This is a genomic window from Bradyrhizobium elkanii WSM2783 (assembly GCF_000472865.1).
Taxonomy (GTDB): Bacteria; Pseudomonadota; Alphaproteobacteria; order Rhizobiales; family Xanthobacteraceae; genus Bradyrhizobium; species Bradyrhizobium elkanii_A.
The window spans coordinates 400,831-447,294 of the sequence record NZ_AXAP01000001.1 but is presented as its reverse complement, the minus strand read 5'-3'; the positions used below and the strand labels follow the sequence as shown (position 1 = coordinate 447,294).

Here is a 46,464-nt window from a genome sequence, read left to right as displayed (position 1 = left end):
CTCGGCACCAACGACAATGCTATCCGCCTGCAGGTGCTCGCTGCGATGATTGCCTACCTGTTGTTGCGCATCGCCGCGCGCGCCAACTGCGTCAAGATGCTCCCTCTCAGGCTGGCCGAACTGATCCGCCAGTTTCTGTTCACCCGTCGATCCCTGGCCGCGATCAACGAGCCGCCACCTATCAATCCCAGTAAGCCCAAATCGCGAACTTCCCCGAACCAATTGGCATTTTGCTATGGCTGATTTTCCCCGGACAGCCCTGCGAAGAGCGGGGAGAGGGAGAAAGAAGACACTACGCGGTCTTTTCGAACAGTTCGCGGCCGATCAGCATGCGGCGGATTTCGCTGGTGCCGGCGCCGATCTCATAAAGCTTGGCGTCGCGCAGCAGGCGGCCGGTCGGATAGTCGTTGATGTAGCCATTGCCGCCGAGGAGCTGGATAGCGTCGAGCGCGCATTGCGTCGCCTTCTCGGCGGCGTAGAGGATCGCGCCGGCGGCGTCCTCGCGCGTGGTCTCGCCGCGGTCGCAGGCTTTCGCCACCGCATAGACATAGGCCCGCGAGGCGTTCATCGTGGTATAGATGTCGGCGACCTTGCCCTGCACGAGCTGGAAGGTGCCGATCGGCTGGCCGAACTGCTTGCGCTCGTGCACATAGGGCATCACCACGTCCATGCAGGCCTGCATGATGCCGATCGGGCCGGCCGCCAACACCGCGCGCTCGTAGTCGAGGCCGCTCATCAGCACGTTTACCCCGCGGCCGACCTCGCTGAGCACGTTCTCCTCCGGCACCTCGCAATCCTCGAACACCAGCTCACAGGTGTCGGAGCCGCGCATGCCGAGCTTGTCGAGCTTCTGCGCGGTGGAGAAGCCCTTCATGCCCTTCTCGATGATAAAAGCGGTGATGCCGCGCGGACCGCCGTTCGGATCGGTCTTGGCATAGACCACCAGCGTCTCCGCGACAGGACCGTTGGTGATCCACATCTTGTTGCCGTTGAGCACGAACCGATCGCCCTTCTTCTCCGCACGGGTCTTCATCGAGACCACATCGCTTCCGGCGCTCGGCTCGGACATTGCGAGCGAGCCGACATGCTCACCCGAGATCAGCTTCGGCAGATATTTCCGCTTCTGCGCCTCGTTGCCGTTGCGGCGGATCTGGTTGACGCAGAGGTTGGAATGGGCGCCGTAGGACAGGCCGACGGACGCGGAGGCACGCGAGATCTCCTCCAGCGCGATGCAGTGCTCGAGATAGCCGAGGCCTGTTCCGCCATATTCCTCCTCGACGGTGATGCCGTGCAGCCCGAGCGCGCCGATCTTCGGCCAGAGGTCGCGCGGGAATTGGTTGGTGCGGTCGATCTCGGCCGCGCGTGGGGCGATCTCGTTGCTCGCGAAATCGTACACGGTCTCGCGGATCGCATCCGCGGTCTCGCCCAGGTCGAAATTGAACATCCGTTGCGCGTTGGGAATCATGGCGAGCGGCCTCCAGAATGGCTTGTTGCCCTAGCCTTATGCGCTGCCGGACCGGTTGTCACGGGGCACCTTCGTCCCCCTCTCGGCGCTCTTACGGCAACGTCAGCCCCGTCATTCCGGGGCGGCGCGAAGCGTCGAGCCCGGAATCCATTTCTCCGCCTGCACATGCGGTTGAATGGATTCCGGGCTCGTCCTTCGGACGCCCCGGAATGACGGGGGAGCTACTTCCCAGCCCTTTCGCGGGGCGAGGTCGAATCCGAATGCGGCCAAATGTGCCAAACTCGCCCTTGCCCTGCGCGGCGTGACGGGTTGTAATTCCCGGAAAATGCGCCCGACGGAACAACCGGACCGGGACGATCCAAGGAGATACGCCATGCACGGGACGGTCGATCGCGCCCAGAGCGAAACCCAGGAGGCCGCCCGCGAGCGGGCTTATGCGATCCCGCTGGATCAATTCGACCCCAGCGCTCCCGAACTGTTCCGGACCGATTCGTTCTGGCCCTATTTCGACCGGCTACGCCGGGAGGAGCCGGTGCACTATTGCCGGGACAGCCTGTTCGGGCCCTATTGGTCGGTGACCAAGTATAACGACATCATGGAGATCGAGACCAACCATTCGGTGTTCTCCTCGGCCGCCTCGCTCGGCGGCATCACCATCCGCGACATCGCCCCGGATCTGCGCCGCGAAAGCTTCATCGCGATGGATCAGCCGCGGCACTCGGCGCAACGGCGGACCGTGGCGCCGATGTTCACGCCGACCCATCTCGACGAGCTGGCGATCAACATCCGCAAGCGCTCGACCGAATGCCTCGACAACCTACCGCGCGGCGACGTGTTCGACTGGGTCGACAGGGTCTCGATCGAATTGACCACGCAGATGCTGGCGGTGCTGTTCGATTTCCCCTGGGAGGACCGGCGCAAGCTGACGCGCTGGTCGGACGCCGCCACCACCCTTCCGGGCGCCGGCGGGCTGGTCGCGACCGAGGACGAGAGGCAGGCAGAGCTGATGGAATGCGCCAGCTATTTCTCGCGGCTGTGGAAGGAACGGATCGACCAGCCGCCGAAGAGCGACCTGCTCTCGATGATGGCGCACAGCCCGGCGACGCGCGACATGGACCCGAAGAACTTCCTCGGCAATCTGATCCTCTTGATCGTCGGCGGCAACGACACCACGCGCAACACGCTCTCCGGCAGCATCTATGCGCTGAACCGGAATGCCGACCAGTATCGCAAGCTGAAGCAGAACCCTGACTTGATCGACAGCTTCGTGCCGGAGGTGATCCGCTGGCAGACGCCGCTGGCGCATATGCGCCGCACCGCGCTTGCCGACATCGAGTTCCGTGGCAAGCAGATCCGGAAGGGTGACAAGGTCGTGATGTGGTACGTCTCGGGCAACCGCGACGAAGATGTGATCGACCGCCCCTACGAGTTCATCATTGATCGCGCCCGTCCCCGCACTCACATTTCGTTTGGCTTCGGCATCCATCGCTGCGTCGGCCTCAGACTTGCCGAATTGCAGTTGAAGATCATCTGGGAAGAGATCCTGAAACGCTTCGACACGATCGAGGTGGTGGAGGAGCCGAAGCGCGTGTATTCGAGCTTCATCAAGGGATATGAGACGCTGCCGGTCCGCATCGCGGACTAGAGCGTTTTCGAGCGAAGTGGACACCGGTTCGCGTGAAGAAAACGCGTCAAAACGAGAATCTAGAGCTTCGGTTCTGATTCCATCAGAACCGAAATGCTCTAGCGCTTTTGGGAGTTGATAACCATGAACGTGCAGACTTCGGTCAGGGTCGACAGGAACGAGCTGATGCGCCTGGCGCGCGAGGAGGCCTATTCGACGCCGCTGAAGAATTTCCACCCGGGCGCGCCAAGGCTGTTCCAGAACGACACGTGGCAGCCGTGGTTCGAGCGGCTGCGCAAAGAAGAGCCGGTGCATTACTGCACCAACGCGCCGATCGAGCCCTATTGGTCGGTTACGAAGTACAACGACATCATGCATGTCGACACCAACCACGGCATCTTCTCCTCTGATGCGACGCTTGGCGGCATCGGCATCCGCGACATGCCGGTCGGCTATGACTGGCCGAGCTTCATCGCGATGGACCAGCCGAAACACTCGGCGCAGCGCAAGACGGTGTCGCCGATGTTCACGCCGACGCATCTGGACGAGCTTGCCAAGCTGATCCGCGAGCGGTCGCAACGAGTGCTGGACGGCCTGCCGCGCAACGAGACCTTCAACTTTGTCGAAAGGGTCTCGATCGAATTGACCACGCAGATGCTGGCGACGCTGTTCGACTTCCCCTGGGAGGAACGGCGCAAGCTGACGCGCTGGTCCGACGTCGCCACCGCTCTGCCCAAGAGCGGCATCGTCGACTCGCCGGAGCAGCGGCGGAAGGAAATGGACGAATGCTACGCCTATTTCGCCAAGCTCTGGAACGAGCGCGTCAACGCGCCGCCGCGCAACGATCTGTTGTCGATGATGGCGCATAGCGATGCGACGCGGCACATGGACCGCGACAACCTCATGGGCAACCTCATCCTGCTGATCGTCGGCGGCAACGACACCACGCGCAACACCATGACCGGCTCGGTGCTGGCGCTGAACGAAAACCCGGAGCAGTACGAGAAGCTCAGGCAAAACCCTGAATTGATCGACTCGATGGTGCCGGAAGTGATCCGCTGGCAGACGCCGCTCGCCCATATGCGGCGTACCGCTCTTGAAGATACCGAGCTCGGCGGCAAGACGATCAAAAAGGGCGACCGCATCGTGATGTGGTATGTCTCGGGCAACCGCGACGAAGAGGTGATCGACCGCCCCAACGAGTTCATCATCGACCGACCGCGGCCGCGCACGCATCTGTCGTTCGGCTTCGGCATCCACCGCTGCGTCGGCATGCGGCTCGCCGAGCTGCAATTGAAGATCATCTGGCAGGAGATGCTGAAACGGTTCGACCGTATCGAGGTGGTCGGCGACCCCCGGCGGATCTATTCCAGCTTCATCAAGGGATATGAGACGCTGCCGGTGCGGATTCCGGGGTGATCGTCATTGCGAGGAGCGAAGCGACGAAGCAATCCATGCTTCCGCGGGTGGAGAGATGGATTGCTTCGCTTCGCTCGCAATGACGCCGTCGTCCCGGGCTTGACCCGGGACCCATAACCACAGGGCCTTGTAATGTGCTCCGCAGCAACTGCTTGCTCGCGTCACAACAACTTCCTGTGGTTATGGGTCCCGGCTCAAGGCCGGGACGACAGCAGGCCGCTATAAAAACCCGGCATGACAGCCTGCACCAGATGCGAAGGGAAGCTGGCGCAGGCTTGCCCTAAATCTCCCCGCTGTTGGCGCGCACCGCAACGGCGTTACGCCAGCTTGATGTCCCAGAGGCCTTCCTTGCGGCAGGCAGCGACCTCCTCGCGCAACAGCGCGGTGACGGCGGTGGTCGCGATCGAGGTGGGACGATCGATCGGAGAGGCAATGATCAGCTCGCGCGACAGCGGCTTTGCGATCGCCGCGGTTTCCAGCCGTCCGTCGGCGACTTCGCTCCGCACCGAAGACGGCGGCAACATCGCGAAGCCGAGCCCCTCCTCGACCAGGCTGGTGAGCACGCGGAACGAATCCGCCTCGAGCTGGACGTCGAGCTTGATCTTCTTGAGCGCCGCGGCGTGCTCGATCAGGGCACGGAGCCCATGCGAATGACTGGGCAGTACCAGGCGCTGGCGCAAGAGCCAGCCGATCTCGACCTGCTTCTTGCGCGACAAGCCGCAGCCGCGAGGGCCGACCGCGACGATCTGGTCGCGGCCGAGCGGCTGCGTCGCCAGATGCAGGTCCGCGGTGCGGCCGTAGATGATCGAAAGGTCCATCTCGCCGCGGTGCAGCCATTCGATCAGATGGCCGCTATAGCTCTCGACGATGCGCAGCGAGATGCCCGGGAAATTCTCCACGCAGCGGCGGGCGAAGCGCGCCGAGAGCACGCAGCTCACCGTCGGCACCAGGCCGAGCACTACGCGGCCCGACGGCGGCCCCTGCGCGGACTGGATGTCGTCGCGGATCTGGTCGACCTGGCGGACGATGCCGGAGGTGCGCGCGAGCAAGAGGCGACCGGCATCGGTCAGCACCATGCCGCGACCGTTCCGCGTGAACAGCTCCGTGCGCAGCTCGTGCTCGAGCAGCTTGATCTGCCGGCTCAGCGCCGGTTGAGCTATGCGCAACGTGTCGGAGGCCTTGCTCAGGCTCCCGAGTTCCGCAACGCAGGTAAAGGTCCTAAGCTGGCGGAAATCCATGCTTGCCAATCTTGGAATGCTACTTCATACGCTATAACAAAACAGCATAGGGAGTTTACGCCGGCGCCACAATGGTCCGCCGCGCCTTTCAGATCCGCCATCCCTTAAACGAACGCGCCGGTGATTTCCGATGACCGCACAAGAACACCATGACGACTATTCCGACATCCGCGATGCGGTGGCAAAACTCTGCGCACAGTTTCCCGGTGAATACTGGCGCAAGCTCGACCGGCAGATGGCGTATCCGAAGGAATTCGTCGATGCGTTGACCGAAGCCGGCTATCTCTCGGTGCTGATCCCCGAGGAGTATGGCGGCGCGGGGCTGAAGCTGTCCGCGGCGGCGGCGATCCTGGAGGAGATCCAGCGCGCGGGATGCAACGGCGGCGGCTGCCACGCGCAGATGTACACGATGGGCACGGTGTTGCGGCACGGCAATGCCGAGCAGAAGGCGAAGTATCTGCCGAAGGTCGCGAGCGGCGAATTGCGGTTGCAGGCCTTTGGCGTGACCGAGCCGACCAGCGGCACCGATACCTCTTCGCTGAAGACGTTTGCGCGGAAGGACGGCGACCACTACGTCGTCAACGGCCAGAAGATCTGGACCAGCCGCGCCGAGCATTCCGACCTGATGATCCTGCTCGCGCGCACCACGCCGAAGGAGCAGGCGAAGAAGCGGACCGACGGGCTGTCGGTGTTCATCGTCGACATGCGCGAGGTCAAGGGCAAGGGGCTGGAGATCCGCCCCATCCGGACCATGATGAACCACGCGACGACAGAGGTGTTCTTCACGGACATGCGGGTGCCGGCGGAAAACCTGATCGGCGACGAGGGCAAGGGTTTCCGCTACATCCTCTCCGGCATGAATGCCGAGCGCATCCTGATCGCGGCCGAATGCATCGGCGATGCCAAATGGTTCATCGCCAAGGCGACCAACTATGCCAAGGAGCGCGCCGTGTTCGGCCGGCCGATCGGCCAGAATCAAGGCATCCAGTTCCCGATCGCAAAAGCCTATGCCTCGATGCGCGCGGCCGAGTTGATGGTGAAGGAAGCCACCCGCAAGTACGAGGCCGGGCTCGATTGCGGTGCGGAAGCCAACATGGCGAAGATGTTGGCGGCGGATGCGTCCTGGGAAGCGGCGAATGCCTGCGTGCAGACCCATGGCGGCTTCGGCTTTGCCGAGGAATACGACGTCGAGCGCAAGTTCCGCGAGACGCGGCTCTACCAGGTGGCGCCGATCTCGACCAATCTGATCCTGTCCTTCGTCGCCGAGCATGTGCTCGGCATGCCCCGCTCCTACTGAGGTGAGACGCATGCTGCCGCTCGAGGGACTGACCGTCATCGCCGTGGAGCAGGCGGTGGCTGCGCCGTTCTGCTCGTCGCGCCTGGCTGATGCCGGCGCGCATGTGATCAAGATCGAACGCCCCGAGGGCGATTTCGCCCGCGGCTATGACGCCGCCGCCAAGGGCCAGAGCAGCTATTTCGTCTGGCTCAACCGCGGCAAGGATTCGGTCGTGGTCGATCTGGCGACCAAGGAAGGCCGCAGCGCGCTGGAAGAGCTCATCGCGGGCGCCGACGTGCTGTTGCAGAATTTGAAGCCGGGCTCGATGGACAAGCTCGGCTTCTCGCTCGCGCGACTGCGCAAGGATTATCCGAAGCTGATCTGCTGCACTATCACGGGCTATGGCGACGAAGGGCCGTATGCCAATCGCAAGGCCTATGATCTCCTGATCCAGGCCGAGAGCGGACTCGCCTCGATCACCGGCGGGCCGGAGGGCGCCTCGCGCGTCGGTATGTCGATCGTGGACGTTGCGACCGGCGCGACCGCGCATGCGGCGATCCTCGAAGCGCTGATCGCGCGCGGGCGGACCGGCAAGGGAGCTGACATTCGCATCTCCATGTTCGACGTGATGGCGGATTGGCTGACGGTGCCGCTGCTCAATGCCGAGGACGGCAAGCCGCCGAAGCGCATGGGCCTCGCCCACCCCTCGATCGCGCCCTACGGCGTGTTCCGCTCCAGGGACGGCAAGGAGATCCTGATCTCGATCCAGAGCGAACGGGAATGGAAGAAGCTGTGCGCCGAAGTGCTGGGCCAGCCGGAGCTACCGAAGGATCCGCGCTTCGCTAACATGGTCGAGCGCGTGCGCAACCGCGCGCTGACCGACCAGACCGTCGGCGACGCCTTCGCGAAGCTGACGCGCGATGAGCTGCTGCAGAAATTGGCCGATGCCGACATCGCTTTCGCCGAGGTCAACACGATGGCCGATCTCGCCCACCATCCGCATCTGCGCCGGATCGAGGTCGACACGCCGAACGGCCGCGTCGCCTATCCGGCACCGGCTGCGATTGTCGTCGGCGAACCGCGCCACTACGGCGCGGTGCCGGCGATCGGCGAGCAGACCAGCGCCGCAAAGTCCTCTCCTGCCCGGGCCAAATCATCATGAGCGAACAACTCGACCTCGATCATCTCAGGCAATGGATCGGCCGCACCACTGAGGCCTCCGACACCGTCACCGCGCAGCTCGTGAAAGGTCTGCGCGCGACGCTGTTCCAGGAGATCGGCGAGCCCAAGATGGGCGATGCCGCGCCGTTCACGGTGCATTGGTGCCTGGCGCAGCCGGTGTTTCCGATGTCGCAGCTCGGTCCCGACGGCCACCCGACCCGCGGCGGCTTCCTGCCGCCGGTGCCGCTGCCGCGGCGGATGTGGGCCGGCGGCGAACTCGAATTCCTCGACACGCTGCGCGTCGGCGACGAGCCGAAGCGCGTCTCGCGCATCTCCGACGTGAGCTTGAAGAGCGGCTCGACCGGCACGCTGTGCTTCGTCTCCGTCCATCACGAGGTGACGACGCCGCGCGGGCTCGCGATCCGCGAGCGGCAGGATATCGTCTATCGCGAGATGACGAGCACGCCAGCGGCCACCTCAGCGAAGGCTCCGCCCCCGCCGCCGGTTGCAAAGCACCACGAGAGCCACATGGCCGATCCGGTGCTGCTGTTTCGCTATTCGGCGCTGACCTTCAATGGCCACCGCATCCATTACGATCGCGACTACGTCACCAAGGTGGAGGGCTATCCCGGCCTGATCTTCCACGGGCCGCTGCAGGCCGCGTTCATCATCGAGCTGGCGGCCAAGCTTCATGGCGGCCAGCCGCCGAAGAAGTTCGTCTATCGCGGCGTGCAGCCGCTGTTCGAGGGCAGCGAGTTCTCCGTCAATGCCAATGAGAATGGCGAAGGCCTGGAGCTGTGGACCGCGAATTCTGAGGGGCAGCCGACGATGAAGGGCACGGCGACGTGGTAGGCCTTGACTAGCGGTCGCTCCTAGGCCGTCATTGCGAGAGCGAAGCGACGAAGCAATCCATATCTCCGCAAGCGGCGAGATGGATTGCTTCGCGGAGCCTGTCATCGGGCGGCGCTACGCGCCGACCCGGTGGCTCGCAATGACGAAAAAATAAACTGGGGAGAATCGCCTGATGTCGTCCCGCAAGCCCGCCGCCGCCAACAGCAAAGCCGTCACGGTCAAGGACGCGACGTTCGGACTGCTCCGTGCCTTCGGCATCAAAAAGGTGTTCGGCAATCCCGGCTCGACCGAATTGCCGTTCCTGAGCGACTGGCCCGATGACATCGACTATGTGCTGGGACTGCAGGAATCCTCTGTCGTCGGGATGGCCGACGGCTATGCGCAGGCGACGCGCAACGCCGGCTTCGTCAATCTGCATTCGGCGGCCGGCGTCGGGCACGCGCTCGGCAATGTCTTCAATGCCTACCGCAACCAGACGCCGCTGGTGATCACCGCAGGCCAGCAGGCGCGCTCGATCCTGCCATTGCAGCCATTTCTTTATGCCGAACGCGCCACCGAATTCCCGCAGCCCTATGTGAAATGGGCGGTCGAGCCGGCGCGGCCTGAGGACGTGCCCGGCGCGATAGCACGCGCCTATTACATCGCGATGCAGCCGCCCTGCGGGCCGACCTTCGTCTCGGTGCCGGTCGACGACTGGAACCGGCCGACGCAGCCGGTCGAGGCGCGCGAGATCAGCCGCGAGATCGGGCCCGATCCGGCCGCGATGAAGGCGCTGGTCGCCGCGCTCGCCGACAGCAAGCACCCTGCCCTCGTGGTCGGTCCCGCCGTCGACCGCGCGCAGGCCGTCGATCTCATGATTGAGGTCGCGGAGAAGACCAAAGCCTTGGTGTGGGCGAGCCCGTTCTCGGCGCGCTGCTCATTCCCCGAGCGGCATCCGCAATTCGCCGGCTTCCTCCACGCTTCCCCGGGGCAGCTCTCGGAGGCGCTGCGCGGGCACGACTTGGTCGTCGTGATCGGCGCGCCGGTGTTCACCTTCCATGTCGAGGGCCACGCTTCGATCTTCGATGGCGCAACCGCGCTGTTCCAGATCACCGACGATCCAAATGCTGCGTCGTTCACGCCAGTCGGCAACAGCATCATCGGCACGATGAAGCCGTCGCTTGCGACACTGCTCGAACTGTTGCCCGAAACCAGGCGAGCCGTGCCCGCGGGCCGCGCGCTGTCGCCTGTGCCCGCACCCGGCGATCCGATTCCCGCCGAGTTCCTGATGCATTCGCTTGTCGCCGCGATGGGGCCGCATGACGTGCTGGTGGAAGAGGCCCCCTCGCACCGCCTGGCGATGCAGAAGTTCATGCCGATGCGCGGGCAGGACAGTTTCTACACCATGGCGAGCGGCGGCCTCGGCTACAGCCTTCCGGCCGCGGTCGGCATGGCGCTCGGCCGCACCGGTTGCCGCGTCGTCTGCCTGATCGGCGACGGCTCGGCGATGTATTCGATCCAGGCGCTGTGGACCGCCGCGCAGCGCAAGCTGCCGATGACGGTGGTGGTGATCAACAATTCAGGCTACGGCGCGATGCGCTCGTTCAGCCAGGTGATGCAGGTGCACAACGTGCCGGGGCTGGAATTGCCCGATATCGATTTCGTCAAGATCGCAGAAGGCATGGGCTGCCAGGCCGTACGCGTGACGAAGGCCGCCGAGCTTCCAAGCGCGCTGAAGCGTGGGCTTACACATGACGGCACGAGTCTTGTCGAGGTGGTCGTGGATTCCGCGGTGCCGCTGCTCTACACGCAGAAGGGATAGCAGCCCGTAACCCGGATGGAGCGAAGCGCAATCCGGGCTACGCTATCCCTCTCAGGAAGCCAGGAATCCTCCGTCTTACGCTGGAGATACAAGCGTTCATACACGGGACAGAGAGCACGGAAGCTTCAAATATTCCGGCGATCACCTAGCTGAGGCCGTCCGATCCAAACCCTGTTAAGGCAGCGGGTTGTCCAGTCGAGCCGGGGTCTTCCTTTTAGTCGCGCTTGAGCTTCGTGGTAAGGGCCGACGTAGCGAAGCCGGGTTGGTATTGCTGAGTATACGCGTCGGATGCGTGCGAGCGCACGTTCCGCGGCTTTCCTGTCCCGTTCGTCAAACGCAAATCCGAAGCCCATGCGAATGCAGTCAGGCAGCAGCTCGGCGCTCAGGGCTTGATACCATCGCGGTACGCGCAACCATGGACGACCGCCAGCGAAGATCTGTCCAGCCACGTCGCGGGCGGTGTCGGTAACCGACAATGTGTCCGATTGCATCATGGCCCGGTTGTAGGCGACAAACGATTGCCAATCCGCAGGCAAGTCAGTCGGCTTCAGCCCGAACAACGCCCCAAAGAGCCGGCTTTCGGCCCAATATCGCTCGCGCTCTTCAACCGAGAGCGAAGGCAAGATCATGTCGTGCACCATGAGAGCGGTCTCGACGAGGGTCGCGTGAACCCACAGCAACGCTGCGATCTCATTGGCGCGGTAGAGTGAGCCACGCTCGAAGGGACCGATCGCTTCGGGCAAGCGGCCGACGATCGTGGCATGGCGGCGGTGGAGATGCCGGGCAGCAGCAAGAGCCGTATCGAGCGAGCCGAACACCATCGTAAACATAACGTCAAAGGTTCGATGAAAACGACCGATCGGATCCGCAAAGGTCCGCGAGTGCTCCGCCACAGCGGCCGCGATCCAGGGATGCGCCAGTTGAAGGAGCAAGGCACGACCGGCGCCCAAAAAGATGACCGCTTCTCTATCGATCCTCCAGGTCATCGAGTCCGGACCAAAAATGCCCTCGGCAGATCCGGCAGCCCGAGCCCGGACGAAATCCAGAGCAGCCTCCAGTTCGCTTGCAGAGACCAATGCGCACCTTTCCGTGTGGACGATGACAGCTTATCCCAGCCGGCCGCAGATCGGACAACCGGCATTTCCGAGTTTGCCCTGCAAGCCGATAAGACGCATAGATGCCAAAATGGGCGCATACGACCCGGCCCAAAGCCGAACAACAGTTCCAGCCGTAATCACGTCGGCTGCCCGAGCCAGGCTCGGCTCCCACCGTTATCGCGATCCGAATTGATCCGGATCATGGATTGTTCCGTCCAACTCACAATGGTGATGGCAAAATCATCCTGTCATTGCGGGAGCGCTGAGAATTGCCGCAGGACGATCCGGCCCGCGCCTTGCGCTAACATGACCGGCAGCTGGTAGCGCTGGCACAGGAAGACCGCGCGGACATTGGCGTCGAAAGCAGACATAGGATATTTTTTGGTCCTTGTCGGCTCGCGCCAGCAGCGCCGGCTAATTACGGACTGCGTACAGGGGCGTCCTGACCGTCAGTTGATAGGCGGGCTTGGGCACCCACATGATTTCGGCGGTGATGCCAAACAGCCGATTGTCGTTATCGTCCATGCGATCGAGATCGAGCCGCATGATCGGTTGCGTGAACGGCTGAATGGGCGCAAGGGTTAGAAGCTGCGCCCCTTCGAAGGACTGCACGCCCACACGGCCAGTGAATTTCCAATTGTTGGACCATTGATAGTAGCCGCCGACATAGGCGATCGTGTTCGGGTTGATCTTCACGAGCGTCGTCCCGACGTCAGTGCGCGTGTCCTGGAAACCGGCGAGGAAGCCTTTGGTCTCATCGGAATCAAGTGCATAGTCGAATTCGAGAATGTTGTTGAAGGAAGTTGTGGCCAGCGGACCATTGGGGATCGATTGTGTGATCGTCGATTGCAGCGTCACGGTCGGAAAGGTCCCGCCGTTCTGCTGGTAGAGATCCGCCTGGAGGCCGACGTTCCAGCTTGTGACTTGAAAGGACGACCACCCGCTGCCTCCGAACTCCGTCGAACTGCCGGAGACGCCTCCGTATAGCGAGACGCTGTCGGTGACATCGACCGTCAACGGAAAATCCACGTTGAGCGATTTTGCTGCTGGCAGGCCGGTCGGAAACGCCGCGCGGTTCGGTGTTGCGAGCGTTCGCAACGCATCGAATAGAGTTGGATGTCCAAAGCCAAATGCGAGCGATCCTGCCGGCACCTGCGCGTAGCTTGTCCTCAGATCAAGATAGACCGCCGGTATCGATGCGCTGATAGCGCCGTCATCATCATTTGCGCCAAAGGCCGTCCCAGCGGCGAGGATCAATGTCGCGTGCAGTCCAGCTTTCGACATCAGCCGGAAAGCCGAAAATTCCACGCCGCTACATCGAGGAGCGTCCAAGGCGTAAATCTTCTCTAGAGACGATGATCGTCAAGTTGGGAGGCGCGAAGGTCGATCTCCGCCCGTCCGCTCCTCGACCTTTCCCGAAACTGTCGCGGGGTGAATCCGGAAATCCGTCGGAAAGCGCGAGCAAAGTGGGCAGGGTCTGCATATCCCGATGAGAATGCTACGTCGATGATCTTGTTCTCAGTATCGCTTAGAAGCTGCATCGCATTGTTGAAGCGGACCTGCTCAAGCAGGCCCGAGTATGTCAGCCCGGCCAGCGCGAGCTTCCTCTGCAGACTCCTGACGCTCAGTCCAACCATCTCGGCAGCCTGCACTATCGCCGGGCCTCCCTCGTCAAGATACGATGGTAAAGTCAACTTGAGAATGCCGACGACGTCGCCGCCGAAAGGCTGCCGCTCTGTCTCGGGCAAATGAGACCGGACAACAACTGTGCGATTGGGATAGCTCAAGAACTGCAGCGGCACTTCGATCCATGAGGCTTTCTGACCTGACATGAAGCGTGTATCCGGCCAATGCGATTGAACTTCTCTGCTCGGCATATAATCAGCTTCAAACGCGATCACTCTGGGAGTCCAGCACGCGCCCGCGAACTGACGGACGATGTGCAGGACGAATATGTTCTGAAGCCATTGGGACACCTCAAGATGGGAAATACCTTCCGTTCCAATGAGCTTGCTGCAAATTTTCACGCTTTCGTCGTACGGCTCCAGCCATAGACGCAGATTTGTATCTTCGACCGGCGCCCACTTGCACATCTGCTGAAGAGCAACCAACAGAGTTGGCGAATGCCGGATTCGAACTCGCATGGCATCGCTTAGATGATCGAATGAGAGCCTCTGGGCTGCGCGAAAGGCGATCTCCGACAGCCCCTGCTTTTCCTGGGCGGCCGCCGCAAAGCGAACGGCCGGCAGCAGCGGCACGTAATGATCCGCTTTTTCCTCCAAAGACGTAGGAAGCCGGAATTTGGCGAGAAGCGCCGCGGTGGGTCCGCCGATCTCTGAATGAATTTCAGCAAATGGCATTAGAAATTGGCAACGGGTCAATGGAATAACGGTCATCACTACCTGCCCAAGAAGTCTGCCGCGGTAGCAGACTAGCAGGCTTGCAACTGTCTTGCCTTATCGATTGTCAGGTCGTGCAGGCATGGCGAGCAACAAATAATTCCACTTGACGAACATTTTGGCGGCTGGTGGCCAGATTGGTCCTGAGAATGCGTGTAGCCTCAAAGCATCGGTTCTCTTCAGAGGGACCGTGGGCTTCACGCCTCACACAAACCGATGAGAGCTGTCCGTTTGCCTTCATCTCGGGCGGTCCGCGCGGCCATTATCGCGTCGCTGCGACACGGTGACGCAACTCTCGATGGCACAGCTCGCGCCTGCAAAATCAGCACGCGCACCTTGCAGCGCCATCTCGGTCGCATGGGCACAAGCCACAGCGCAATGCTTGCGGAAGTTCGCTTGAGGATCGCGTGCCGCTTGCTCGTGGACTCAAGCGTGCGCCTGTCCGATATCGCAAGATTCCTCGGCTATACGAATGCAAGCAGCTTCAGCCGCAGTTTCGTGCGTTTGATGAAAGTTCAACCCGTTGTCTACAGACAGCAGCAACTTGCGCGTAAGCAGGAGCGGCACGCCAATCGCAGAAGAATTTGTCCGATTGACTGCTGAACTGATCCGGCCGATTGGCGCGAAATGGCAAGACTTGCGATCTGAATTGGCGCGAAATGCTTAGCGAAGCTGCTTGCCAAATTGGAAGCTGCTTGCCAGTTGCCCGGCTGCTGCGGAGCCACTTTCTAGAATGCGCAGAACAAGATGCGCCAGACGATTTTTGAAAGCCATAGGAGCCGGCCGAAAGGAAAATAGTCCTCTTTCCAGGGAGAAAATTGCCGTGACACTTCGTGCTGCTCTAATCGCATTTTGCGTCGGCGGATTGCTGATCTGCCCCCAAGGACTTTCTGCTCAAACGGCCGCCGAACGTAAGCCGCATATTCCGCTTGAGAAATCCATCGGCCAGGCAAAGCCGGAAGTCGTGCCATCCCTCTTCGTCCTCAATTCGCGCGGTGCGAGCTTGAAGGACGGCAAGCTTGTGCTGACGGGAATTTCGCCAAATGCCATCGTGTTTGCCGATCGACCCGTTCGGGCCGCCGGTCACGATCTCACGACGCGAATTGTTGAGGATTGGGGCAACGGCAGCGACAACTTCGCCAAAGATCCTCCAAACGCTACGGTGTCCGGTTTCAAGAAAGACGGATCGTCGGTGATCGACGCCGTCGTCGTACTAAAATCGCCCAAGCTTGAGGACGACAAGCTGACTTTCGATGTCGACATTCTCGAAGGCGATCTTGTGGGAGCTGATGGACCGGCATCGGTTTTTATCGACATCATCGGCCGCCCCTTCACTCCGCTGTCCTTTGCGGGGGTCGCCCGCCGAACGGCCTGGCGCGGGGCCTTCTACCGAGGTGCGGCCTTTGCGGGAGCGGCCGCAGTAGCCGGAGCGGCCTATCCGTACTACGCGCCCCGGTGCGGATATTATCCTTATCCGCCTTGCTATTGAGCTGCGCTGACTGGCGGCATCGTAGCTGCCGCCAGCAATTCATCCTGACCGCCTCGCCCCACAGGGCATGAGCGTCACATCTGAAAACACTAGCCGTCATTTGTATTCGTTCCAAGAAGGAGATAGCGATGAATATCACCCGCCGATCCCTTGCGTTTGGTGGAATGGGGCTGCTGGCAGGCGCAGCCGGAACACGATCAGTCCTTGCCCAGGATTCTTTCCTGGGAGTGGGTCAGGGCCTGGAGGATTTCTGGCTCGCGAGCGACGCCTACATTTTCGGCTATCCGTTGGTGACGATCGAGATGACTCGCCGGGTCATGACCAATGTTGCTGAACCGGTCGGAACACGGGGACCGATGGGTCATCTTATCAAGCTGCGCCAATATCCAGACGCTTCGTTCAGGGATGTCACCGCGCCGAATGCGGACACTCTCTACACAACCTCCTTCGTCGACGTCGGGAAAGAACCGTGGGTCCTCAGCATCCCGGACATGAAGGGGCGCTATTTCCTGATGCCAATGCTGGACGGCTGGACGACGGTGTTTCAAGTCCCAGGGAAGCGCACCACCGGCACCGGGGCGCAGACTTATGCGATCACCGGACCCGGGTGGAAGGGCACGCTGCCGGCCGGCGTAAAGGAGTACAAATCACCGACCAACATCGTATGGCTGCTTGGCCGCATCTATTGCACCGGCACGCCGGAGGATTACGCCGCCGTCCACAAGCTGCAGGATGAGTGCAAGCTCGTACCGCTCAGTGCTTACGGCAAGCCGTACACGCCACCTGCGGGAAAGGTCGATCCGTCGGTCGACATGAAAACCGCGGTCCGCGAGCAGGTCAATCGCATGGACGCGGTGTCGTATTTCAAGCTGCTGTGCGAGCTTATGAAGACCAATCCGCCAAGCGAAGCAGACGCGCCTCAGCTGGCCAAATTTGCTCGGATCGGCATCGTTCCCGGGCAGGATTTTGATGAGAGCAAGCTCAATGCGGACTTCCTGAAGCGCTTACCGGAGGTATCGTTCGACAGGATCATGCTTCAGTTCAAGATCAACAAAGCCATCAGGGATGAGAATGGCTTTGCCTTTACAACAAAGACCGGCATCTACGGGACCGACTATCTGATGCGGGCCCTGGTGACCGCGATCGGGCTCGGCGCCAATCGTCCGCAGGACGCAGTCTACCCGACCTCACAAAAGGATGCGGATGGCCGTAAGTACAATGGCGCAAACAAATACGTCATGCGGTTTCCCAAAGGCCACCTGCCTCCCGCGGAGGGATTCTGGTCGCTCACGATGTACGATAGCAGCTACTTCTTCGTGAAGAATCCGATCAACCGCTACTCGATCAGCGCCCGTGAAGATCTGAAGGAAAACGCGGACGGCTCGGTCGATCTCTACATTCAGAAGGACTCCCCGGGCCAAGACAAGGAGTCAAACTGGCTGCCCGCTCCCGAGGGAGATTTCATACTCATGCTGCGCATGTACTGGCCGCAGGAAACGGACCCCTCCATCATCAACGGCACATGGACGGTTCCTGCCGCCAGGAAGGTCAAGGCTTGAGAACTTCAACTCAGGCCGGCCCCAAGCGGGCTGGCATGAGTTGAAATGTTCCGGCTTTGCGCTGTACCGCCAAGAAATATCACGCGGGCAGCACAGATCCGCCACTGCGATCATACGGAATCAGCCGCCGTGCCGCTGCTCTCAGGCACGGCGGAGTTCACCCGCGTCACCGCGTGCTGCCCGTCGTAAGCTCTTGCGAGACCACCGGGATCATCAGGTGCTCGTTGGGTTTTCCGGGGAACATCACATAAGGCTGCGTCGGGTCTTTGACATCCAGATCGCGCGGATACGGACTGAGCATCTCGTGCGCTGCGCCGCCGACGATCATCACATGCGGCCCGGTCTGGACCCAATGCTGGTGCGTGTGCCGTTCGGAGGAATCATGATTGCTCGTGCCGGTGTCACCGGCCAGCATGAAGATGAAGCCAATCTTGTTCGGCGGGGTCTGTTTGGCCTGGAGAGCTTTGCGCCATTCCATGGCGTTCTGGTCATCGCATTCGGGTGTTCCGTCATTGCCGATAAAGCACGTGAAACCGTTCGATCCGGTTTGGACGGTCTTGGAAGACCCATCTGGCTGCGGCATGGTGATCGTCGCGTTGTTCACGACCGACGCTGGCGCGGCGGTCTTTGTCTTGGCGATGTACTCCGGTTCGGTTTTCGGGATCTCCTCGTTTGGAAAAGCCGACGCCGAGGTGATGGTGAGGGCTGCCGAAGCTACGCAGAACCCAACTGACGCGAGAGCATAGAGGCTTTTCATGACTTACCTCCTGTGGTGGGCAACCAGCATCAATTGTACATCAAAGCCAAGTGGGGGCATCCTCCGAAAGGCATCTCGGGCGGAGATTTTCGGCTCGGGTCGGAGCCATCCTGTTGCGGCTCTCCGCCGCAAGCTGTGCGGTCAAAAGCGCTTCTCGGAAAGAATACGCGCGGCGTGTTGAAGCCTGTCAACGGAGCGCTCGGTGTCGGTCAGGGCGCAACAGCTCACCAAGGTGTCGATAATGGCGAGCTGAGCCACGCGGCTGCTCATGGCCTCGGGCCGATACCGGGTTTCATTGGCGACGGTATAGAGCAGAACGTCGCAATGGGCCGCCAGAGGCGACTTGCCGAGCCGGGTGATGCCGATTGTCCGAGCGCCGGCTTCCCGCGCCAATCGGGTCGCGAGCACCGTCTCGACCGTGCTGCCTGAGTGAGACACCGTAACGGTCGTGACCGCCGGGCCGGTCATGCCCGCGCTGACGGCCTGGACATGAGAATCGACGACTGCGCTCGCCGCGAGCCCCAGTTGCAGCAGGCGATAGGAGAGGTCCTGCGCAATCGGCGCCGAACTTCCTATGCCATAGATCTCGATCCGCTGCGCTTCCCTCAACAAGCTCGCCGCCTTCGCCAGCGATTCCATTGAGAGCAGGCGGCGCGTCTCGTGGAGCGAAGCGGCGTGAGCAGCAAAGATGTGATCCGTGACGGTCGCCGGATCATCGCCTCGATGCAGATCCTCCTGAATCAGACGAACCGGCTCGATCAGATCGCGCGCCAGAAGAATCTTGAGCTCCTGGAACCCGCGAACGCCCACCCGGCCGCAAAAGGAAACGATCGTGCCTTCGCTCACGCCACATGTCTCGGCAACTTCGGTGATCGACATGTGAATGAAGGACTCCGGCTGCGCGATAATCAGCTCGGCGATTTGCTTAGCTTTTGGAGGGAGATCAGATTGCAATTCACGAACGCGGGATAGAATGCCGCTCACGGACGGCCCTGCATTGAAGTTCGAGCGTGTCACCCGCGTCCTCGCGAACAACGTGGGAATTCATTTGGTGGATCGCGGAAGGTTACCGCGATTCCCCTTGCGCAGAGCTTCAATTCTCGTCGGCCGCCGGGATGAGCCGGCGACGAGGATGGCCCATGGGTCATTCCGGCCCGTTCTCCCCTCTCTCGGTGCTCAATCATTCTACACTGAGAAAAGCTCACAAAAAATTCCAGCGGAAATAAATTATTCACAGCGACGTCAAGTCGCACTGCTATTGCCGACCGGCTTGCCCGCGCAGTGAGCCAAGCCTGCGCTGCAGGCCGTCGTTCGTTTCTTCAACTGTTCAACCAAAGGTAGATAATAAATGACAACACGTCGCGACTTTCTGGCGGGCGCCACGGCGGCGGCTGCCTTTACCAGCATCAACCGGGCGCTGGCCATTCCGGCGCGGCGCCGGACCGGCACGATCATGGACGTCAAGCACATCGTGATCCTGATGCAGGAGAACCGCTCGTTCGACCACTATTTCGGTACGCTGCGCGGCGTGCGCGGCTTCGGCGACCGCTTCCCTATTCCGCTCGAAAGCGGCAAGCCGGTGTGGTTTCAGTCCGACGGCACCCGTGAGATCCCGCCCTATCACCGCGACTCCGCGACCAGCAACGCGCTGGTCGGATACGGCACGCCGCATTCGTTTGGCGACAGTCAGGCAGCGTGGAACCAGGGCAAGATGGGCTTCTGGGCCAAGTACAAGACCCCGTACGCGATGGGCTATTTCGGCCGCGACGACATTCCCTTCCAGTTCGCGCTGGCCGAGGCCTTCACACTGTGCGACGCCTACCACGCCTCCATCACCACCGGCACCGATCCCAACCGGATCGTGTTCTGGTCGGGCTCCAACTTCAATCCCGCGCTGCGCGCGCAGGGCATCAACTGCACGACGAACGATTCCGAGCCCAACAACAACCGCTGCTGGCCCAACCCTTCCAAATGGGTGGACGGCCTGCCTCAGCCCCAGCCGAACTATCGCTATGTCGGCAGCGACTTTAACTGGCCCACCCTCCCCGACCTGCTGCAGCGCGCCGGCGTCAGCTGGCACGTCTACCAGGACATGAACGACAACTGGACCGGCGCGATGCACGGCTGCCTGGCGTTCGCCAGCTTCCGCCACGCCCAGCCGGGCGATCCCAATTATGTGCACGGCCTGACCGGTGGCCCGCATTATCTCGACAGGCTGAAGGCCGATGTGATGAGCGGCAACCTTCCGCAGGTATCGTGGATCCTGCCGACGCAAGCCAACTCCGAACATCCCGGCGGCGGCAGCCCGACCCGCGCCGGCAATTTCACCGACCAGGTGCTGGAAGCACTGACCGCCAACCCCGAGGTCTGGAGCCAGACCGTCTTCTTCCTGACCTTCGACGAGAACGACGGCTTCTTCGATCACCTGCCGGCACCGGCCGTGCCGTCCTATGACAACGACGGCAACCTGATGGGCAAGGCCACGATGCCGCTCGCGGGTGAATACTTTTCCAACACGGTCGGCAACGTGCTGAGCAGCGACGACAAGATCAGCGGCAACATCCGTCCCTGGGGTCTCAGTGCGCGCGTGCCGATGTACGTGGTGTCGCCGTGGAGCAAGGGCGGCTGGGTCAATTCGCAGGTCTTCGACCACACGTCGGTGGGCCGCTTCCTCGAGAAGCGCTTCGGCATCAAGGTGGACTCGATCAGCCCCTGGCACCGCGCCATTTCGGGCGACCTCACCACCGCCTTCGACTTCGCGAGCCCCAACGATGCCCGCTTCCCGGAGCTGCCCGACCAGAGCAACTGGCAAGCATCGGATGCGCACCAGAAGACATTGCCGGCCCCCACCGCGCCGACGACGCCGCAGCCGCTGTTTCAGGAAACCGGCGTGCGCTTCTCGCGCGCGCTACCCTACATTCTGCACGCCAGCGCGCAGGTTGATGCCGGCAAGAGCAAGGTGAGGCTGCTGTTCGCCAATACCGGCTTTGCAGGCGCCGTGTTCCACGTCTACGACAAGATGCACCTGGATCGCATTCCACGGCGCTACACGGTCGAGGCGGGCCAGATGCTGGACGACGAATGGGCGGTTGGCGACGACGGCCTTTATGATCTGTGGGTGCTCGCCCCCAACGGCTTCCACCGCCACTTCAAAGGCGACATCTCTACGATGCGGCACAAGAATGAGCCGAACCCGGAAATCTTCGTCGGCTACAACGTCCACGACGGCGGTCTGCACCTGCAGTTTCGCAACGACGGCAACGGCCACCTTCGCTTCACGGTGAAGTCCAACAAGATTTATGGACCGCTGCTCGCCGTGAGTGCCTCGGTCGCCGCCGCGATGCAGCCGGAGCCTCCGGGCTTCGGTCCGCGTCCGAGCGTCCGTCCCGTGGGCTTCGGCCCGGTGCCTGGTTTCCGGCAGGCTCCCGACTTCTGCGCCCCGGGCTTCGGATTCAATCCACCGGTCTTCTTCCCGGGACCCGACTTCGGCGGCGGTCCGCGCACGTCGTGGGATGTCAAAGTGTCCGCTTCCGGCCACCCCGGTGAACTGTACTGGAATCTGCGCACCACCGGCCTGTGGTATGACTTCGTCATCACCAGCGACTCGGGCAGCGGCTTCTATCGGCGCGTCGCCGGCCATGTGGAAACCGGCCGCGGTTCGGTGAGCGATCCTGGCATGGGCGTTGCCGACCGGTTCTAAAGAGGCGGCGCAATCACTCCAGCGATTTGGAGGCGCCTTCGGGCGCCTCTTCAATTTCCGACTCGGCCTAAGGCGTGGCCTCGGAATCATAAAGAAGCTCTGAGCTGGCTGACGGCAGAGTTCGACGTGTGGCGTCGCGATGGTGCGCGAGCGAGCTTCGCAAAGCGGACTATCAAGCGGCGTCACGTGTTGGCTAGCACAACCTCCACTCCATCACGCGTCAAAGCGTCGCAATGCCGGACGATGAGTTGTCAGAGTTCGCTTATTAGAGAGATTTCAGTGTTGGCTTACTAGAGTGGTTAGAAATCGGACTCACAAACTCTTACGCGCATGCATCAATAGATTCTAAATCGCCTTCGTTGCCTTCGCACCTTCGATTTCCTAGTCGGACATCGACTAGGCGAACTGGGGGCGATTGTTGAGCAACTTCGAGAATTATAAGAACCGTTTGTATGTTGGCGTGGCGACGGGCGTTGTTACGTTATGCCTGAGCGGTGTGAGCTCTTCTCAGAGCAGGGCGCAGAGCGCGCAGCCGCACGTGTTGCCTCCGGTGCACGTCGATGCGCCCCAACAAAGAGCGCGAGCGACGCGCACTGTTCGGACTCGCGGTTCAGCTCAGCACTCTGCTCGCGTCGCATCCCGGCAGCGAACCGAACAGCCTCCTGCGCCGACTGCGCCTGTTACCACGATTGGATCGACTCGGACGATCGGAGCGCCGGCGCCAGCCTATGCTGGCGGCCAGTTGGCACAGGGTGGAACGCTCGGCCTGCTCGGAAGCACGAACGTCATGAATGTGCCGTTCAGCACCGTCAACTATACGTCGCAACTGATCGAGAATCAGCAGGCGCGGACGGCCGCGGATACGCTGATCAACGACTCTTCGGTGCGACTCACCACAGGCAGCAACGGATTCGACGACACGTTCCAGATCCGCGGCTTCAGCGTTCCTTCAGGTGACGTTGGCTTCAACGGTCTCTACGGGCTGGTGTCCTCCAGTCGCGTGCCGGCGGAGATCATCGAGCGAATCGAATTGCTCAAGGGGCCCGGTGCGCTCATCAACGGCATAGCTCCTGGCGGCAGCGTCGGCGGCGGCGTCAACATCGTCAGCAAACGCGCGCTTGAGATACCTTTCACACGTTTGACGCCGGTCTTCATGAGCGCCGGCAACTACGGTCTCCATCTGGAGACCAGCCAACGCTTTGGTGAAAACAAGGAATGGGGCGTCCGGTTCAACGGGGTGGGGCGCAATGGCGAGGCCTCGATCGACGGCGGAAACTGGCGGACCGGTCTCGGTGCGTTGTCACTCGACTATCGCGGGGAGCGCCTGCGCTGGACGCTCGATGCCATTTCGCAGAACGACGACACCAAGAACTTCCGTCCGCAGATGACCATTCAGGGTAATGTGCCCTTCATTCCTGCCCCGCCCGACGCGCGCAGCAACTGGTACCCGGACACGATGCTCCGTCAGCGCGACAACACCATCGCCTCGGGCCTCGAATATGATCTGGCCGAATCGCTGACGGCCTATGCGGGCATCGGCTATCGTGAGGGCGAGAACTACCAGACGTTCCCTGATTCCCGTGTCACGGGATTCCCTAGCGGCATAGACGCTCTCGGTAATTTCAGGCTCATCAACGCGTACTATGACTCCTACAGCAAGACGACGAGCGGCAACGCAGGCATACGGTCACGTTTCCAAGTAGGGCCGGTCGGTCATGCGATCAATCTCGCTTTCACCGGTTATTATCAGGAGAACGGCAACGCTTACGTTGCCAATACGCCGGCTCAGTCGGTCCCATCGAATATCTACAACCCATCCCCCCTTCCTGTGGTCACTGGCGCGCGCACGCCGGCGCGGTTAGCCAACGAGATAACGCTCAGGAGCGTTGCGATCGCCGACACAATGTCACTCCTGAATGATGCGGTGCTGGTGACCGTCGGTACTCGTCACCAGAGAGTGGAACAGGACGCTTTCAGCACCACTACCGGTCTCCCGACAAGCAACTACGGAGCAGAAGCGCTGACGCCGCTTGCCGGCGTGGTAGTCAAGCCCTGGCATAATGTTTCGCTCTACGCGAACTACGCTGAAGGACTGAGCCAAGGCACCATCGTCGGTCCCGGCTACAGCAACACCGGTACTGCGCTTGCGCCATTCAAATCGAAGCAGCAGGAAGCTGGTATCAAGATGGACTGGGGCACCATCACGACGACTGCGGCGGTGTTCCAGATTACACGACCCAGCCAGATCCGGACCGCATCCAACGCACTGGCCTATGACGGCGAACAGCGCAACCGCGGTGTGGAGCTGTCCGCTTATGGCCTGTTGCTGCCCGGCCTGCGCGGTATGGCCAGCGCAACCTTCCTGCGTCCCGAGCTGACCAACCCGACCAATCCATTGGAGCGCGGCAACGATGCCCAGGGTGTGCCGGACAAGACGTTCTCGGCCAGCCTCGACTGGGATACGCCGTGGGTCGAGGGCCTCGCTCTCAATGGGCGCGTGATCTATACGTCGGGCGCCTATCTCACCAGCGCCAATCTCCTGCGATTCCCCGATTGGACTCGTGTCGACATCGGCGCGCGTTATGCGACTTCGATCGACGGCCGACCTGTCACGATCCGCGCCAACATCGAAAACGTGACCGGCGAGAACTACTGGCTTACGACCGGTACATTCGTAACGGTTGCGTCGCCTCGGACTTACATCGTATCTGCTTCATTCGATTTCTAAGGTGTTTGTCATGACAAAGCCCTTCATCGCAGTAGTCGCCCTGCTTGGCGTGATAACGCCCGTGCAGGCGCACCAGATCTGGATCGAGCAGTCCGATGGGCAGAATGCCGTCGTTCGCTTTGGCGAGTTCGGCGAGAACCTTCGTGAAACCTCACCGGGGTTGCTCGACAAGTTCGCTAAGGTGACCGGTACGCTCATCTCCACCAAGGGCGAGCAAAAGTCCGATGCCACGAAGACCGCAAACGGCTTCACGCTGCCATTTTCCACGGCCCCCGGCGACGGCATTGTCGCGGAAGATGCGAGCTACCCGCTCTATGTTTGGAAGCAGCAAGACAAAGAGGTCACGAACTGGTTCTATCCTGCCGCACGCTTGATCACCAGCTTTGCCGCGCAGCAGCCCAAGCTCGTACTGGACCTCGTGCCTACAGGTCAGGAAGGCCAGTTCAAGCTCTTCTTCAAAAATCAGCCTAAAGCCAAGACCAAGGTGACGCTGGTAACGGAATCTGGCTGGTCCAAGGAAGGTCACACCGACGAGCAGGGCCTCGTGAAGTTCGATATGCCTTGGAAAGGCACTTACGTCGCTGAAGTCAGCTTCAACGACCGCAGCGCAGGCGAACGCGCGGGGACGAATGGCGCTGAGAAGTACGATGCCGTGAGCTATGCCACCACCGTGACCTTTGTGAATGCCAACGGCTTGACACCAATTCCTGCAGGCCCGCCGGCAACTCCGGGCAAATGAACGCCCTGATACATCGCTTTCGCTCCACGGGCCCGCTCATCTCGCGCATCGTCGCCGCCCTGTTCGGCGGCTATGCGCTGGCCGCGCTCAACAGCGTCGCCGTGCTCGCTTTGCCCATGAGCAAGCCCCAGGCCGTGCTCACCGGCATGCTGGCTAGCTTTGCCATCTACGCCGGTGCCGTGATCTGGGTCTTTGCCGTGCGCAGCGCGCTGAAGGCTTGGGCCGGCCTGATCGTCGTGGCGGTGCCGCTGTCGCTGGCGGCGTGGTCTGTTTCCTGACGAAGGGCCGAGGCGTGAAGACGGACAACGATGTGCAAGTTGCCGGCCGCGGCATCCGGCAAAGTATGTCCAGCCTGCATACGTGGGCTGGCCTTCTGCTCGGCTGGATTCTCTATGCCATGTTCCTCACAGGGACAATGTCCTATTTCAAGGACGAGCTGTCGCAATGGATGCGACCGGAGCTGCCGCCTCTAGCCCAGATTCCCGATCAGGCGGTGGTGGCGCAGCGAATTGCTGATGAACTCGGCAACATCGCGCCCGGAACCTCGCAGTGGAGCATGCGCCTGCCGGACGCGCGCAATAACAGTGTCTACGCCTTCTGGCGTACACCCACAGGCAATCCGGGCGGCCGTGCCTTCGACGAAGCCAATTTCGATCCCGCCACCGGCCAGAAAGTCACCTCACGCGGCACGCTGGGCGGTGAGTTCTTCTACCGTTTCCACTTCCAATTCCACTACATGCCTGTGGTGTGGGGCAGATGGCTTGCGGGTGCGGCCGCAATGTTCATGCTCGTGGCCATTGTGAGTGGCGTCATCACCCATAAGAAGATTTTCGTCGATTTCTTCACCTTCCGCTGGAGCAAAGGACAGCGCTCTTGGCTGGACGCTCACAACGCCTTTTCGGTGTTCGGGCTGCCGTTCCATTTCATGATCACCTACACCGGATTGGTGACCTTGATGGCGCTGTACATGCCGTGGGGCGAGCGCGTGGCGTTCAAGAGCCCGGCGGAGCATCAGCAACTCAACGCCGAACTCAGTGCCTTCATCCAGCCCGGCAAACCCAGCGGGCAGAAAGTGCCGCTGGCATCGGTCGAGGACATGGTTCGGCAGGCCCAAGAACGCTGGGGCCGGGATAATGTGGGGCGCGTCAATGCGGTTCATCCCGGAGATGCGGCGGCGCGTGTGGCTGTGACGCGGGGAGAAGCCGGCCGCGTTTCCATGAGTCCGCAATATCTGGAGTTCGAAGGCGCCACTGGCAAACTGGTGGCAGTGCGCGAGCATGTGGGGGCTGCGGCCGAAACACGAGGCGTCCTTTATGCGCTCCATTTGGGACGCTTCAGCGACACCGTCACGCGGTGGCTGTATTTTCTCGTGAGCTTCATGGGTACGGCCATGGTGGGCACGGGCCTCGTGATGTGGACCGTGAAGCGGCGACAGAAGCTGCCTGACCCGGATCGCCCCTATTTTGGCTTCCGTCTTGTGGAGCGGCTGAACATCGCGTGCATCGCCGGTTTGTCGATCGCAATGACTGCATTCCTTTGGGCCAACCGCCTGCTACCACACCCGTTGGAAGGTCGCGCCAACTGGGAGATTGACCTGTTCTTCGGCGTCTGGGCCCTGACACTGCTGCATGCCTTGGTGCGTCCCGCCAAGTCAGCCTGGGTCGAGCAATTATGGGCGGCATCGGCGCTGCTGTTTCTCCTGCCGCTCCTCAACGCGGTGACGACGCAGCGTCCGCTGTGGCACAGCCTCACCGAAGGCGACTGGGTCTTTGCCGGTGTGGATCTCATGTGCTGGGCGCTCGCTGCGCTCCATGCCGTCCTGGCGATACGCACGGCTCGGCAGGCGACCGGATCCCACTTCAGGCGCAAGACAAGCCGCGAGGCTCTGGCCGCCGTTGCATCCGGCAAGGCGGCAGGATGAGTCATCTCCCTTCCTTTGCGCTGTGCCTTACAGGGTTCACCGCGCTGGCGTTCGCCACGAATCGCCAGCAGCGCGATATCTTTGGCAGGCTCCTGCGGCCAAGCATGACATATATCCATCGCATTGCCGGCGCGTGCGCCCTGGTTTTTGCGCTCGGCATTCTCGTCGCTCGGCATGGCTGGAGCCTCGGCCTCGTGATGTTCAGCGGTCACGCCACTATAGCTGCCGGTATCGTGTTTTGTGGGCTGATCGGACGTGCGAGGATGTTTGGCCGCAAATTGCTCTAGTTGCTCGCCCGAGAAGGCGTATCGCCAAGCCACTGCATGAACTCGGCGACATGCTGGGCCCATAGGTCGGGCCGTGTCATGGTGAAGTGACCGGGCGATGACGGGGTTCCCGCTTGAACTGCGTAACGGCCGCGTTCGAGCTTCGGAACCGACTTTTCGAGAACTTGCAGTTTGTCAGGATTGAACTCGTCGTCGGAAAAATTGAGTGCGAAGAGCTTCGTCTTGATCTTGGAAAGCTCAGGCTCAGGATCGTAGCTGAATGATGATTTGAGCGAATAAAGAATATCGTTTGCGTCGACATGCTCCGCTGTGAGACGGTTGGCGCTCAGGAATTTATCGACCGCGGGGCCGTCAGGCACTTCGTGCTGAAGAGCGGGAGCGCTGTCGATCATCAGGCGCAGAATGTTGTACCCCATGATCCAACCGCGCGGGGTCTCCGTATAGTCCCCGTTTTTCCATTCTGGATCGGCACGGATCGCATCGATCACCATGCGCCTCCAGAGGAGGTTGCGGCCCGAAACTGAGATCGGCAGCGAGACCACCGGCATCACGCCGTCCATCATGTCAGGATAGGCCTCGGCCCATTGCCAGGCATTCATTCCACCCATGGACATGCCGAGAATGGCGTGAAGATGTTTGATGCCCAGTGTTTCCGTCACCACCTTATGCTGGAGGTCGACGATGTCGCTGTAATCGTAGTTCGGGAACTTCGTTTTCAACCCGTCGCTCGGCTTGCTGGATTGGCCATGACCGACACTGTCCGGAAAGATCAGATAGTAACGCTGCGCGTCCAGCGCGCGACCAGGATCGAAGAGTGCCTTCGTGTAGGTCGGGCTCAGCAGCGCGCGGCTGTCTGCCCCGGTCCAATGCAGAACAAGGACCGCATTGTCGATCTCGCCCTTGGCGTTGCGGTGCGGTGTGCCCAGAGTCGAATAATGAATCTTGAGGCGCGCCAGCGTCTCCCCGTCACGGAACTTATAGTTGTCAAACCAGGCGTCGGCTTGCACGGCAGCGGGATTCACACGCTGGTCCCAAGGTGACGCCGGCTCGCCGGCAGCCGCGGCAGATCGCGAACTGGATTGAGCGAATCCCACACCTGAGAGCATCGTTCCAGAAAGCAGGATACCGAGCAGCAGGCTGGCTGCCGCGCGAGCACGTTGAGACCTCATGATGAATTCCCTGTAGTTGGCGATGATTGGACTGCCTTGTGCAGTATCGTGTGCACCGCGCGTGCTATCGCAGCGGCGAAGACGTTCTGTTCGGGATCTTCGAAGCTTCGATATGCCTCTCAAGGTCCGTTATCCGACGCGCAACGTTGCTGCATGGGTCAAAGTTCAGTGCTTCATCAAACCGCAGAATGCCTTGCCATAGCCATCTAAAGAAGCTCGTCTTAGCAGTCGGATCCTGCGCTGCCGGAGCCTTCACATTTGAGTTGGTCATCTCTTTTCCTTTCACGACTTCGTGGATTCCGGAGCACACGTTTCATGCCTGGACAGCGGCGCGCTTCACTTCGCTCCCTGGGCCACGACGCAACGGGCCACGACGCAGCAGGTCAAACGCCATGATGTGGCTCGCACCCGAAATGCCGACGCCGTAGAGCGGGATCAGCGCCATGGGCAGCGTCTGGATGCCAGACATGCGGGGGTCGTTGAGGAGGAAGAAGGTCAGCCCCGTACCGACCGCCACGACAAAATCAGCAAAGCCGAAGATGTGGAAGGCCAAGTACCGGTTGCGACTCTCGGGCAGAAGTAAAACGCCGAGGGCCAAGAACCCCGCGATGAGGTCGCCCCACCCCGCGTTTCGAACAAAGGCTTCCGGGAGGAGGTTGTGCGCCCCATACCAGAAGAAAACCAACGCGGCCGCGATGCGCCAGATATGAAATGCCGTTATCGATCGTAGACCGATGGCTTCGATGTATGCACGGAAGCCATCGGACATTGCGTAGATAATAATAGGCACCACAATCCCCAACGCGATGATGGCAGCCAGAAACAGCGGGGGAATGGCACGATAGAATCCTGCCTCCGCGGCAAAGGCGACCGCCAATCCCCAGATGGCCAGCACAACCAGCAAGACGCGCGTCCCGCGGCGTTTGCGGAGCTCGAGTTCTCGATCCATGACCTATCTCCTTTTATGTGTAGTTACACGTACTTGAGCACAAAAATGCGTGACGCTTCTTCCCGCTCGTCAGGCTGATAAGAAGTCCAGAGTTGGTCTGAGCTCGTCCCAACGATTGGCGCCTATGCGGCGGTTGCTTTCTTTCTGGGCCTTCCGCCAGAGGGGTACCGCTTGTTTCAGGAGTACCCGGCCTTTGGCCGTCAGTGTCAGGCTACGAATACGACGATCTCGCGCGTCCGGCTGGATCGCAACGAGCTTCTTGGTTTCGAGCGGCTTCAAGTTGCGAGTGAGCGTGGTGCGATCCATACCGAGCAGATCGGCCATGTCGCTGGTCGGCACCGGCTCGTTGCGCTTCAACGCGGACAGGATAGTGAACTGTCCCGACGTGATGCCGATGGGCTTGAACATCGCGTCGTATCTCCGCGATGTGGCGCGGGCGGCCCTGTTCAGGCCGAGACATACGCAAGCCGTGTAGAAATCAGTCGGTGTAAGATCGTCCTGTTTCATCCGTTCACCCTACAGCGTCCCCTTCCTCTTATCCTCAGTCAGCTTCAGAAGCGGCGGCGCCTTGTACAAATTTTCCGGTTGAACTCTTTCCCAAAGGCTTCCCTTCCCAAGCTCTCTTCCCAACTGATCTTCGCGCCGAAGCCACTGTTCGACACTCCTGATTCGATTGGGGTGAATTTCATCCAACAACCCGTAATCCCTCTGAACGACTCCGTATTTCCAGACGTTCCAGAACCCGGTGAAGTTATCCCGGAAGCTCATGGTGCTTTTGTCGTTGGGATCCGCATTGTATCCGGCGGGCAAGTCAGCGGCCGCCTTGAGCGGACCATTCCAGTATGCGTCCAAGTCCGTGTCTATGTATTGCGCCGGATGCCCCGTCACCTTCGCGAACGCCGCAGCAAGTTTCTGATACTCGACATGCTCGATGGCGACTTCGAGATTCATGCCATTCGCACGCTCCGGGTTGTCGAAGAGCCAGCGGGCATAATAGCCACAATCATCAAGAGCAACGTGCGGCACGGCTCCGTTGCCGAGCGGAACTCGCCACGTCACGACACCATCCTCCACAGAAGGAGTCATGGGCGTCATCGCCGAGATTGCCATCTCCATGTATGGGCCAGTGGTGAACACCGCCGCGCCCATCCTGTCTTTGTTCGCTTGGTTTTGAAACAAGATCCATTCGCCCATGCGGCCCTTGCCGTCATAGTGACCCGCACGGAATTTGGAATCATAACCGGACTTCTTGAGCGCGTAGTCCAGATTTCCATAGACAAAGAACTTGATCCCTTCTTCCACGGCTATCTCGTAGCTGCGGATTGCCCAATAGGTCTCCGCCTTCTCGCCGGTGTTGAACCCATCGATATTGACGTATGCCCCGTCGCAACCGCCGAAGCCTTCCCGCAATATGGCCTCGTCCGCGAACGTTCCCTCGAGGATGGACACGTTGCCGAGTGCGCGAAGGGCATTTGCCCGTCGGGAGGCAGGGTCGCGGCTAAGGGCTCGGACAGAATATTTGTTGTCAGCGACCAGAGCGCCGATGATGGGCAAGCCCTGAGCGCCCGCGCCGCCGATGACGAAGATCTTGGAGGTGCTGTGCGTGGGCATGGTTATCTCCACAGGTTTTGAGCCGATTGGCAGCGGCGTCGCGGCCGGCCAACGGGAGCCTCGCTTGGTGATCGGGCGTTTCGCGGTCATTCGAAACGACGGCACTCGTCACTGGACCGTAACTCTTATAATAAGAGTGACTAAGAAAAGCAAGAAAGTCTGGCTCGTCTCACGCTTCGTTGAATTTGCCGTGTTGCCGACCTAAGTTGGCTCTTATGATGAGAGCTGCGCGACGATGATCCTCGCGTAACTCGTGGAAATGGTTGATGCGCTCGAAGGGTTTCGACGGAATGGTATGCTCGATCGCCGGCGTGATGGCGGTGATCGGCGATCGTTGGGGTCTGCTGATCCTGCGCGACCTTGTCCTCGGTCTCAACCGATACGAGGACTTTCGCCAATCGTCTGGCGTGACCAATGCGACGCTCAGCGACCGGCTGAACCACCTTGAGGCCAATGGCCTGATCGAGCGGCGGCGCTATCAGGTAAATCCGGAACGATTTGAATACCTGTTGACCCAAAAGGGCTGGCAAATCGCCTCTGTGATGCCGGTGCTCGCGCAGATCGGGGATCGCTGCGACGTCTCTGGCGCTTCAGCGCCGCCGCTGAAGTTTGTCAATCGAAAGACCGGGGCCGACGTCGAGTGGAGTTTCATCGACAAGAACACTGGTGAGCAGCTCAGCGCCCTGGATCTCACAATCAAAGAAGGCCCCGGTGCGGACGATTTGGTTCGCTGGCGGCTGTCCCACACTGAGCGTCGCCACAAGCAGAAGGTCGATGACGGCGTCGTCTCGCCAAGCGGCACGCCGCCTATGCAAGAGGCGAAGCTCAGGACGCGCGCGGCTCGCAAAGGTATTGAAGAAGAAAGCTCACGCGGAGGGTAAGGAAGAAGCCCACGCAGAAGGCGCGACGATAGAGGGCACGGATATTGGCCCTTAGCCCTCAAAGCCCGCCGAGGAACCGCTCCAGCGCTGCGTTGGTCTCAGCTGGTGCTTCCTGCTGCACCCAGTGGCCGATACCTGGGAGAATGACCGATCCGCGAAAGTCGGTGCAGCCGATCCCGGGGTTCGCAAAGAGGTCCATGCCGGGAATGAACGCGCGAACCGCGTCGCGCTCGCCGGCCACAAAATATGATGGCTGCGTCACGGGCTTGTTGGCAAACTCCGCCAATTCTTTAAAATCGATGTCCTGCGCGCGGTAGCGATTGAGCGGGCCACGAAAGCCGCCGGCGCGAAATGCGTCGACATAGACCTGCAGGTCTTTCTCGCTCATCCAGTCCGGGAATGGCTTCGGATCGATCATCCCGTCAAGCAATTTCGCATCCACCGGTTTATGATCGAGCCACTTGTTGAGCGGGGCGCCACCTGAGATGGCGAAATAGAGTTTTCGCAAAGCGACGGGGATGTCGGCCTCGAGCTCTTTCTCCGCCACGCCTTCGTCCTGGAAATAGAGCTGATAGAAGAAGCGGTCCTTGTAGGTGGCTTTGAACGTGTCGAGAAGCGGCACGGGTCGTCTGGGAATGTAGGGAACACTGAGGCCGGCGACAGCCGTCACCTTGCTCGGATAGAGCAGCGCGGCATTCCAGACCATCGGCGCACCCCAATCGTGGCCGAACAGGATCGCCTTGCCGTCACCCAACTGATCGACCACGGCGGCGATATCGGAGGCCAGATTGCGAATGGTGTAGGCGGCAATTTCCTGCGGCTTGGAGCTCTGCCCGTAGCCGCGCACGTCAAGCGCCGCCACCTTATAGCCGCGCTCCGAGAAATAATCGATCTGGTGACGCCATGAGTACCAGAGTTCGGGAAACCCGTGAACGCAGACGATCAGGGGACCGCGGCCGGCGACGGCCACATTGAGGTTGATCGATCCGTTCCGCACCGTGACGAAATCCATGACGTCCTCGCAGATTTCCGTTCGCAGTTTACTCTTGCTCATGCTCGCGCGGATGGAAAGGGCGTGGATGCCCGAACATGGCTACATCCGTAACGCGGCACCGACGCGAAGAGTCCTCCTCCGTGACGGGATAGTGCGGAGCGCGCGGCTCTCTCCGGCTGTCGTCCCGGGCTTGACCCGGGACCCATAACCACAGGCGTTAATAGTACGCTCCGCTGCAACTGCGTGCTCGCGCCACAACAACTCCCTGTGGTTATGGGTCCCCGCTTTCGCGGGGACGACGCGAGTATGGGCTGCGCGCTACTCCCCGTGCTCTTCACGCATCCTGGCCTGGATCTTGGCCATGCCGCCGATCCAGCGGTCGTAGTTCTCGGTCTTCTTGCGCATGTAGCCGAGCACCTGCGGGTGCGGCAGGATCAGGAAGGTTTCTTGCTCGATGCCGCGCAACGCGTCCTGCGCAACCTGTTCTGCCGTGAGGTCGCCATCGCCGGATTGCGGGCCCTTCGGGATCGAGCGCAGCATGTTGGTGTCGACGCCCTGCGGGCAGAGGATCGAAACCTTGATGCCGTCGGCGCGATGCGAGATCGCGAGGTTCTCGGCAAAGCCGACCGCGGCGTGCTTGGTGGTGGAATAAGCCGGGCTGCCGACCTGCGACAACAGGCCGGCCGCCGAAATGGTGTTGAGGAAATAGCCTTCGCCGCGCGCCTTCATGCGTGGAACCAGATGCCGCGCGGCATAGACATGGGCCATCACATGGATCGCCCAGCTCCGTGCCCAGGGCTCGTCCGAGGTGCCGCCGGCATTCACAGACAGCGGGTCAAAACCGCCGCCAATGCCGGCATTGGAGCAGAACAGCGCGATCGGGCCGAACATCCGCTCGGTCGCCTCGATCACGTGCAGGACATTCTTCTCCTGCCCAACATCGCATTTGAACGCCGCGCCGCCCACGGAGGCTGCGACCTTCTCCGCGGCCGAATGGTCGAGATCGACCACCACTACCTTCGCGGCGCCCGCGCGATGGAACACTTCGCACAATGCCTTGCCGATGCCATTGCCGCCACCGGTGACGACCACGACTTTTTCTGCCACCTGCATGGCCCCCTCCCGATTTTTAGTTGTCAGCGCCTCAGCTCGCGAGCACGAGGTCGAGGATCGCCGTATAATGGCAGGCCGCGCCAAGCAAGACAAAACAGTGCCAGATCGCATTCTGGAAGCGCAGCCGCTGCCACGCGTGGAATACCACGCCGAGACTGTACAAGACGCCGCCCGCGACCACGAACCACAGTGCCATCGCCGGCAGCACCTTCACCACCGCATCATAGAGCATCGCCCCGCTCCAGCCCATGGCGAGATAGAGCCCGACCGACAGCCGGTCGAAGCGGCCCGGCAGCGTCAGTTTCAGCACGATGCCGACAATCGCGACGCACCAGACCCCGATCAGGAGCGCGATGGCAAAATAGCTCTCCCGCAATTCCATGATGAAGGGCGTATAGGTCGCGGCGATCAGGACATAGATCGCCGAATGGTCGAACCGGCGCAGCACCCATTTGGCGCGCGACACCGGCCAGAGATTATAGGTCGCCGACAGCACCAGCATCGCCAAGAGGCCCGCGACATAGACCGAGACCACCGCGACATCGCCCGGTGTCGCGTAGATAGCCGTCAGCACGATCAGCACGGTGGCGGCGATCAGGCCGAAACAGATGCCGACGACATGGACGATGCCGTCGGCGATCAGTTCGGCGCGGTCGTAGTTCCAGATCACGGCACCGGCCGCGTGGATCGAATTGGAGGCGAGTTGCTTCAGTCGGAATATCGTCATGACCAGTCGGCGCGCACGGTAGAAGCGAGGGGACATCGGCGTTGGGAGGTTAGCCGATCTAGTACCCTATCGTCGTGGCTGTTTTTTGAACCGGCGATGAACGGGGCCGCCAGCGGCAGACTGACGAAGTGCTTGATTTTGGCCCATCAATTGCCATTTTGCGGATAATCGTTCGCCAATTGCCCTCCTCCCGCCCGGGTTGCTCCTCGCCTGCATGGCCCTCAATCTCACCGATATCGTCGAGGAAGCGCGCCTGTCGGCGCGCGCGCTCTGGGACTATGGCGACAGCTTCTTCAACCCGACCGTGCGGCTCGGCGTCACCGGGCTATCGCGTGCCGGCAAGACGGTGTTCATCACAGCGCTGATCCATGGATTGACCCGCGGCGGCCGCTTTCCGGTGTTCGAGGCCTATGCCTCGGGCCGGATCGCCCGGGCGCGTCTGGAGCCGCAGCCCGACGATGCGGTGCCGCGCTTCGACTATGAGAACCATGTCCGCACCCTCGTCGAGGAACGGCGCTGGCCGAATTCGACCACCGATATCAGCGAGCTTCGCCTCGTCATTGACTACCAGCGGCAAAATGGCGCGGACCGCACGCTCACCCTCGACATCGTCGACTATCCCGGTGAGTGGCTGCTCGACCTGCCGCTGCTGAGCAAGAGCTTTGAGCAGTGGTCGGCGGAGAGCCTTGCGCTTTCACGCGAACCGCTTCGCGCCGAACTCGCCGCACCCTGGCATGAGCATCTGAAGACGCTTGATGCCGAAGGCCGCGAGGACGAACAGGCGGCGCTTAAGGCGGCGAAACTCTTCACCGACTATTTGCGTGCCTGCCGCGACGAACGCTTTGCCATGAGCCTGTTGCCGCCCGGCCGCTTCCTGATGCCGGGCAACCTCGCCGGCTCGCCGGCGCTGACCTTCGCGCCGCTCGAGGTTCCCATCGATGGCAGCGCGCCCGACGGCTCGCTATGGGCAATGATGCGGCGGCGGTATGAGGCCTACAAGGACGTCGTGGTGCGCCCGTTCTTCCGCGATCATTTTGCGCGGCTCGATCGCCAGATCGTGCTGGTCGATGCGCTCGCCGCTTTCAATGCCGGGCCGGAGGCGCTGCACGATCTCGAAGCCGCGCTGGCCGGCATCCTGGATTGCTTCCGCATCGGGCGCAGCACGATCCTGAGCGCGCTGTTCCGGCCGCGGATCGACCGCATTTTATTTGCGGCAACCAAGGCCGATCATCTGCATCACCAGAGCCATGACCGGCTGGAAGCGATCCTGCGGCGCACGGTGGCGAAGGCCGCCGACCGCGCCGAATTTGCCGGCGCCTCGATCGACGTGGTGGCGCTCGCCGCGGTGCGCGCGACCCGCGAAGCGCAGGTGGCGCGCGGCCGCGAAAAACTGCCGTCGATCCTGGGCACGCCGGCGCCGGGCGAGACCGCCAACGGCGAGGCCTTCGACGGCGAGACTGAGGTCGCGACCTTTCCGGGCGATCTGCCCGCCGATCCCGAGGAACTGTTCAGGGGCACCTTCCGCGGCCTGTCCAGCGCGACCGCCGACAAGGCCGATTACCGCTTCCTGCGATTTCGGCCTCCGAAGCTGGTGCGGGAGGGTGACGAGGAACCCGCCCTGCCCCATATCCGTCTAGACCGCGCGCTCCAGTTCCTGATCGGAGACCGACTGCAATGAGCGAGAAAACGCCCCACCGGCGGCCGGCGACCTTCAAGCTCGACGACCCTTCCGTGATCGTGATCGACGCGGACGAGAAGGGCCGGCCTGCCCGCGGCACCATCCAGATCACGCCGGAGCCAGATCCGGCGCTGCTGCCGGTGCCGGTCGATGCGCCGCTTGCGCCGGCGCGCCGCGGCTTCCGCTGGGGCACGCTGTTCTGGGCTGCGGCCGGTGGATTAACGCTGCTCGGCGCCGGCCTCGGCGTCATCCACCTGATCGAGGATCTGTTTGCGCGCAACCAAGGGCTCGGTTTCGTCGGACTCGCATTGGCCGTGGTCGCGACGGTCGCGTTGCTCGTCGTCATCGGCCGCGAGGCCTTTGGACTAGCGCGGCTGGCGACGATCGAGAAACTCCATCTGCGCGCCGCTGACGTGCTGCTCAGCGACGACCGCGCGGCAAGCCGCGTGATCGTGAACGACTTGCTCAAGCTCGCGCACGAGAACCCGCAACTCGCCCGCGCCCGCGCCACGCTGCAAGGCCATGCCGATGACATCATCGACGGCGCCGACATGATCAAGCTCGCCGAGCGCGAATTGATGACGCCGCTCGATGAGGAAGCGCGCCGGCTGGTGTCATCGGCGGCGCAGCGGGTCTCGGTCGTGACGGCCGTGAGCCCGCGTGCGGCGATCGACGTGCTGTTCGTGTTCGTGGCGGCGCTGCGCATGATCCGGCAATTGGCCTATCTCTATGGCGGCCGGCCCGGCGCGCTCGGCATGTTCAGCCTGATGCGCCACGTGATCACGCATCTGGCGATCACCGGCGGCGTGGCCGCCAGCGACAGCGTGATCCAGCAGATGCTCGGCCACGGCATCGCCGCCAAGCTCTCGCAGCGCCTCGGCGAAGGCGTCCTCAACGGCCTCCTCACCGCCCGCCTCGGCCTCGCCGCGATCGAGGTGACCCGACCGTTGCCGTTCACCGCATTGCCAAGGCCGGCGCTCACTGATCTTGCAAAGGACTTGCTGCGCAAGCGCGACGACGAAGAGCGTGGCGCGGGTTGATGTGCCCTCGCCCCTTGTTGGAGAGGGCTGCTCCGGCGCCAGCAACCAACTCGGTCGGGTGAGGGGTCTCTCTCCACATGCATGGGCGCTCGCGGAGAGAACCCCTCATCCGGCAGCCTTCGGCTGCCACCTTCTCCCACAAGGGGAGAAGGTGCAGGTCGCGTCCGGCGCGAGCAATATCGCCAGCACGCGCCAGCGGAAGAGTGGCGAATCCGGTGGCGGCGCGAGGTCGGGGGTGTAGCCGGTCAGCTTCTCAAGCAAAAAGCTGTCCATCACCATGCCGCGCCAGATACGCTCGACGCGTTCGAGCGGCTGGCGCACGGCGCCTGCCGCATCCAAAAATGGCATCTGGCTGTCGAGCTCGCGCACGACATAGATGCCGGCGTGATCCCTGATGCGGTCCATGCCGGGATCGCGGAAGCCCTGGAAGCGGCCGCGCTCGTTGAGCTGGACCACGGGCACGCGGCCATTGAAGAACCAGCGCAGCATCGCATAGGTGCGGTAGTCAGTGGTCGCGATCCAGCTCGCGCCCTGCTTCTGCAATTGATCTTCGACCCGCGCGGCGAGCTGCTCGTAACCGGCTTCGCCGCCGATCGGATCGGTGCGGCCGATGAAATTGAAGGGCGTCGCGACATAATAGACGAACACGCAGATGACGAAGGCGATGCCTGAGATCACCGCGATCCGCGCCCAGGAGATGGTCGCGCGGATCATCCATTTCGGCCAACCTTCGCGCGGGAGCATGGCGATGTTGATGGCGGTGGCGGCAAAGCCGGCGGGCCACAGGAACATCGGCCAGGTGTCGCCGACCCGCAGCGTCAGCGACTTCCACAGGAAATAGAAGAACGGCACGATCACCGCGGTCGAGAGCAGGATCGCCACCGGCTCGCCGGTGCGATAGCCGCGCCATGCGGTGAGCGTGATGCCCGACAGCACCACCGGCAGCACCACGAATCCGACCAGGCCGAGCTGCAGCGCGAAAAACTCACCCAGGGTGCGGAGCGAGAACGGATGATCGGCGGTGGCGCGCACCGCCTGGAAGCGGAACGAGGCCCAATCATGCTGGTGATTCCAGATCAGCACCGGCGAGAACACGAGGATCGCAATCACGACGGCAAAATAAGGATAGGGGCTGGAGAGCCAGCGCCACCGCCAGGACGGCACCAGTATGAACGCCACGACTGCCGGCAGCAGCATGATCGCGGTGAATTTCGAGAGCAGCGCAAGTCCACCGAACAGGCCGGCGGCGAGCCACCAGCGCGGCTCGCCGCTTTGGGTGAGCCGCACCAGCGACCACAACATCGCGACCGCAAACGGGATCATCGCGATGTCGGGCGCGACCTTCGCCATCAAGAGGCCGTAATAGAGCGCGGCCTCCGGCAACAGCAGCGCCAGCACGACCGCCCTGAAATCATGGGTAACGCGGCGGACGATATCGGCGAGCAGGAGCTGGGTCACGAGCATCGCCAGAATGCCGGCAAAGCGCGCCCCGAGATTGGTGTCGCCGAAGATCGCGGTGCCGAAGCGGATGAACCAGGCGATCATGGGGGGATGATCGAGGAACGACAGCACGTTCTCCTTCGACCAGGTCCAGTAATAGGCCTCGTCCGTGCGCAGGTCGAGCACGGCCGCATAGATCAGGCGCAGAACCGTCATCGCCGCGATCAGGGCGATCACGACGGGCCATGACGGCGCGGAAGGATAGTCGTCCGGCGTTGCGCGGCCGGTCTTGAGCGGGATATTCGTCACGGCCGCGCTTTTCCTAGACTCCCAGCGGGGTGTCAACGCGTCGCGGGAAAAGAATGATAGGCGGGCGTTCCGGAAGACCGGCTCATGACAGGTGTGTAATTTGGGCGCGACTGGAGCAGCGAGCTCCCACCTCTCCCTTGGGAGAGGTCGGATTTCACGCGGCACGCGTGGAATCCGGGTGAGGGGTTCAGGTCTATCTGTGGGCGGACGTTCCTCGAGAGGCCGGGACCCCTCACCCGGATTGCATCTGTCGATGCAATCCGGCCTCTCCCACAAGGGGAGAGGCGGACTTGAGAGCGCGGAGGCATTATACGTTATACGACTATAATGGAACGGCACGAGGTCGGGACGGCGATGGTATTTGGCAGGGAATAAGGCATTAGATTTGACGATAGTAGCTACAGATCACATGGCCCCCTCTGCGCGCCAGCAGTTACGAGAATTTTTCCGCGGCATCGGCTTGCGGCAGGTTCGGCTCGCCTGCGGCACCATTCTGTTCGCTTATCTGGTCAGCCATTTCCTTAATCACGCGCTTGGCAATATCTCACTGGACGCACTGGCCTGGGGCGTCGAGTGGCACACCGCCTTTTGGCAATTCCCACCTATCGCCTTCATCTTCTACAGCGCCTGCCTCGTGCATTCCGGGCTCGGCATCTGGGCGCTGTATCAGCGCCGCCAGTTCGGCTGGAAGGCAATCGAGCCGCTGCAGCTGCTGTTGGGCTTGAGCATCCCTTTCCTGATCATCGCCCATATCGTGGGCGTGCGGCTCAGCCATACGCTGTACGGGCACGAGAAGCTGTATCCGCAGGAACTCTATATATTCTTCGTCGGCGCGAGACAGAGGCTGTGGCCGATGCTCGCGGTGCTGGTCATCGCCTGGGTGCACGGCTGCATCGGGCTATATTTCTGGCTGAGGATGCGCCGCTTCTTCAGACGCGCGGCGCCGTTTCTACTGGCGGCCGCCGTGCTGATCCCGACGCTGGCGCTGCTCGGCGTCTACCAGGGTGGACGCACCGTGATCGCCGACAGCACCGATCCCGCGTGGCGGCACGACAACCTGTCAGCGCAACATGTCGGTACGCTGGAGCAGGCTGACATGCTCGACCGTATCACCGGCGGCATGACGATCGGTTATGTCGGTCTGCTTGCCCTGGTGCTGCTCGCGCGCGGCGGACGCGCCATCCTTGAGCGGCGCGGCGGCATGATCAGCCTGTCCTACGGCAATGGCCGCACCGTCCGGGTCCCCAAGGGATTGAGCGTGCTGGAGGCGAGCCTGCGCCACAACGTGCCGCATGCCTCGGTCTGTGGTGGCCGCGCGCGCTGCTCGACCTGCCGCATCCGCATCATCGGCGACTGCAGCATGCTGCCCGAACCTTCGCCGCGCGAGGCCTTCGTGCTCGGCCGCGTCGGATCGACCGATCCCTCGGTCCGGCTCGCCTGCCAGCTCAAGCCGACCACCGATCTCTCCTTCTTCCAGCTCTTCACCCCGCACACGATGTCGGCCAACGCGCATGCGTCGAACCCGACGCGGATCGGGCAGGAGCGCTATCTCGTCAGCCTGTTCGTCGACATGCGCGGCTCGACGCAACTTGCGGAGACGCGGCTGCCGTTCGACACTGTCTTCATCGTCAACCGCTTCCTCAGCGCGGTGTCGCAGGCGGTGATCGAAAACGGCGGCCAGCCCAACCAGTTCGTCGGCGACGGCATGCTGGCGCTGTTCGGACTCGCGAGCAGCCGACAGCAGGCCTGCCGGCAGGCACTGCGCGCGGCGGCGCAGATCGGCAAGAACATTGAGGAGCTGAACGAATTCCTGAGCCATGACCTGCCCGAGCCGATCCGCTTCGGCATCGGCATCCATGGCGGCGAGGTGATCGTCGGCGACATCGGCTATCGCGACCACATGGTGTTCACCGCACTCGGCGACGCCGTCAATGTCGCGGCGCGATTGCAGGACATGACCAAGCTGCTCGGCTGCGAAGCCATCTTCTCCGAGGAGGTGCGCATCACCGCAGGCCTGGCCGCCGATGCGCTGCCCCAACAGGAAGTCGCGATCCGCGGCCGCAACGAGCCGATGACCGTGCGCACGGTCGACGACACGCGCACGCTATCCGCGGTGGCGAGCGGCGATCAGGTGGTCGCGGCCTGACTATCATCTGCTAATCGCGGCGGCCGCTGCCGCATCGTCAACGTCGGCATGCGCTGATAGTGAGCGCTGACTTACGAAGCTGCGGCCGCGCCAGATGCCCGAGACTTGCCGCGATTGGCCGATCTTTTCCACGGGAATGAACGGTAAATAGGCAAAAGGGCGCAAAAGCGCCGCGAAACGGCGTGTTTCCGCCAAAATCACGCGTGAGCTTTGCCCTACCAAGCGCGACGCAATCTGCGTTATCCTGCGCCTTGCGAACATGCCGGGGTGTGCGGGGACCGGCACGCTCGTTTAATTATTTGATTTTCCGCCGGAGACGACGTGAATGGCTAAAGGTACTGTAAAATGGTTCAACCCGACCAAGGGCTACGGATTCATTCAACCCTCATCGGGTGGCAAGGACATATTCGTTCATATCTCAGCGGTTCAGAAGGCCGGGCTTACGACGCTCAATGAGGGGCAGTCGGTCGAGTACGACGAGATCGCTAATCGTGGCCGGACATCGGCGGAGAATTTGAAAGTCTAGGATACCCAGCAAAGGTCGCACTCTCGGGGATGCGTCTGGGGGTGACGTCCAAACAAATTCCACCAGAGGGAAGCGTTCACAAGGAGCTGAGCGCGCGCATCCGCGCGTCGGCCACTTTCAGTCCTCCGTGACCCATTGGGCGACGGGCATGACGTCCGGCGGCTGCAGATAGCCACGCGGCCAGAGATCGACGGCCCATTCCACCTTGGTGGCGCGTTCGACCAGCACCGCGGTGTTGTGCGGCGTCTGCAGCACCAGCGTGTTGCCGCGGTAATGCGGATCCCCAACGATGTGGTGTTTCAGCAGATTCCATTGCTGCAGGACCAGGAGCAGGCTCGTGGTGTTGCGGGTGGTGTCCCAGCAATCGTAATTGTGCTTGTCGTCGAAATAGCGGAAATCGGCCTTCGCCACGCGCTTGTCGGTGCCGATGATCGGGCCCATGCGACGGTCGAACCACATCACTGCTTTTTGCACCGCAGCACGCTCGGCCGCCGCGGAGGCGCGGCCCGCATTCATGATCTGCGTCAGCGCGGCGCGGTCGGCAGCGCTGAAATCCAGGGTCTCGCGACGCCGGCAGACGAAGCCGTAGCAGACCGTCATCGCGTTCGCCGACGGGGGATAGATCGACACCGACGTGTAGAGCGCCTCGACCGCCGCGCTCATCTCGGCGCAAGCGGCTGGGCTGGCAAGGAGCGCCAGCAGGCCGGCGCAGACGCCTGCGAGCGTTGCGCGTGGGCCGTGATGCATCGATTGATCCGTGTTGCTCATGCGCCCTGCGCCCAAAGAGGAAGCAAGGATTAGCGTGACGTCCCGGTCCTGCCAATATGCCGAAGCGGAACCTGTGGATCACATCTCGCCCAACGAAAGTGCTAGGCAACCGGCAGCGGCGCGTCGCGCTTGACCTCTTCCATCACGGCGTAAGTGCGCGTCTCCTTCACGCCGGGGAGCGCGAGGAGGCTCTCGCCGAGGAAACGGCGATAGGCGGTCATGTCGGCGACGCGCGCCTTCACCAGATAATCGAAGCCGCCAGCGACCATGTGGCACTCCAGGACCTCAGGCGCGGCCCGCACGGCGTGCGCGAATTTTTCGAAGACATCGGGCGTCGTCTTGTCGAGCATCACCTCAACGAACACGAGCAGCCCGAGGCCCAGCCGGTGCGGATTGAGGCGGGCGCCGAACCCCTCGACAAATCCCTCGCGCTGCAGCCGCTTCAGCCGTTCGCCGACCGAGGTCGGCGACAGCCCGATGCGCTCCGCCAGCTCGACATTGGCGATTCGGCCGTCGTCCTGCAGAATTTCGAGGATTTTGCGGTCCGTTTTATCTAAATCCGGCATATATCAACCATAATAGTCATATTGGCTGATTTTCTAAGGCATATGGACGAATATGTCTATCGAAATACGGTTCGGATGGAAGTAGCGTTTTGGTGGGTCTGAGGAAAACGCCATGCCAGTCGAATACGCTTCTCTTCCACCTTTCAGCGCGGCCTATGCGCCGGACGATGTCGCGATCGCGGCGCGGCTGCTGCCCGATGGGCGGCTTGGCGCGGAGCAGGAAGCGCGGATCGACGCCACCGCGACGCGGCTGATCGAGGCGATCCGCACCAATGACGATCCGCTGGGTGGCATCGAGGACATGCTGCGGGAATTCGCGCTCTCGACAAAGGAGGGCCTGGCACTGATGGTGCTGGCGGAAGCCCTGCTGCGCGTACCGGATGCACGCACCGCCGACCTGTTCATCGAGGACAAGCTGGGCCAAGGCGATTTCGTCAATCACGAGACCAAATCGAGCGCGTTCCTGGTCAACGCCTCGGCCTGGGCGCTCGGCATGTCTGCGCGCGTGATCCAGCCCGGGGAAACGCCGCAGGGCACGATCGGGCGACTGACGAAACGGCTTGGCGCGCCGGCGGTGCGTGCCGCCACGCGGCAGGCGATGCGGCTGATGGGCAGCCACTTCGTTCTCGGCGAGACCATCGAGGCGGCGCTGTCGCGGGCGCATTCGCAGTCGGCTGAGAAACCGCGCTATTCCTTCGACATGCTCGGCGAAGGCGCGCGCACCGCCGAGGACGCCGAGCGCTATTTCAATTCCTATGCGCGTGCAATCGAGGCGATCGGGCGCGCGGCGGACAGCCGTCCCCTGCCCGACCGGCCCGGCATTTCCGTCAAGCTCTCCGCGCTGCATCCGCGTTTCGAGGCGGTGAGCCACGGCCGCGTGATGGGTGAGCTGGTGCCGCGGCTGGTCGAGCTCGCGCGGCAGGCCAAGGCATTCAACCTGAACTTCACCGTCGACGCCGAGGAAGCCGACCGGCTGGAATTGTCGCTCGACGTGATCGCCGCGGCATTTGGCTACGATGCGCTTGCCGGCTGGGACGGCTTCGGCCTCGCCATCCAGGCCTATCAGAAGCGCGCCGGCGAGGTGATCGACTATGCCAGTCAGCTTGCGCAACGCCTGAACCGCCGGATGATGGTGCGGCTGGTCAAGGGAGCCTATTGGGACACCGAGATCAAGCGCGCGCAGGAGCGCGGGCTCGCCGACTATCCGGTCTTCAGCCGCAAGGCGATGACGGATCTGAACTACGTCGCCTGCGCAAGGAAGCTGTTGGCGTTGCGGCCGCGGCTGTTTCCGCAATTCGCGACCCACAATGCGCTCACCGTCGCGACCATCCTGGAGCTGGCCGGCGATGGCAGCAGCTTCGAATTCCAACGCCTGCATGGCATGGGCGAGGCGCTCTATGCGCAGCTTGCCAAGGATCGCCCCGATATCGCCTATCGCACCTACGCGCCGGTCGGCAGCCATCGCGACCTGCTCGCCTATCTGGTGCGACGGCTGCTCGAGAACGGCGCCAATTCGTCGTTCGTCGCGCTCGCGGCCGATGAAGCGGTGCCCGCGAAGACATTGCTGCGCCGGCCGACCGACATCATCGGCACGGCAGAGCATGCGCGCCATCCGAACATCCCGCTGCCGCAGGATCTCTATCGGCCGGAGCGGCAGAATTCGCGCGGGATCGAGTTCGGCGAACGCGCCGCGCTGCATGGCCTGCTGACGGCGGTCGACGCCGAAACAGCGCCGACGGCTGCCAGCAGCGAGGTCACGCCAGAACAGGCGAGTGCCGCGGTCGCCGCGGCGCGCGGCGGATTTGCCCGCTGGAGCCGGACGCCGGCCGAGACGCGCGCTCAAATCCTCGAACGCGCCGCGGAGCTGTTGCAGCAACGTGCCGCGCATTTCATCGCGCTGCTGCAGCGCGAAGGCGGCAAGACGCTGGACGACGCGCTCTCCGAGGTGCGCGAGGCCACCGATTTCTGCCGCTACTACGCCGCGCAGGGCCGCAAGCTGTTCGGCGACGGCGAGGCGATGTCGGGACCGACCGGCGAGAGCAACACGCTCGTCTTGCGCGGCCGCGGCGTCTTCGTCGCGATCTCGCCGTGGAATTTTCCATTGGCGATCTTCCTCGGCCAAGTGACGGCAGCGCTGATGGCAGGTAATTCGGTGGTGGCAAAGCCGGCCGAGCAGACGCCGTTGATCGCAACTGAGGCAGTCGCGCTATTGCACGAGGCGGGCGTGCCTGCTTCCGCCCTGCAGCTCGTGCAAGGCGACGGCCGGATCGGCGCGGCACTGGTGGCGCATCCGGACATCGCAGGCGTCGTCTTCACCGGCTCGACCGAAGTCGCGCGATCAATCAACCGCACGCTGGCCGCCAAGGACGGCCCGATCGTGCCGCTGATCGCCGAGACCGGCGGCATCAATGCGATGATCGTCGATGCCACGGCGCTCCCCGAGCAGGTCGCCGACGATGTCGTGACCTCGGCGTTCCGCTCGGCCGGACAGCGTTGCTCGGCGCTGCGGCTGCTGTTCGTCCAGGACGACGTCGCCGACCGCACGATCGAGATGATCGCGGGCGCGGCGCGCGAATTGAAACTTGGCGATCCCACCGATCCCTCAACCCATGTCGGACCGGTGATCGATGCGGAGGCAAAACAGCGGCTCGATGCGCACATCGCGCGGATGAAGCGGGAGGCGCGCGTGCATTTCGCCGGCACTGCACCGGAGGGCAACTTCGTCGCGCCGCATATCTTCGAACTGGCGAGCGCTAGCCAGCTCACCGAAGAGGTGTTCGGCCCGATCCTGCACGTGGTGCGCTATCGCGCGGAAAATCTTGATGACGTGCTGCGTGCGATCGAAGCGACGGGCTACGGGCTGACGCTCGGCGTCCACTCGCGCATCGACGACGCCGTCGAGGATATCGTCGAGCGCCTTTCGGTCGGTAACATCTACGTCAATCGCAACATGATCGGCGCTGTCGTCGGCGTGCAGCCGTTCGGCGGCTGCGGTCTCTCCGGCACCGGGCCCAAGGCCGGCGGGCCGCATTATC

At 62.2% G+C, this 46,464-nt stretch carries 38 protein-coding genes and 1 pseudogene (1 of these 39 only partly in view); 22 read left to right on the top strand and 17 right to left on the bottom strand.

Translation table 11 applies throughout. From position 1 onward, the window contains the following. Positions 1-243 (top strand): annotated as a pseudogene (locus tag YY7_RS61750) (IS4 family transposase); the annotation flags it as partial. A gap of 49 nt (positions 244-292) precedes the next feature. Here YY7_RS61750 and YY7_RS0102040 read toward each other — a convergent pair. After that, a complete protein-coding gene (locus tag YY7_RS0102040; RefSeq protein WP_028161773.1) occupies positions 293-1,465 on the bottom strand; it encodes an isovaleryl-CoA dehydrogenase in 1,173 nt (390 codons plus the stop codon). A gap of 373 nt (positions 1,466-1,838) precedes the next feature. Between YY7_RS0102040 and YY7_RS0102035 the strand changes: the two genes are divergently transcribed. Both YY7_RS0102035 and YY7_RS0102030 read left to right on the top strand, forming a co-directional pair. Continuing rightward, complete coding sequence (locus YY7_RS0102035) at positions 1,839-3,110, top strand: cytochrome P450 (protein ID WP_028161772.1); 1,272 nt, start codon at positions 1,839-1,841, stop codon at positions 3,108-3,110. Between the two features lie 123 nt (positions 3,111-3,233). After that, a complete protein-coding gene (locus YY7_RS0102030) occupies positions 3,234-4,508 on the top strand; it encodes a cytochrome P450 (protein ID WP_028161771.1) in 1,275 nt (424 codons plus the stop codon). Positions 4,509-4,825: 317 nt separating this feature from the next. Here the strand turns inward: YY7_RS0102030 and YY7_RS0102025 are convergent, their stop codons facing one another. Beyond that, entirely contained in the window at positions 4,826-5,746 is a 921-nt protein-coding gene (locus YY7_RS0102025) for a LysR substrate-binding domain-containing protein (RefSeq protein WP_028161770.1), read from the bottom strand. A 130-nt stretch (positions 5,747-5,876) separates the two neighbouring features. Here YY7_RS0102025 and YY7_RS0102020 point away from each other — a divergent pair, with 130 nt between their 5' ends. The 4 genes from YY7_RS0102020 to mdlC all read left to right on the top strand — a co-directional run bounded on the left by YY7_RS0102020 (position 5,877) and on the right by mdlC (position 10,836). Continuing rightward, on the top strand, positions 5,877-7,043 hold the full coding sequence (locus YY7_RS0102020; RefSeq protein WP_028161769.1) for an acyl-CoA dehydrogenase family protein: 1,167 nt from the start codon (positions 5,877-5,879) through the stop codon (positions 7,041-7,043). Positions 7,044-7,053: 10 nt separating this feature from the next. Then, positions 7,054-8,184, top strand: coding sequence for a CaiB/BaiF CoA transferase family protein (locus tag YY7_RS0102015; protein ID WP_028161768.1), 1,131 nt, complete (start codon positions 7,054-7,056; stop codon positions 8,182-8,184). Beyond that, positions 8,181-9,035 carry an FAS1-like dehydratase domain-containing protein gene (locus YY7_RS0102010; protein WP_028161767.1) on the top strand — a complete coding sequence of 285 codons (855 nt, stop codon included), beginning with the start codon at positions 8,181-8,183 and terminating at the stop codon, positions 9,033-9,035. The genes YY7_RS0102015 and YY7_RS0102010 overlap by 4 nt, the downstream gene beginning before the upstream one ends. A gap of 172 nt (positions 9,036-9,207) precedes the next feature. After that, entirely contained in the window at positions 9,208-10,836 is a 1,629-nt protein-coding gene (gene mdlC, locus YY7_RS0102005; RefSeq protein WP_028161766.1) for a benzoylformate decarboxylase, read from the top strand. A gap of 125 nt (positions 10,837-10,961) precedes the next feature. On the opposite strand, the gene YY7_RS0102000 is transcribed toward mdlC, so the two are convergent. The 3 genes from YY7_RS0102000 to YY7_RS0101985 all read right to left on the bottom strand — a co-directional run bounded on the left by YY7_RS0102000 (position 10,962) and on the right by YY7_RS0101985 (position 14,329). Continuing rightward, on the bottom strand, positions 10,962-11,912 hold the full coding sequence (locus YY7_RS0102000; protein WP_028161765.1) for an oxygenase MpaB family protein: 951 nt from the start codon (positions 11,910-11,912) through the stop codon (positions 10,962-10,964). 435 nt (positions 11,913-12,347) lie between these two features. Next, positions 12,348-13,217 (bottom strand): hypothetical protein, encoded by an 870-nt coding sequence (locus YY7_RS0101990; protein ID WP_035688942.1) that lies wholly within the window; start codon positions 13,215-13,217, stop codon positions 12,348-12,350. Between the two features lie 62 nt (positions 13,218-13,279). Continuing rightward, a complete protein-coding gene (locus YY7_RS0101985) occupies positions 13,280-14,329 on the bottom strand; it encodes an AraC family transcriptional regulator (RefSeq protein WP_028161763.1) in 1,050 nt (349 codons plus the stop codon). A gap of 219 nt (positions 14,330-14,548) precedes the next feature. Between YY7_RS0101985 and YY7_RS64310 the strand changes: the two genes are divergently transcribed. The 3 genes from YY7_RS64310 to YY7_RS0101975 all read left to right on the top strand — a co-directional run bounded on the left by YY7_RS64310 (position 14,549) and on the right by YY7_RS0101975 (position 17,380). Beyond that, positions 14,549-14,935: a helix-turn-helix domain-containing protein gene (locus YY7_RS64310; protein WP_080663530.1), complete on the top strand. Its 387-nt coding sequence runs from the start codon at positions 14,549-14,551 to the stop codon at positions 14,933-14,935. Between the two features lie 130 nt (positions 14,936-15,065). Beyond that, the gene (locus tag YY7_RS0101980) at positions 15,066-15,821 is read left to right on the top strand and encodes a hypothetical protein (protein ID WP_245287154.1); all 756 of its coding nucleotides are present in this window, start codon (positions 15,066-15,068) and stop codon (positions 15,819-15,821) included. A 128-nt stretch (positions 15,822-15,949) separates the two neighbouring features. Further along, entirely contained in the window at positions 15,950-17,380 is a 1,431-nt protein-coding gene (locus tag YY7_RS0101975; protein ID WP_028161761.1) for a DUF1254 domain-containing protein, read from the top strand. A 166-nt stretch (positions 17,381-17,546) separates the two neighbouring features. Here the strand turns inward: YY7_RS0101975 and YY7_RS50350 are convergent, their stop codons facing one another. Both YY7_RS50350 and YY7_RS0101965 read right to left on the bottom strand, forming a co-directional pair. Beyond that, complete coding sequence (locus YY7_RS50350) at positions 17,547-18,137, bottom strand: hypothetical protein (RefSeq protein WP_051396437.1); 591 nt, start codon at positions 18,135-18,137, stop codon at positions 17,547-17,549. 141 nt (positions 18,138-18,278) lie between these two features. Further along, on the bottom strand, positions 18,279-19,121 hold the full coding sequence (locus YY7_RS0101965; RefSeq protein ID WP_245287153.1) for a MurR/RpiR family transcriptional regulator: 843 nt from the start codon (positions 19,119-19,121) through the stop codon (positions 18,279-18,281). Positions 19,122-19,485: 364 nt separating this feature from the next. Here YY7_RS0101965 and YY7_RS0101960 point away from each other — a divergent pair, with 364 nt between their 5' ends. The 6 genes from YY7_RS0101960 (at position 19,486) to YY7_RS0101935 (ending at position 27,512) form a co-directional block, all read left to right on the top strand. Continuing rightward, positions 19,486-21,837, top strand: coding sequence for a phosphocholine-specific phospholipase C (locus YY7_RS0101960; protein WP_028161759.1), 2,352 nt, complete (start codon positions 19,486-19,488; stop codon positions 21,835-21,837). A gap of 418 nt (positions 21,838-22,255) precedes the next feature. Further along, positions 22,256-24,565: a TonB-dependent receptor gene (locus YY7_RS0101955; RefSeq protein ID WP_028161758.1), complete on the top strand. Its 2,310-nt coding sequence runs from the start codon at positions 22,256-22,258 to the stop codon at positions 24,563-24,565. Between the two features lie 10 nt (positions 24,566-24,575). Continuing rightward, on the top strand, positions 24,576-25,304 hold the full coding sequence (locus tag YY7_RS0101950; RefSeq protein ID WP_028161757.1) for a cobalt ABC transporter substrate-binding protein: 729 nt from the start codon (positions 24,576-24,578) through the stop codon (positions 25,302-25,304). Continuing rightward, entirely contained in the window at positions 25,301-25,582 is a 282-nt protein-coding gene (locus YY7_RS0101945; protein ID WP_028161756.1) for a DUF3649 domain-containing protein, read from the top strand. The genes YY7_RS0101950 and YY7_RS0101945 overlap by 4 nt, the downstream gene beginning before the upstream one ends. 65 nt (positions 25,583-25,647) lie before the next feature. Beyond that, positions 25,648-27,225 carry a PepSY-associated TM helix domain-containing protein gene (locus tag YY7_RS0101940; RefSeq protein ID WP_051396453.1) on the top strand — a complete coding sequence of 526 codons (1,578 nt, stop codon included), beginning with the start codon at positions 25,648-25,650 and terminating at the stop codon, positions 27,223-27,225. After that, a complete protein-coding gene (locus tag YY7_RS0101935; protein ID WP_028161754.1) occupies positions 27,222-27,512 on the top strand; it encodes a DUF3325 domain-containing protein in 291 nt (96 codons plus the stop codon). The genes YY7_RS0101940 and YY7_RS0101935 overlap by 4 nt, the downstream gene beginning before the upstream one ends. On the opposite strand, the gene YY7_RS0101930 is transcribed toward YY7_RS0101935, so the two are convergent. The 4 genes from YY7_RS0101930 to YY7_RS0101915 form a co-directional block, all read right to left on the bottom strand. After that, positions 27,509-28,681, bottom strand: a complete 1,173-nt coding sequence (locus YY7_RS0101930) for an alpha/beta fold hydrolase (RefSeq protein ID WP_028161753.1) — start codon at positions 28,679-28,681, stop codon at positions 27,509-27,511. The genes YY7_RS0101935 and YY7_RS0101930 overlap by 4 nt on opposite strands. Before the next feature lie 313 nt (positions 28,682-28,994). After that, complete coding sequence (locus YY7_RS50345; RefSeq protein ID WP_051396436.1) at positions 28,995-29,630, bottom strand: hypothetical protein; 636 nt, start codon at positions 29,628-29,630, stop codon at positions 28,995-28,997. A 69-nt stretch (positions 29,631-29,699) separates the two neighbouring features. Beyond that, on the bottom strand, positions 29,700-30,137 hold the full coding sequence (locus YY7_RS50340) for a MarR family winged helix-turn-helix transcriptional regulator (protein ID WP_051396435.1): 438 nt from the start codon (positions 30,135-30,137) through the stop codon (positions 29,700-29,702). 9 nt (positions 30,138-30,146) lie between these two features. Then, positions 30,147-31,331: an NmrA family NAD(P)-binding protein gene (locus tag YY7_RS0101915; RefSeq protein ID WP_245287152.1), complete on the bottom strand. Its 1,185-nt coding sequence runs from the start codon at positions 31,329-31,331 to the stop codon at positions 30,147-30,149. A 176-nt stretch (positions 31,332-31,507) separates the two neighbouring features. On the opposite strand from YY7_RS0101915, the gene YY7_RS50335 reads away from it, so the two are divergent. Further along, on the top strand, positions 31,508-32,122 hold the full coding sequence (locus YY7_RS50335; protein WP_080663528.1) for a winged helix-turn-helix transcriptional regulator: 615 nt from the start codon (positions 31,508-31,510) through the stop codon (positions 32,120-32,122). A 58-nt stretch (positions 32,123-32,180) separates the two neighbouring features. Here the strand turns inward: YY7_RS50335 and YY7_RS0101900 are convergent, their stop codons facing one another. The 3 genes from YY7_RS0101900 to trhA form a co-directional block, all read right to left on the bottom strand. Continuing rightward, complete coding sequence (locus tag YY7_RS0101900; protein WP_245287151.1) at positions 32,181-33,176, bottom strand: alpha/beta fold hydrolase; 996 nt, start codon at positions 33,174-33,176, stop codon at positions 32,181-32,183. Between the two features lie 258 nt (positions 33,177-33,434). Then, on the bottom strand, positions 33,435-34,229 hold the full coding sequence (locus tag YY7_RS0101890) for an SDR family oxidoreductase (protein WP_028161748.1): 795 nt from the start codon (positions 34,227-34,229) through the stop codon (positions 33,435-33,437). A 31-nt stretch (positions 34,230-34,260) separates the two neighbouring features. Then, the gene (gene trhA, locus YY7_RS0101885; RefSeq protein WP_028161747.1) at positions 34,261-34,956 is read right to left on the bottom strand and encodes a PAQR family membrane homeostasis protein TrhA; all 696 of its coding nucleotides are present in this window, start codon (positions 34,954-34,956) and stop codon (positions 34,261-34,263) included. A 214-nt stretch (positions 34,957-35,170) separates the two neighbouring features. Between trhA and YY7_RS0101880 the strand changes: the two genes are divergently transcribed. Together YY7_RS0101880 and YY7_RS0101875 are read left to right on the top strand one after the other, a co-directional pair. Beyond that, positions 35,171-36,634 (top strand): YcjX family protein, encoded by a 1,464-nt coding sequence (locus tag YY7_RS0101880; RefSeq protein ID WP_028161746.1) that lies wholly within the window; start codon positions 35,171-35,173, stop codon positions 36,632-36,634. Then, entirely contained in the window at positions 36,631-37,674 is a 1,044-nt protein-coding gene (locus tag YY7_RS0101875; protein WP_028161745.1) for a YcjF family protein, read from the top strand. The genes YY7_RS0101880 and YY7_RS0101875 overlap by 4 nt, the downstream gene beginning before the upstream one ends. A 105-nt stretch (positions 37,675-37,779) precedes the next feature. Here the strand turns inward: YY7_RS0101875 and YY7_RS50330 are convergent, their stop codons facing one another. Continuing rightward, positions 37,780-39,330, bottom strand: coding sequence for a glycosyltransferase family 39 protein (locus YY7_RS50330; RefSeq protein ID WP_051396452.1), 1,551 nt, complete (start codon positions 39,328-39,330; stop codon positions 37,780-37,782). 502 nt (positions 39,331-39,832) lie between these two features. Here YY7_RS50330 and YY7_RS0101865 point away from each other — a divergent pair. Then, positions 39,833-41,569 carry an adenylate/guanylate cyclase domain-containing protein gene (locus tag YY7_RS0101865; RefSeq protein ID WP_028161744.1) on the top strand — a complete coding sequence of 579 codons (1,737 nt, stop codon included), beginning with the start codon at positions 39,833-39,835 and terminating at the stop codon, positions 41,567-41,569. 325 nt (positions 41,570-41,894) lie between these two features. Next, positions 41,895-42,095, top strand: a complete 201-nt coding sequence (locus YY7_RS0101855; RefSeq protein ID WP_028161742.1) for a cold-shock protein — start codon at positions 41,895-41,897, stop codon at positions 42,093-42,095. 117 nt (positions 42,096-42,212) lie between these two features. Here YY7_RS0101855 and YY7_RS0101850 read toward each other — a convergent pair whose 3' ends face one another. Both YY7_RS0101850 and YY7_RS0101845 read right to left on the bottom strand, forming a co-directional pair. Further along, a complete protein-coding gene (locus tag YY7_RS0101850) occupies positions 42,213-42,863 on the bottom strand; it encodes a hypothetical protein (protein ID WP_051396434.1) in 651 nt (216 codons plus the stop codon). A gap of 101 nt (positions 42,864-42,964) precedes the next feature. Next, positions 42,965-43,429: an Lrp/AsnC ligand binding domain-containing protein gene (locus tag YY7_RS0101845; RefSeq protein WP_028161740.1), complete on the bottom strand. Its 465-nt coding sequence runs from the start codon at positions 43,427-43,429 to the stop codon at positions 42,965-42,967. 112 nt (positions 43,430-43,541) lie between these two features. Here YY7_RS0101845 and putA point away from each other — a divergent pair, with 112 nt between their 5' ends. Then, a protein-coding gene (gene putA, locus YY7_RS0101840) for a bifunctional proline dehydrogenase/L-glutamate gamma-semialdehyde dehydrogenase PutA (RefSeq protein WP_028161739.1) crosses the window boundary here: on the top strand, positions 43,542-46,464 show its 5' portion. Its footprint extends 86 nt past the window's final position; the window shows 2,923 of its 3,009 coding nt (coding positions 1-2,923); its start codon is at positions 43,542-43,544; the stop codon falls past the right edge of the window.

Excerpts from the sequence above, each read along its gene's own strand:
- YY7_RS0102040 (WP_028161773.1), bottom strand. The coding sequence starts at position 1,465 with ATGATTCCCAACGCGCAACGGATGTTCAATTTCGACCTGGGCGAGACC.
- YY7_RS0102035 (WP_028161772.1), top strand. The coding sequence starts at position 1,839 with ATGCACGGGACGGTCGATCGCGCCCAGAGCGAAACCCAGGAGGCCGCC.
- YY7_RS0102030 (WP_028161771.1), top strand. The coding sequence starts at position 3,234 with ATGAACGTGCAGACTTCGGTCAGGGTCGACAGGAACGAGCTGATGCGC.
- YY7_RS0102025 (WP_028161770.1), bottom strand. The coding sequence starts at position 5,746 with ATGGATTTCCGCCAGCTTAGGACCTTTACCTGCGTTGCGGAACTCGGG.
- YY7_RS0102020 (WP_028161769.1), top strand. The coding sequence starts at position 5,877 with ATGACCGCACAAGAACACCATGACGACTATTCCGACATCCGCGATGCG.
- YY7_RS0102015 (WP_028161768.1), top strand. The coding sequence starts at position 7,054 with ATGCTGCCGCTCGAGGGACTGACCGTCATCGCCGTGGAGCAGGCGGTG.
- YY7_RS0102010 (WP_028161767.1), top strand. The coding sequence starts at position 8,181 with ATGAGCGAACAACTCGACCTCGATCATCTCAGGCAATGGATCGGCCGC.
- mdlC (WP_028161766.1), top strand. The coding sequence starts at position 9,208 with ATGTCGTCCCGCAAGCCCGCCGCCGCCAACAGCAAAGCCGTCACGGTC.
- YY7_RS0101990 (WP_035688942.1), bottom strand. The coding sequence starts at position 13,217 with ATGTCGAAAGCTGGACTGCACGCGACATTGATCCTCGCCGCTGGGACG.
- YY7_RS0101985 (WP_028161763.1), bottom strand. The coding sequence starts at position 14,329 with ATGACCGTTATTCCATTGACCCGTTGCCAATTTCTAATGCCATTTGCT.
- YY7_RS64310 (WP_080663530.1), top strand. The coding sequence starts at position 14,549 with ATGAGAGCTGTCCGTTTGCCTTCATCTCGGGCGGTCCGCGCGGCCATT.
- YY7_RS0101980 (WP_245287154.1), top strand. The coding sequence starts at position 15,066 with ATGCGCAGAACAAGATGCGCCAGACGATTTTTGAAAGCCATAGGAGCC.
- YY7_RS0101975 (WP_028161761.1), top strand. The coding sequence starts at position 15,950 with ATGAATATCACCCGCCGATCCCTTGCGTTTGGTGGAATGGGGCTGCTG.
- YY7_RS50350 (WP_051396437.1), bottom strand. The coding sequence starts at position 18,137 with ATGAAAAGCCTCTATGCTCTCGCGTCAGTTGGGTTCTGCGTAGCTTCG.
- YY7_RS0101960 (WP_028161759.1), top strand. The coding sequence starts at position 19,486 with ATGACAACACGTCGCGACTTTCTGGCGGGCGCCACGGCGGCGGCTGCC.
- YY7_RS0101950 (WP_028161757.1), top strand. The coding sequence starts at position 24,576 with ATGACAAAGCCCTTCATCGCAGTAGTCGCCCTGCTTGGCGTGATAACG.
- YY7_RS0101945 (WP_028161756.1), top strand. The coding sequence starts at position 25,301 with ATGAACGCCCTGATACATCGCTTTCGCTCCACGGGCCCGCTCATCTCG.
- YY7_RS0101940 (WP_051396453.1), top strand. The coding sequence starts at position 25,648 with ATGTCCAGCCTGCATACGTGGGCTGGCCTTCTGCTCGGCTGGATTCTC.
- YY7_RS0101935 (WP_028161754.1), top strand. The coding sequence starts at position 27,222 with ATGAGTCATCTCCCTTCCTTTGCGCTGTGCCTTACAGGGTTCACCGCG.
- YY7_RS0101930 (WP_028161753.1), bottom strand. The coding sequence starts at position 28,681 with ATGAGGTCTCAACGTGCTCGCGCGGCAGCCAGCCTGCTGCTCGGTATC.
- YY7_RS50345 (WP_051396436.1), bottom strand. The coding sequence starts at position 29,630 with ATGGATCGAGAACTCGAGCTCCGCAAACGCCGCGGGACGCGCGTCTTG.
- YY7_RS50340 (WP_051396435.1), bottom strand. The coding sequence starts at position 30,137 with ATGAAACAGGACGATCTTACACCGACTGATTTCTACACGGCTTGCGTA.
- YY7_RS0101915 (WP_245287152.1), bottom strand. The coding sequence starts at position 31,331 with ATGACCGCGAAACGCCCGATCACCAAGCGAGGCTCCCGTTGGCCGGCC.
- YY7_RS50335 (WP_080663528.1), top strand. The coding sequence starts at position 31,508 with ATGCGCTCGAAGGGTTTCGACGGAATGGTATGCTCGATCGCCGGCGTG.
- YY7_RS0101900 (WP_245287151.1), bottom strand. The coding sequence starts at position 33,176 with ATGAGCAAGAGTAAACTGCGAACGGAAATCTGCGAGGACGTCATGGAT.
- YY7_RS0101890 (WP_028161748.1), bottom strand. The coding sequence starts at position 34,229 with ATGCAGGTGGCAGAAAAAGTCGTGGTCGTCACCGGTGGCGGCAATGGC.
- trhA (WP_028161747.1), bottom strand. The coding sequence starts at position 34,956 with ATGACGATATTCCGACTGAAGCAACTCGCCTCCAATTCGATCCACGCG.
- YY7_RS0101880 (WP_028161746.1), top strand. The coding sequence starts at position 35,171 with ATGGCCCTCAATCTCACCGATATCGTCGAGGAAGCGCGCCTGTCGGCG.
- YY7_RS0101875 (WP_028161745.1), top strand. The coding sequence starts at position 36,631 with ATGAGCGAGAAAACGCCCCACCGGCGGCCGGCGACCTTCAAGCTCGAC.
- YY7_RS50330 (WP_051396452.1), bottom strand. The coding sequence starts at position 39,330 with ATGACGGTTCTGCGCCTGATCTATGCGGCCGTGCTCGACCTGCGCACG.
- YY7_RS0101865 (WP_028161744.1), top strand. The coding sequence starts at position 39,833 with ATGGCCCCCTCTGCGCGCCAGCAGTTACGAGAATTTTTCCGCGGCATC.
- YY7_RS0101855 (WP_028161742.1), top strand. The coding sequence starts at position 41,895 with ATGGCTAAAGGTACTGTAAAATGGTTCAACCCGACCAAGGGCTACGGA.
- YY7_RS0101850 (WP_051396434.1), bottom strand. The coding sequence starts at position 42,863 with ATGAGCAACACGGATCAATCGATGCATCACGGCCCACGCGCAACGCTC.
- YY7_RS0101845 (WP_028161740.1), bottom strand. The coding sequence starts at position 43,429 with ATGCCGGATTTAGATAAAACGGACCGCAAAATCCTCGAAATTCTGCAG.